Origin of the sequence: Novosphingobium sp. (assembly GCF_027489515.1) — a bacterium.
Lineage (GTDB): Bacteria > Pseudomonadota > Alphaproteobacteria > Sphingomonadales > Sphingomonadaceae > Novosphingobium.
This window is the reverse complement of record NZ_JAIXZS010000059.1, coordinates 1-53,888: the sequence shown is the minus strand read 5'-3', so window position 1 is coordinate 53,888 and position 53,888 is coordinate 1. Positions and strand designations below refer to the sequence as shown.

Annotated in this window: 51 protein-coding genes and 2 tRNA genes; 27 read left to right on the top strand and 26 right to left on the bottom strand. The window is 67.3% G+C overall.

Annotated elements, in window-relative coordinates; genetic code table 11:
* Positions 1-251: 251 nt before the first annotated feature.
* Positions 252-689: a VOC family protein gene (locus Q0082_RS10635; RefSeq protein ID WP_298192300.1), complete on the bottom strand. Its 438-nt coding sequence runs from the start codon at positions 687-689 to the stop codon at positions 252-254.
* A gap of 84 nt (positions 690-773) precedes the next feature.
* On the opposite strand from Q0082_RS10635, the gene recF reads away from it, so the two are divergent.
* The gene (gene recF, locus Q0082_RS10630; RefSeq protein ID WP_298192299.1) at positions 774-1,847 is read left to right on the top strand and encodes a DNA replication/repair protein RecF; all 1,074 of its coding nucleotides are present in this window, start codon (positions 774-776) and stop codon (positions 1,845-1,847) included.
* 139 nt (positions 1,848-1,986) lie between these two features.
* Here the strand turns inward: recF and Q0082_RS10625 are convergent, their stop codons facing one another.
* Together Q0082_RS10625 and Q0082_RS10620 are read right to left on the bottom strand one after the other, a co-directional pair.
* Positions 1,987-2,400: a DUF805 domain-containing protein gene (locus Q0082_RS10625; RefSeq protein ID WP_298192297.1), complete on the bottom strand. Its 414-nt coding sequence runs from the start codon at positions 2,398-2,400 to the stop codon at positions 1,987-1,989.
* 193 nt (positions 2,401-2,593) lie between these two features.
* On the bottom strand, positions 2,594-3,271 hold the full coding sequence (locus Q0082_RS10620) for an arylesterase (protein ID WP_298192296.1): 678 nt from the start codon (positions 3,269-3,271) through the stop codon (positions 2,594-2,596).
* 99 nt (positions 3,272-3,370) lie between these two features.
* Here Q0082_RS10620 and Q0082_RS10615 point away from each other — a divergent pair, with 99 nt between their 5' ends.
* Positions 3,371-4,054, top strand: a complete 684-nt coding sequence (locus Q0082_RS10615; protein WP_298192310.1) for an ATP-binding cassette domain-containing protein — start codon at positions 3,371-3,373, stop codon at positions 4,052-4,054.
* Complete coding sequence (locus Q0082_RS10610; protein WP_298192293.1) at positions 4,051-6,624, top strand: FtsX-like permease family protein; 2,574 nt, start codon at positions 4,051-4,053, stop codon at positions 6,622-6,624. The genes Q0082_RS10615 and Q0082_RS10610 overlap by 4 nt, the downstream gene beginning before the upstream one ends.
* A gap of 124 nt (positions 6,625-6,748) precedes the next feature.
* Here Q0082_RS10610 and Q0082_RS10605 read toward each other — a convergent pair whose 3' ends face one another.
* Positions 6,749-7,222 (bottom strand): DUF805 domain-containing protein, encoded by a 474-nt coding sequence (locus tag Q0082_RS10605; RefSeq protein WP_366522547.1) that lies wholly within the window; start codon positions 7,220-7,222, stop codon positions 6,749-6,751.
* Positions 7,223-7,398: 176 nt separating this feature from the next.
* Here Q0082_RS10605 and typA point away from each other — a divergent pair, with 176 nt between their 5' ends.
* The 5 genes from typA to Q0082_RS10580 all read left to right on the top strand — a co-directional run bounded on the left by typA (position 7,399) and on the right by Q0082_RS10580 (position 12,521).
* Positions 7,399-9,225, top strand: coding sequence for a translational GTPase TypA (gene typA / locus Q0082_RS10600; RefSeq protein ID WP_298192290.1), 1,827 nt, complete (start codon positions 7,399-7,401; stop codon positions 9,223-9,225).
* A 186-nt stretch (positions 9,226-9,411) separates the two neighbouring features.
* Positions 9,412-9,933, top strand: coding sequence for a DUF1993 family protein (locus tag Q0082_RS10595; RefSeq protein WP_298192288.1), 522 nt, complete (start codon positions 9,412-9,414; stop codon positions 9,931-9,933).
* Positions 9,934-10,158: 225 nt separating this feature from the next.
* A complete protein-coding gene (locus Q0082_RS10590) occupies positions 10,159-10,641 on the top strand; it encodes a hypothetical protein (protein ID WP_298192287.1) in 483 nt (160 codons plus the stop codon).
* Between the two features lie 120 nt (positions 10,642-10,761).
* A complete protein-coding gene (locus Q0082_RS10585) occupies positions 10,762-11,151 on the top strand; it encodes a hypothetical protein (RefSeq protein WP_298192286.1) in 390 nt (129 codons plus the stop codon).
* A gap of 137 nt (positions 11,152-11,288) precedes the next feature.
* Positions 11,289-12,521, top strand: coding sequence for a glycosyltransferase family 1 protein (locus Q0082_RS10580; protein ID WP_298192285.1), 1,233 nt, complete (start codon positions 11,289-11,291; stop codon positions 12,519-12,521).
* 9 nt (positions 12,522-12,530) lie between these two features.
* On the opposite strand, the gene Q0082_RS10575 is transcribed toward Q0082_RS10580, so the two are convergent.
* From Q0082_RS10575 to Q0082_RS10560, 4 genes are all read right to left on the bottom strand, one after another.
* Positions 12,531-14,957 carry a hypothetical protein gene (locus Q0082_RS10575; RefSeq protein ID WP_298192283.1) on the bottom strand — a complete coding sequence of 809 codons (2,427 nt, stop codon included), beginning with the start codon at positions 14,955-14,957 and terminating at the stop codon, positions 12,531-12,533.
* Positions 14,958-15,085: 128 nt separating this feature from the next.
* Positions 15,086-15,520 (bottom strand): hypothetical protein, encoded by a 435-nt coding sequence (locus tag Q0082_RS10570; protein ID WP_298192281.1) that lies wholly within the window; start codon positions 15,518-15,520, stop codon positions 15,086-15,088.
* A gap of 204 nt (positions 15,521-15,724) precedes the next feature.
* Positions 15,725-16,060: a DUF2218 domain-containing protein gene (locus Q0082_RS10565; protein ID WP_298192279.1), complete on the bottom strand. Its 336-nt coding sequence runs from the start codon at positions 16,058-16,060 to the stop codon at positions 15,725-15,727.
* The gene (locus Q0082_RS10560; RefSeq protein WP_298192277.1) at positions 16,057-16,734 is read right to left on the bottom strand and encodes a PadR family transcriptional regulator; all 678 of its coding nucleotides are present in this window, start codon (positions 16,732-16,734) and stop codon (positions 16,057-16,059) included. Before Q0082_RS10560 ends, Q0082_RS10565 begins: the two co-directional genes overlap by 4 nt.
* A gap of 104 nt (positions 16,735-16,838) precedes the next feature.
* Between Q0082_RS10560 and Q0082_RS10555 the strand changes: the two genes are divergently transcribed.
* The 3 genes from Q0082_RS10555 (at position 16,839) to Q0082_RS10545 (ending at position 19,124) form a co-directional block, all read left to right on the top strand.
* Positions 16,839-18,161 carry a replication-associated recombination protein A gene (locus Q0082_RS10555; RefSeq protein ID WP_298192275.1) on the top strand — a complete coding sequence of 441 codons (1,323 nt, stop codon included), beginning with the start codon at positions 16,839-16,841 and terminating at the stop codon, positions 18,159-18,161.
* Entirely contained in the window at positions 18,158-19,030 is an 873-nt protein-coding gene (locus Q0082_RS10550) for a hypothetical protein (protein ID WP_298192273.1), read from the top strand. Before Q0082_RS10555 ends, Q0082_RS10550 begins: the two co-directional genes overlap by 4 nt.
* A gap of 18 nt (positions 19,031-19,048) precedes the next feature.
* A tRNA-Thr gene (locus Q0082_RS10545) sits at positions 19,049-19,124 on the top strand.
* Positions 19,125-19,135: 11 nt separating this feature from the next.
* Here the strand turns inward: Q0082_RS10545 and Q0082_RS10540 are convergent.
* The 4 genes from Q0082_RS10540 to Q0082_RS10525 all read right to left on the bottom strand — a co-directional run bounded on the left by Q0082_RS10540 (position 19,136) and on the right by Q0082_RS10525 (position 24,828).
* Positions 19,136-20,149, bottom strand: a complete 1,014-nt coding sequence (locus Q0082_RS10540; protein ID WP_298192270.1) for an inorganic phosphate transporter — start codon at positions 20,147-20,149, stop codon at positions 19,136-19,138.
* Between the two features lie 3 nt (positions 20,150-20,152).
* Positions 20,153-21,214: a DUF47 family protein gene (locus tag Q0082_RS10535; protein ID WP_298192306.1), complete on the bottom strand. Its 1,062-nt coding sequence runs from the start codon at positions 21,212-21,214 to the stop codon at positions 20,153-20,155.
* A 179-nt stretch (positions 21,215-21,393) separates the two neighbouring features.
* Positions 21,394-22,701: an L-rhamnose catabolism isomerase gene (gene rhaI / locus Q0082_RS10530; protein ID WP_298192268.1), complete on the bottom strand. Its 1,308-nt coding sequence runs from the start codon at positions 22,699-22,701 to the stop codon at positions 21,394-21,396.
* Positions 22,702-22,719: 18 nt separating this feature from the next.
* The gene (locus Q0082_RS10525) at positions 22,720-24,828 is read right to left on the bottom strand and encodes a bifunctional rhamnulose-1-phosphate aldolase/short-chain dehydrogenase (RefSeq protein ID WP_298192266.1); all 2,109 of its coding nucleotides are present in this window, start codon (positions 24,826-24,828) and stop codon (positions 22,720-22,722) included.
* Between the two features lie 143 nt (positions 24,829-24,971).
* Here Q0082_RS10525 and Q0082_RS10520 point away from each other — a divergent pair, with 143 nt between their 5' ends.
* The 4 genes from Q0082_RS10520 to Q0082_RS10505 are packed head-to-tail and all read left to right on the top strand — an operon-like array spanning position 24,972 to position 29,494.
* Positions 24,972-26,297: a carbohydrate kinase gene (locus tag Q0082_RS10520; RefSeq protein ID WP_298192304.1), complete on the top strand. Its 1,326-nt coding sequence runs from the start codon at positions 24,972-24,974 to the stop codon at positions 26,295-26,297.
* Positions 26,294-27,439 carry an FMN-dependent L-lactate dehydrogenase LldD gene (lldD, locus tag Q0082_RS10515; protein WP_298192264.1) on the top strand — a complete coding sequence of 382 codons (1,146 nt, stop codon included), beginning with the start codon at positions 26,294-26,296 and terminating at the stop codon, positions 27,437-27,439. The genes Q0082_RS10520 and lldD overlap by 4 nt, the downstream gene beginning before the upstream one ends.
* A 3-nt stretch (positions 27,440-27,442) precedes the next feature.
* Complete coding sequence (locus Q0082_RS10510) at positions 27,443-28,693, top strand: MFS transporter (RefSeq protein ID WP_298192263.1); 1,251 nt, start codon at positions 27,443-27,445, stop codon at positions 28,691-28,693.
* Complete coding sequence (locus tag Q0082_RS10505) at positions 28,694-29,494, top strand: DeoR/GlpR family DNA-binding transcription regulator (RefSeq protein WP_366522546.1); 801 nt, start codon at positions 28,694-28,696, stop codon at positions 29,492-29,494. It abuts the gene before it with no gap.
* On the opposite strand, the gene Q0082_RS10500 is transcribed toward Q0082_RS10505, so the two are convergent.
* Both Q0082_RS10500 and Q0082_RS10495 read right to left on the bottom strand, forming a co-directional pair.
* The gene (locus Q0082_RS10500) at positions 29,491-30,531 is read right to left on the bottom strand and encodes an alcohol dehydrogenase family protein (protein ID WP_298192261.1); all 1,041 of its coding nucleotides are present in this window, start codon (positions 30,529-30,531) and stop codon (positions 29,491-29,493) included. The two genes, Q0082_RS10505 and Q0082_RS10500, sit on opposite strands and share 4 nt — an antisense overlap.
* The gene (locus Q0082_RS10495; RefSeq protein WP_298192259.1) at positions 30,528-31,265 is read right to left on the bottom strand and encodes an SDR family oxidoreductase; all 738 of its coding nucleotides are present in this window, start codon (positions 31,263-31,265) and stop codon (positions 30,528-30,530) included. Before Q0082_RS10495 ends, Q0082_RS10500 begins: the two co-directional genes overlap by 4 nt.
* A gap of 196 nt (positions 31,266-31,461) precedes the next feature.
* Here Q0082_RS10495 and Q0082_RS10490 point away from each other — a divergent pair, with 196 nt between their 5' ends.
* Entirely contained in the window at positions 31,462-31,899 is a 438-nt protein-coding gene (locus Q0082_RS10490) for a histidine kinase (RefSeq protein WP_298192257.1), read from the top strand.
* Positions 31,900-31,942: 43 nt separating this feature from the next.
* Here Q0082_RS10490 and queF read toward each other — a convergent pair whose 3' ends face one another.
* The gene (queF, locus tag Q0082_RS10485) at positions 31,943-32,404 is read right to left on the bottom strand and encodes a preQ(1) synthase (RefSeq protein ID WP_298192256.1); all 462 of its coding nucleotides are present in this window, start codon (positions 32,402-32,404) and stop codon (positions 31,943-31,945) included.
* A 182-nt stretch (positions 32,405-32,586) separates the two neighbouring features.
* Between queF and Q0082_RS10480 the strand changes: the two genes are divergently transcribed.
* From Q0082_RS10480 to Q0082_RS10465, 4 genes are all read left to right on the top strand, one after another.
* Positions 32,587-33,432, top strand: coding sequence for a sulfurtransferase (locus tag Q0082_RS10480; protein ID WP_298192254.1), 846 nt, complete (start codon positions 32,587-32,589; stop codon positions 33,430-33,432).
* Positions 33,433-33,596: 164 nt separating this feature from the next.
* On the top strand, positions 33,597-34,826 hold the full coding sequence (metC, locus tag Q0082_RS10475) for a cystathionine beta-lyase (RefSeq protein ID WP_298192253.1): 1,230 nt from the start codon (positions 33,597-33,599) through the stop codon (positions 34,824-34,826).
* On the top strand, positions 34,823-35,749 hold the full coding sequence (locus Q0082_RS10470; protein WP_298192251.1) for a mechanosensitive ion channel domain-containing protein: 927 nt from the start codon (positions 34,823-34,825) through the stop codon (positions 35,747-35,749). Before metC ends, Q0082_RS10470 begins: the two co-directional genes overlap by 4 nt.
* Positions 35,750-35,864: 115 nt before the next feature.
* Positions 35,865-36,341 (top strand): hypothetical protein, encoded by a 477-nt coding sequence (locus tag Q0082_RS10465; RefSeq protein WP_298192250.1) that lies wholly within the window; start codon positions 35,865-35,867, stop codon positions 36,339-36,341.
* Positions 36,342-36,413: 72 nt separating this feature from the next.
* Here the strand turns inward: Q0082_RS10465 and Q0082_RS10460 are convergent, their stop codons facing one another.
* Positions 36,414-36,878 carry a DUF3237 domain-containing protein gene (locus Q0082_RS10460; RefSeq protein ID WP_298192248.1) on the bottom strand — a complete coding sequence of 155 codons (465 nt, stop codon included), beginning with the start codon at positions 36,876-36,878 and terminating at the stop codon, positions 36,414-36,416.
* 156 nt (positions 36,879-37,034) lie between these two features.
* Here Q0082_RS10460 and cobA point away from each other — a divergent pair, with 156 nt between their 5' ends.
* The 7 genes from cobA to Q0082_RS10425 all read left to right on the top strand — a co-directional run bounded on the left by cobA (position 37,035) and on the right by Q0082_RS10425 (position 42,719).
* Positions 37,035-37,805 (top strand): uroporphyrinogen-III C-methyltransferase, encoded by a 771-nt coding sequence (cobA, locus tag Q0082_RS10455; RefSeq protein ID WP_298192246.1) that lies wholly within the window; start codon positions 37,035-37,037, stop codon positions 37,803-37,805.
* On the top strand, positions 37,802-38,098 hold the full coding sequence (locus Q0082_RS10450) for a DUF2849 domain-containing protein (protein ID WP_298192245.1): 297 nt from the start codon (positions 37,802-37,804) through the stop codon (positions 38,096-38,098). Before cobA ends, Q0082_RS10450 begins: the two co-directional genes overlap by 4 nt.
* Positions 38,099-38,100: 2 nt before the next feature.
* Positions 38,101-39,735, top strand: a complete 1,635-nt coding sequence (locus Q0082_RS10445; protein WP_298192244.1) for a nitrite/sulfite reductase — start codon at positions 38,101-38,103, stop codon at positions 39,733-39,735.
* The gene (locus Q0082_RS10440; protein ID WP_298192241.1) at positions 39,728-40,159 is read left to right on the top strand and encodes a DUF934 domain-containing protein; all 432 of its coding nucleotides are present in this window, start codon (positions 39,728-39,730) and stop codon (positions 40,157-40,159) included. The genes Q0082_RS10445 and Q0082_RS10440 overlap by 8 nt, the downstream gene beginning before the upstream one ends.
* Complete coding sequence (locus Q0082_RS10435; protein WP_298192239.1) at positions 40,149-40,955, top strand: phosphoadenylyl-sulfate reductase; 807 nt, start codon at positions 40,149-40,151, stop codon at positions 40,953-40,955. Before Q0082_RS10440 ends, Q0082_RS10435 begins: the two co-directional genes overlap by 11 nt.
* Before the next feature lie 61 nt (positions 40,956-41,016).
* A complete protein-coding gene (locus Q0082_RS10430; RefSeq protein ID WP_298192237.1) occupies positions 41,017-41,367 on the top strand; it encodes a thiol-disulfide oxidoreductase DCC family protein in 351 nt (116 codons plus the stop codon).
* Positions 41,364-42,719, top strand: coding sequence for an AarF/ABC1/UbiB kinase family protein (locus Q0082_RS10425; RefSeq protein ID WP_298192235.1), 1,356 nt, complete (start codon positions 41,364-41,366; stop codon positions 42,717-42,719). The genes Q0082_RS10430 and Q0082_RS10425 overlap by 4 nt, the downstream gene beginning before the upstream one ends.
* On the opposite strand, the gene Q0082_RS10420 is transcribed toward Q0082_RS10425, so the two are convergent.
* The 10 genes from Q0082_RS10420 to ftsZ all read right to left on the bottom strand — a co-directional run bounded on the left by Q0082_RS10420 (position 42,712) and on the right by ftsZ (position 53,855).
* Complete coding sequence (locus tag Q0082_RS10420; protein ID WP_298192233.1) at positions 42,712-43,644, bottom strand: NAD-dependent epimerase/dehydratase family protein; 933 nt, start codon at positions 43,642-43,644, stop codon at positions 42,712-42,714. The two genes, Q0082_RS10425 and Q0082_RS10420, sit on opposite strands and share 8 nt — an antisense overlap.
* Positions 43,641-44,774 (bottom strand): glutamate 5-kinase, encoded by a 1,134-nt coding sequence (gene proB / locus Q0082_RS10415; RefSeq protein WP_298192232.1) that lies wholly within the window; start codon positions 44,772-44,774, stop codon positions 43,641-43,643. The genes Q0082_RS10420 and proB overlap by 4 nt, the downstream gene beginning before the upstream one ends.
* A 134-nt stretch (positions 44,775-44,908) precedes the next feature.
* Positions 44,909-45,964: a GTPase ObgE gene (gene obgE, locus Q0082_RS10410; RefSeq protein ID WP_298192231.1), complete on the bottom strand. Its 1,056-nt coding sequence runs from the start codon at positions 45,962-45,964 to the stop codon at positions 44,909-44,911.
* Between the two features lie 195 nt (positions 45,965-46,159).
* Positions 46,160-46,235 (bottom strand) — tRNA-Ala (locus Q0082_RS10405).
* A gap of 220 nt (positions 46,236-46,455) precedes the next feature.
* Positions 46,456-47,253 carry a hypothetical protein gene (locus Q0082_RS10400; RefSeq protein ID WP_298192229.1) on the bottom strand — a complete coding sequence of 266 codons (798 nt, stop codon included), beginning with the start codon at positions 47,251-47,253 and terminating at the stop codon, positions 46,456-46,458.
* 119 nt (positions 47,254-47,372) lie between these two features.
* Positions 47,373-48,116 (bottom strand): Bax inhibitor-1/YccA family protein, encoded by a 744-nt coding sequence (locus Q0082_RS10395; RefSeq protein WP_298192228.1) that lies wholly within the window; start codon positions 48,114-48,116, stop codon positions 47,373-47,375.
* A gap of 144 nt (positions 48,117-48,260) precedes the next feature.
* Positions 48,261-49,064 carry a pyrroline-5-carboxylate reductase gene (proC, locus tag Q0082_RS10390; RefSeq protein WP_298192227.1) on the bottom strand — a complete coding sequence of 268 codons (804 nt, stop codon included), beginning with the start codon at positions 49,062-49,064 and terminating at the stop codon, positions 48,261-48,263.
* Between the two features lie 84 nt (positions 49,065-49,148).
* Complete coding sequence (locus tag Q0082_RS10385) at positions 49,149-49,652, bottom strand: YbjN domain-containing protein (RefSeq protein ID WP_298192225.1); 504 nt, start codon at positions 49,650-49,652, stop codon at positions 49,149-49,151.
* A gap of 157 nt (positions 49,653-49,809) precedes the next feature.
* On the bottom strand, positions 49,810-52,224 hold the full coding sequence (locus Q0082_RS10380; RefSeq protein ID WP_298192224.1) for an SPOR domain-containing protein: 2,415 nt from the start codon (positions 52,222-52,224) through the stop codon (positions 49,810-49,812).
* A 143-nt stretch (positions 52,225-52,367) separates the two neighbouring features.
* Positions 52,368-53,855 carry a cell division protein FtsZ gene (gene ftsZ, locus Q0082_RS10375; protein WP_298192223.1) on the bottom strand — a complete coding sequence of 496 codons (1,488 nt, stop codon included), beginning with the start codon at positions 53,853-53,855 and terminating at the stop codon, positions 52,368-52,370.
* Positions 53,856-53,888 lie beyond the last annotated feature (33 nt).

The following is a 53,888-nucleotide window of genomic DNA, read 5'->3' as shown; positions in this document are numbered from 1 at the left end:
CCGGCGCATCTGCGCCTCTGACAACCAGATCAAATCGCTCATGACAACGCCTCCTCAGCGCCGTCATTGAATCAACTGATCGCACGCTACGCAAGCATTTTAATAGGTCCTGAGCCTAGTTTCGTATTCCGCCACTCGTCATTGCGAGCGTAGCGAAGCAATCCAGAGCGGACGTGCATGGTGCTCTGGATTGCTTCGCTACGCTCGCAATGACGAAGTGTTGGTGTAGCGGGGAGGTCTGGGCGCGGGATTCACTCCGCCGGGGCGCTCAGCGCGATACGGTTGCCTTCGCTGTCCTCGATCTCGGCGACGAAGCCGGCCTCGCCGATGTCCTTCCTGGGATAGAGCACCTTGCCGCCGTTGGCGGTGGCGCGGGTGAGGACAGGGTCGATGCTTGGCACATCGAAGTAGAGGATCGCGCCCGACTTCGAGGGCACATAGACATCGCCTCTGGCGAGCGCACCGCTGGCGCCGGGCTTGCCATCGGCGCGGGGGAAGAAGGCCATCGCGTAGCCATCGACCTCCTGCCGGGTGAGCTTCGTCTCGAACACGGCCTCGTAGAAGCGGACGGCGCGATCAATATCGGTGACGGGGATCTCGAAGTGGACGACGGGGTTCATGGCAGGCCTTGGTGCGGGGCCATTGGCGCTGAGGGCAAGCGCAAGGGCGAGCGGGAGGAGGAAGCGCATGGCATCTGAAGGTTCCGCAAGTGTGGGGGCTTGTCAATTGGGCGGCTTTGCGCGGGCGTGCGAAACGCTCTAACGCGGGCGGCGATGCCCCTCACCCGCCTCACCTTGCGCGATTTTCGCAACCATGCCGCGACGCGGCTGGAGGACACGGGCCGCTTCAACGTGCTGATCGGGGAAAACGGCGCGGGCAAGACCAATGTGCTGGAGGCGATCTCGCTGCTCTCGCCGGGGCGGGGCCTCAGGCGGGCGAACCCGGCGGAGATGGCAGGGCGCGGCGGGGATGGCAGCTTTGCCGTGGCGGCGGAAATGGGCGGCGGCGATGTGGCACTGGCGACCGCGTCCACGCCTGCCGCGCCCGGGCGGCGGACGGTGCGCATCAACGGCGCGGAAGGCCCGGCGGCGCGGCTGGGCGAATGGCTTTCGATCACCTGGTTGACGCCCGCGATGGACCGCCTGTTTGCGGAAGGTGCGGGCGCGCGGCGGCGGTTCCTCGACCGGCTGGTGCTGGCGGTGGAGCCGGGGCACGCGCGGGTCGCCAGCCGCTATGAGACGGCGCTGCGGGAACGCAACCGCCTTCTGGAAGCGCCCGGCGAGCCTGATCCCTTGTGGCTTGACGGGATCGAGGCCGGGCTGGCCGAAGCGGGTGCGGAATTGGCGCGGGCGCGGGCAGGGCTGATTGCCGGGCTGGCGGGAGCGCTGGAAGCGCTGCCCGAGGCACCGTTTGCGCGGCCGGCGCTGGCGTATGTCGCGGGCGGGCCGGTGGAAGCCGAAGCCCTGCGTGCGGCCCTCAGCGAGGGGCGGCGGCGCGACCGGGCGGCGGGGCGGACGTTGACGGGTGCCCACCGCGATGATCTGGGCGTCACGCTCGCGGCGAAGGCGGCTCCGGCGGCGGATTGTTCGACCGGCGAACAGAAGGCGATGCTGATTGCGATCGTGCTCGCCCATGCCGCGCTGACCAAGGGCGCGCGGCCGCAAGTGCTGCTGCTCGATGAGATCGCGGCGCACCTCGATCCCGTGCGGCGCGCGGCGCTTTACGAGCGGCTGGGCGAGACCGGCGCGCAAGTGTGGATGACGGGGACCGAACTAGCCCCGTTCGAGCCGCTGGGGGGGGATGCTGCGGTGTGGCACGTGGCCGATGGGGCGGTGGCGCGGGTGTAGGTGCGACGCGGCGCTGGCCTGCTCCTCCCCCGCTCGGGGGAGGCTGGGTGGGGGTGCGCGGCGCAGCATCTGAAGCGCCGTTCCCCCTCCCCCGACCCCTCCCCGCCGGGGAGGGGGGCTAGCAGTCAGGCTGCTGGCCTCAGTTGAAGATATCGACGTTCGAGGGATCGAGCGGATCGGGGCCGAAGCGATTGGGGCCGCGCGTGCCTTCGAGGCACATGAAGACCAGCACGATAAGTCCGCCGACATAGGGAATGAAGCCGAGGAGGACCATCCAGCCGGAGCGGTCCTGATCGTGGAAGCGGCGCACCTGCACGGCGATCGAGGGGATGAACGAGGCGAGGCCCCAGATCAGGATCAACGCGGCCCCGACCCAGAACAGTGGGCCGGGCGCAGCTTCATTGGTCTCGCTGAGGCCGCCTCCGATCGCCATGAGGATGATCGAGACGAACGCCACGATCGCCGAGAGCAGCGCGAACATCCAGTATTCCATGCGGCGCGAGCGGCCGGAAAAATCGGCATAACGCCGATAGGGCATGAACATCCATTCCATGTGCGGTCCCCCCGCCGCGCGATGGTGCGTGGCAAGACGGAATGAGCCATGGAATTGAGGGGCTTGCAAGAGGGTTGGACCGGAATGGTGGGCGTGGGGTGTGGCGCTGGCCCACCCCCAACCCCTCCCGCAGGCGGGAGGGGGGGCTTCAGCGCTAATCCGCACCCCTCCCGCTTGCGGGAGGGGCTGGGCCCTAGCGCTCTGTTGCGGCCTGCAATGCCTTCGCCACGTCGTCCTTCGTTGCGGCGACGATCCGGTTCACGCCCTCGGCCGTGGGGTGGATGTGATCGTCGAGCAGGAGCTTGTCGTTGCCGATCACGGCCTGAAGGAAGAACGGCACCAGCGGCGCTTTGTGCCTGGCAGCGAGCGCGGGGTAAATCGGGTTGAAGGCGCTGACGTAGTCCTTCCCCATGTTGGGCGCGGCGAGCATGCCGGTGAGCAGCGCGGGGATCTTGCGCTTGTCGAGCTCTGTCAGGATGGCATCGAGATTGGCGCGCGTTTCGGCGGGTGGCAGGCCGCGCAGCATGTCGTTGCCCCCGAGGCCGACGAGGACGAGCGACGGCTTTACCTTCTGATTGTCGAGCGTGAAGGCGAGGCGTTCGCGCGCGGCGGCGGTGGTATCGCCCGAGACGCCGGCGTTCACGACACGGGCCTTGATCCCGGCGGCGTTGAGCGCGGCTTCGAGGCGCGGCGGATAGCCCTCGCCCGGTGCCAGGCGATATCCGGCGTAGAGACTGTCACCGAAGGCGAGGATCACGGGGGCATCCGCCGGAATGGCGGGCGCGGCGCTCGTCTGGAGGGGTTCGGGCGCAGGGGCGGGTTTCGAACAAGCGGAGAGCAAGAGGGCAAGCAGCGGGATCAGGCGGCGCATCGGGAGTCCTCAAGGGCTAGGTTGCGAGGTGCAACCCATTCGTGGCAATAGCGGGAAGTGACAAGCATCGCCACTGGCTCGCCCTCCCCTGCCCCCTTGATCCCAGCCCCCGTCATCGACGCGCGTGATCTGACGCTCAGCCTTGGACAAGGCGAAGCGCGGGTGAACGTCCTGCGCGGGGTGAGCCTTGCGGTTCGGCCGGGGGAAACCGTGGCGCTGCTGGGGCCTTCGGGATCGGGCAAGAGCTCGCTGCTCGCCGTGCTGGCAGGGCTGGAGCGTGCGGATGGGGGAACGCTCAGCGTAGCCGGGCAGGACTTCATGGGGCTTTCCGAAGATGCGCTGGCCGCGGCGCGGCGCGGGCGGATCGGAGTGGTGCTGCAGGCATTCCACTTGCTGCCGACGATGACCGCGCTCGAAAACGTGGCGACACCCATGGAACTGGCGGGCGTGCGCGATGCTTCGCCGAGCGCGCGCGCGGCGCTGGAGGCGGTGGGCCTTGCGCACCGCATGGGGCATTATCCGGCGCAGCTATCAGGCGGCGAGCAGCAGCGCGTGGCGATTGCCCGCGCGCTGGCGCCGCGCCCCGCGCTGGTGTTTGCCGACGAGCCGACCGGGAACCTCGACCATGCCAATGGCGAAGCGGTGGCGGAGCTGCTGTTTGCGCAAGTGGCCGAGGTGGGCGCGACCTTGCTGATGGTGACGCATGACGAGGCGCTGGCAAAGCGCTGCGGGCGGATCGTGCGGCTGGAGGACGGGCAGATCGTCTCGGACAGCGGCTCATGAGCCGGTGGGCACTGGCCTGGCGGCTGGCGCGGCGGGGACTGGACTGGCGGTTTCGCGGGCTTCGGCTGCTGATCGTGTGCCTGGTGCTGGGGACAGCGGCGCTTTCGGCGATCGGGACGCTGACGGGCGGGATCGGGCGCGAACTGGCAGCGCGCGGGCAATCGATGCTGGGCGGCGATCTGGAGCTGACGCTGGCGGGGCGCGCAGCGGCGGCGGATGAGCTGGCGGCGATGCGCGGGATGGGTGCGGTCTCGCAGGGCGTGCGATTGCAGGCGATGGCCCAGAGGATTGGGGCGCGACGCGCGGAAAGCGCTGACGAGGCGGTGCCGGTGGAATTGAAGGCGGTCGATGCGCGCTGGCCGCTCTATGGTGCATTCACGGTCGAAGGTGGACGCAAGGTGGGCGCGCCGCAGGGTATGACCGCGTGGATCGATCCCGGTGTAGGCGACCGGCTGGGCGTGAAAGCGGGCGACCGGCTGAAGATCGGGCAGGCCGAGCTTGTCATCGGCGGCGTGATCGCGGGCGAGCCGGATCGCTTGAGCGAAGGCTTTGCGCTGGGGCCGACTGTCATCGTGAGCGAGGAGGCGCTGGCTGCTTCGGGGCTGGTGCAGGTCGGCTCGATGGCGCGGTGGAAGTACCGGCTGCGGCTGCCGGCCAAGGCCGATCCGGCCGCGCTGGCAGGCGCGTTCAAGGCGCGGTTTGCAAGTAGCGGCTTTCAGGTGAAGACGCGCGACAAGGCCTCGCCGGGACTCGACCGGTTTGTCGAGCGGATGGGGCAGTTTCTGGTGCTGGTGGCGTTGGCGGCGCTGGGCATTGCCGGGATCGGGATTGCGGGGGGCGTCTCCTCGTACCTCGAGGCGCGGCGGGCGAGCATTGCGACGCTGAAGATCCTGGGCGCGGATGCGGGCGATATTGTGCGGATCTACCTGCTGCAGATAGCGGCGGCGGCGAGCGCAGCGATTGCCCTGGGGCTGGCGCTGGGCGTGGGAATCACGCCGCTGCTGGCGCGGGCGCTGGAGGGGCTGCTGCCGATCCCGCCGGGGTTCACCGTGGACCTTGGCGCACTTGCCATCGCGGGGGCCTATGGCCTGCTGATCGCGCTGACCTTTGCCGCGCCGCCGCTGCTCGATGCGCGGCGGGTGCCGGCTATGGCCCTGCTGCGCGCGCGGGTGGCGCCTTTGGGTGGGCGTTGGCCAAAAAACTTCTGGAAAGTGCCGCTGTGGGTGCTGCCGGTGGGCTTGGGGCTGAGCGGGATTGCCGCGCTGGCGGTGCTGACATCGCCGCAGCCGTGGCTCGCGGCGGGGTTTCTCGGCGGGGCGGCGGCGGTTTTTGCGCTGCTCGCGCTGATCGGGCGGAGCCTTTCGTGGGTGGCGGCGCGGCTGCCCCGGCCCAAACGGCCGCTGCTGCGCATGGCGCTGGGCAATCTGCACCGGCCGGGCGCGCAAACTTCGGCGCTGGTGGTAGCGCTGGGCTTTGCGCTGGCGGCTTTCGTGCTGCTGGCGGCGGTGCAGACCAGCATCGACGCCAATATCGCCAAGCGCGTGCCCGAGCGGGCGCCGGATTACTTCGTGCTCGATGTACCGAAGGGCGCCGGGACCGAGACGTTCAAGGCGCTGGTCGCGACGACGGCGCCGCGAGCGGCGGTGCGCATTGTGCCCTCGCTGCGCGGGACGGTGATTGCCTTCGGGCCGGATGGCGCGATGACCGACGTGGCGACGCTCAAGGCGATCCCGGAGGATTCGTGGCTGCTGCGCGGCGACCGCGGGCTGACGTATGCCGCCGACATTCCGCAAGGCAACGTGCTGACTGCAGGGCGCTGGTGGCCGCAGGACTACACGGGCGAACCGCTGGTTTCGGTGGATGAGGATCAGGCGAAAGCCATCGGTCTGAAAGTGGGTGACAAGCTGCGGATCAGCCTGCTCGGCACGGAGCGCGAGGCGCGGGTGGCTTCGCTCAGGCGGATCGACTGGTCCTCGTTCGGGTTCAACTATGCGCTGGTGTTCAGCCCCAATGCGCTGGAGGACGCGCCGCACACGTATGCCGCGACCATCACCTTGGCGGTGCCCGAAAAGCGGCAGGCGGTGCGGCGGGCGATCCTTGCGGGGCTGGTTCGGGCCTTGCCGGAAAGCTCAGTAATTGAGGTGGGGCCGGTGCTGGGGCAGGCGCGGAACCTTCTGGGGCAAGTTGGCACCGCGATCTTTGCGGCGGCGAGCGTGGCGGTGCTGGCGGGGCTTGCCGTGCTGGCAGGCGCGATCGCGGCGGCGCGGGCGGCGCGCCAGTATGACAGCGTGATCCTGCGCGTGCTGGGCGCGAGCCGGGGGCAGCTCCTCGCGCTGCTCGCGGCGGAATATGCGCTGCTGAGTACGGTGCTGGCGCTGGTAGCGCTGGCGCTGGGCGGCGGGACGGCGTGGCTGGTGATTGTCGAGCTGTTTGAATTCGACTGGGCGCCTGACTGGGGCCGCGTGTTTGCGGTGCTGGGCGGCGGTGTCGCGCTGGTGCTGGTGCTGGCAGTGGCTGGATCGCTATCGGTGCTGCGAACCCGGCCAGCGGAGGCACTGCGGGCGCTTTGATCTCTGCCCCTCCCCCGGTCGGGGGAGGCCGGGTGGGGGTGCGCGGCGCTGCGTACACACGGGACGCCGAACCCCCTCCCCCAACCCCTCCCCTCAGGGAGGGGGGCTTCAGGTTGTGCTGAGGCTAGCGGAACACATCCACGTTGCCGGGGTCCTTGGGATCGGGGCCGTACTGGTTGGGGCCACGGGTGCCATCGAGGCACATGAGGACGAGCAGCGCGAAGCCGCCGAAGAAGGGGATGAGGGCCAGAAGCAGCAGCCAGCCGGAGCGGTCCTGATCATGCAGGCGGCGGACCGAGAGGGCGAGCGAGGGGATAAAGCTGGCGAGCGCGAACAGGCCGCCGATCACCCCGCCACCGCCGACAAGGCGGCTGCCATAGCTGAAGCCGGTGCCAAAGTCCGTCGAAGTGCGGGTGAGTTCATTGGTGCCGAACAGCGCATTGAGCACGAAGAACACCAGCACATAGAACAGCACGAACATCCAGTATTCCCGGCGGCGCGAGCGGCCGGTGAACTCGAAGTAGCGGCGATAGGGCAGCAGCATCCAGTTCATCGTGATGGTCCTTGTGCCGTGGCGGCTCTGCAGCACTTGAGCCACGAAATGCGGTGCGCGGCAAGCCTTGCCCCCTGATCGGTCGCGCTTTGCACGTCGGGCGCCCTTGCCGCAGCGCACAATTACAGGTAAGCGCGCGCCGAAGCCCCGGCCCAACGGCCGGGCACGGCGCGCTGCCTGCGGTCCGCGCCGCATCCGAGATACCAATCGAAAGCGTTTCCATGTCCAATGCCTTGCGCAATATCGCGATCATCGCGCACGTCGACCACGGCAAGACCACGCTGGTGGACCAGCTGTTCCGCCAGTCCGGCACGTTCCGCGACAACCAGCGCGTGGAAGAGCGCGCGATGGATTCGAACGACCTCGAAAAGGAGCGCGGGATCACCATTCTCGCCAAGTGCACCTCGGTCGAGTGGAACGGCACGCACATCAACATCGTCGACACGCCCGGCCACGCCGACTTCGGCGGCGAGGTGGAGCGCATCCTGAGCATGGTCGACGGCGTGATCCTGCTGGTGGACAGCTCGGAAGGCGCGATGCCGCAGACCAAGTTCGTGACCGGCAAGGCGCTGGCGCTGGGCCTCAAACCCATCGTCGTCGTCAACAAGATCGACCGCCCCGATGGCCGTCCGCAGGAAGTGCTCGACGAAGTGTTCGACCTCTTCGTCAGCCTCGATGCCAATGACGAGCAGCTCGAATTCCCGGTGCTCTATGCCTCGGGCCGCAACGGCTACGCAAGCGAGGACCAGGACGCGCGCGAAGGCACGCTGAACCCGCTGTTCCAGAAGATCGTTGACCACGTTCCGCCGCCGGCCGCCGATGTCGACGGGCAGTTCAAGTTCCTCGTGACGCTGCTGGACCGCGACAACTTCCTTGGCCGCATTCTGACCGGCAAGGTCCAGTCGGGCACGATCAAGGTCAACTCGCCGATCCACGCGCTGGACCGCGACGGCAAGATCGTCGAGACGGGCCGCGCTTCCAAGCTGATGGCGTTCCGCGGCCTCGAACGCGTGCCGGTGGAAGAAGCGCGCGCGGGCGACATCATCTCGATCGCCGGCCTCACCACCGCGACCGTGGCGAACACCATCGCCGATCCCAGCGTGACCGAGCCGCTCTATGCGCAGCCGATCGATCCGCCGACGCTGTCGATGCGCTTTGCGGTGAACGATTCGCCGATGGCGGGCCGCGAAGGCACCAAGGTGACCAGCCGCATGATCCGCGACCGGCTGGAGCGCGAGGCCGAATCGAACGTGGCGATCCGCGTGACCGAGAGCGCCGACAAGGACAGCTTCGAAGTGGCGGGCCGCGGCGAATTGCAGCTCGGCGTGCTGATCGAGACGATGCGCCGCGAGGGCTTCGAGCTTGGCATCAGCCGCCCGCGCGTGCTGTTTGGCGAGGACGAGAACGGCGGGCGCACCGAGCCTTACGAGACGGTCGTGATCGACGTCGACGACGAGTTCGCCGGCACGGTTGTCGAGAAGATGGCGACCCGCAAGGGCGAGATGACCGACATGCGCCCCTCGGGCGGCGGCAAGACGCGCATCACCTTCTCGGCGCCTTCGCGTGGCCTCATCGGCTATCACGGCGAGTTCCTTTCGGACACGCGCGGCACCGGCATCATGAACCGCCTTTTCGAGAAGTATGGCCCCTACAAGGGCCGCATCGAGGGCCGCAAGAACGGCGTGCTGATCTCGAACGGTACGGGCGAGGCAGTGGCCTACGCGCTCGGGCCGCTCGAAGAGCGCGGCATCCTGTTCGTGGGCGTCGGCACGCCGCTTTATGAAGGCATGATCATCGGCGAGAACGCGAAGCCGGAAGACCTCGAGGTCAACCCGATGAAGTCGAAGCAGCTGACGAACTTCCGTTCGACCGGCAAGGACGACGCGATCCGACTGACCCCGCCGAAGATCATGACGCTGGAACAGGCCATCGCCTATATCGACGACGATGAAATGGTCGAAGTGACGCCGAAGTCGATCCGCCTGCGCAAGGCGCTGCTCGATCCGCACGAGCGCAAGAAGGCCGGGCGGAAGAAGGAAGCGGCGTAAGCGCGGCGAGCTTCGGATGAGACAAGGAGGGCGGCCTTTGCGGGCCGCCCTTTCTGTTTTGGGAAGCCATCCCAGACTTCATCGCTGCGCTCGCAATGACGAGGGTGGGGAGTAGCAGGGCTGTCGGCCATGGACCTCGCAGCCCGGCGGTGACATAGCCTGCGCCATAACAACCGGAGCAGAGCGATGCCGATTTCCCTTTATGATGCCGTCGTCCCTTCAAACCTGCAGATCCTGGGCGCGGTCGACAAGCTGCTGGACAAGGCGGAGGCGTTTTGCACCGCGCATGGACGCGCCGAAAGCGATCTGATCGACGCGCGTCTGGCGCCTGACATGCTGCCATTCGGCTATCAGGTGAAGAGCTGCGCAGCGCATTCGGCAGGGGCCGTGTCGGCGGTCGAGGCCGGACTTTTTGAGCCTGATTTGAAGCCTTGGCCGACAGACTTCGCGGGTCTCCATGCGGCCATTCAGGGCGCCATTGCCGAGCTTTCCGCGATGGATGCGGCCGAGTTCGAGGCATTGGGCGAGAACGACACGCTGTTTGCCTTCGGCGAGATGAAGCTGCCATTCACGGGCGCGAATTTCCTGCTCTCGTTCGCGCAGCCCAACTTCTATTTCCACGCCACGACCGCCTATGCGATCCTGCGCGCGCAGGGCGTGAAGGTGGGCAAGAGCGATTTCATGGGCATGCCGCGCATCAAGCGGTGAATGCATAGGCCAGGATTGGACAGGAGGGCGGCCTGCAAGGGCCGCCCTTTTTACTGGGCAGGGCAGGGACAGCAGATCCACGTTCAGGAAAGGGCTCGCAATCCTGAACGGCGCCTGCACTCACCATCCCGAATCCGTTCAGGCAGCGGGGCCTAGATCGGTTCTCGACGGCAGCGAATCGTGATCGGGGGGTTCCGGTCTGCTTCGCACCGCAGGAGACCGACGATGTTCAGGTTTGCGAAGAAGGCCACGCTTGCCCTTGCCCTTGGCGCCACGGCGCTTGCCAGCGCGACGCCGGCGATGGCGGATCCCTATTACGGCGGCGGGTATGGCGGCTATCGCCACCACCGCGGCGGCGACAGCACCGGTGCGGCAATCGCGGGCGGGATCATCGGGCTGGCGCTCGGCGCGATCATCGTCTCGGCAGCGAACAGCAACCGCAACCGCGACCCCTATGACCGCCGCTACGACAACCGCTATCGCGGCCAGATTCAGTACCCGAACCAGTATCCCAACCAGTATCGGGGCCAGCCGACCTGGCAGGGCGCCTATAACGGCGATCCCTATGACCAGCGCTATCAGGGCGGACAGCCGGGCTACAGCCGCGAAGGCTATCCGCAGGGCAACGACGGATACTACGACCGGCGCGGCTACCGCGATCCGGACGGGTATCAGGGCGAGTACCGGGGCGATGACCGGGGCAACTGATCCTGTCTTCGGGGCGGCGCGGCGCATTGCGCGCGCCGCTTCAGAAACGGTTCAGGCCGGGGGCGCTCCTTTTTCAACCAGTGACGCGGGCCGGACGCCGGTCCGTGCAGGAGAAGAGCCATGAAGCTTTGGAAACCAGGACTTGTCGCTGCCGCGCTCGCCGCCAGCAGCATGGCGATGGCGGTGCCGGCCGAGGCCCACGGCCGCCGCGGGGATGATACCGCGCTGGCAATCGGTGCGGGCGTGCTCGGCCTTGCCGTGGGCGCAGCGATCGCCTCGAACAACAATTCGGACGTCTACGTGCGCTACGACAGCAGGCCGCGGTACTACGGTGGGTACTATCCGGCCTACCCGGTCTACCGCCCTTATCCGGTCTACCGCGCCTATCCCGCCTACCCGGCATGGCGCGGCTATGACCCGCGCTACGAACAGTGGCGGCGCTGGCGCGAGCACGAGCGCTGGGAAGATCACGAACGCTGGGAGCATCGCGGAGGCTGGCGCGGCTGGTAGCATCCAACTGCCTCCGGGGTCTGGCCGCAGCCCGGCCCCCGCGATATCCCTGCTCGCACCGGTCCCTTGCGCGCCCCAGGCCCGCAGGTGACCGGTGCGCCTTTCTTATGAGGGCAAAAGCCACTATGGCCCCGCGGATGGACCGCCCCGCCCAATCTGACAGCGCCGCAATCGCACCGGAATCCTCCCCGACGGACGCCCCGCTCAAGGGGCTGCGGATCGCGCTGCTCTCCGGCAACTACAACTACGTGCGCGATGGGGCGAACCAGGCGCTGAACCGGCTGGTGGGCTATCTCCAGCGGCAAGGAGCGCAAGTCCACGTCTATGCGCCCAAGGTGAGGAAGCCCGCGTTTCCATCGATGGGCAAGCTTGTCGGCCTGCCCTCGTTCCCGGTGCCCGGCCGCGCGGAATACCGCATCCCGTTCATGCTGGGCCGCAAGGCGCGGGCCGACCTCAAGGCGTTTCAGCCGGGTGTGATCCACGTCTCCTCGCCCGATCCCGCCGCGCACCGCGCGGTGAGCTGGGCGCGCGCGCGCGGCCTGCCGGTGCTGGCGAGCGTGCACACCCGCTTCGATACCTATCCGCGCTATTACAACATGGCCTGGATCGAACCCTTGCTAACCGCGCTGCTGCGCCGCTTCTATCGCCGCTGCGATGCGCTGGTCGCGCCTTCGGAATCGATGGCACAAGTGCTGCGCGAGGAGCGGATGAACTATGACATCTCGCTGTGGTCGCGCGGGGTGGACCGGACGATCTTCAATCCCGGACGGCGCGATCTCGAATGGCGGCGCAGCCTCGGCATTGCCGATGACGAGGTGGTGATCGGCTTCCTCGGCCGGCTGGTGATGGAAAAGGGGCTCGACGTGTTTTCGGACACGATCGACGAGCTGGTGCGCCGCGGCACGCGGGAGGGAACGCGCCACCGGGTGATGGTGGTGGGCGAAGGCCCTGCGCGCGCCTGGTTCGAGGCGCGACTGCCAGGCGCGGTGTTCACGGGCTTTCAGGGCGGCAAGGATCTTGGCCGCGCGGTGGCGGCGATGGACGTGCTGTTCAACCCCTCGATCACCGAGACCTTCGGCAATGTGACGCTGGAGGCGATGGCCTGCGCGGTGCCGGTGGTGGCGGCGGCGGCGACGGGGAGCCAGAGCCTCGTATCAGACAGGGTTTCAGGCCGGCTGATCGCGCCGGGCGCGCTGCACCATTTCGCCGAGGCCTTGCGCGCCTATGTCGAGGACGCGGACCTGCGCAGCGCACACGGCGCGGCGGGCGAGAAGCGGAGCCTCGATTTCAGCTGGGACGCGATCAACCAGGCCGTGGCGGATACCTACCTGCGCCTGATCCGCCAGAAGGATGCGCTGAAGCGGCGCTAGGCCGGTGTTTCAGAAGACGAAATCGGCGGCGGTGAGGTCGGCGCGGTTGACGCCTTCGAGCACGACGCCAATGCCGGCCGAAAGCGTGATAATGGTATTGCCCCCCTGCTGCACCGCGACGGCCATGACTTCCTCGAAGCTGTCGAACCGGCTGTCCCACGCAATCATCAAGCGGTCTTCGCTGCCGCCTGCCGTGAAATCACGGATATGGTCCATCCCGCTGTCCGGCCCGAGCACGAAGGCATCATCGCCGCTGCCGCCGAGGATGACATCGTTGCCGCCGCGCCCGTCGATGTAATCGCCGGCCGCGCCGCCCGCGATGACATTGCGCGCGGCATTGCCATAGAGCGCGTCGCTCGCGGTGCCGCCGCGCAGGTTCTCGAAGCCGGTGAAGGTATCGCCCTGCCCGTCATCGCCAAAAGCGCGGCCGGAATCGAGATCGACCGAGACATAGCTGCGCGAGGTCGCGTAACTGAGCATGTCGGTGCCGCCGCCGCCATCCATCGTGTCGGCCCCGGCGCCGCCGATGACGACATCGCGTCCCGCGCCGCCAATGAGCGTATCTTCACCGGCGGCGCCTGAGAGCGTGCTGCCGGAATCGCTGGCCTTCAGGGTATCGCCCAGCGCCGTGCCGGAGACGCGCTCGAACCCTGAGACGCTGTCCCCTTCGGCATCGCCCCCGCTGGCGGTGCCTGCGGCGAGATCGACGGTGACGGCTGCAGCCGAGCCCGCGTAATCGAGTGTATCGAGCCCGGCGCCGCCGGAGAGCGTATCGGCCCCGGCGCCGCCGCGGATCACGTCATCCCCGCCCGCGCCGTCGATCACGTCCGCCCCCGCACCGCCGAGCAGGACGTTGGCGCCGTCGCTGCCGGTGAGCGTATCGGCGAGCGCGCTGCCTTCGGCGCGGCCGATCCCGACGAGGATATCGCCGGTCGCATCGCCGCCGCTGGCCGTGCCGGCGCCGAGATCGACGGAGACCGCCGCAGCGGAGCCTACATAGCTCGCGCCATCGTTGCCATCGCCGCCAAGCGTATCGGCACCAAGACCGCCGACGAACCAATCGAGCCCGCCGCCGCCCGCAAGGCTATCGTCCCCTGCACCGCCAGAAATGCGATTGGCGGCAGAGTTGCCCGTCAGGGTGTCGGCAAAACGGCTGCCGGCGAGGTTTTCGATCGAATCAAAGGTATCGCCCTCCGCGTCGCCCGCGCCGGCAAGGCCGCCAAGGTGCGCGGTGACGGCAGCCTGCGCCCCGGCGTAACTCGCGGTATCGCTGCCGTGCCCGCCAATCAGCTGGTCTGCCCCCGCGCCGCCTTCAAGCACATCGTTGCCATCGCCGCCGACGAGCCGGTCCGCCCCGTCCATGCCGAAGAGCCGGTCCACGCCGGCCGCGCCCGAGAGCACGTTGCCCAGGGCGTTGCCCCGGCCGGTGAACACGCGCAGCGCGGCGAGGTTGGTGAGGTCCTCGACTTCGGCGCCGAGCGTGTAGCGCGCAAGGCCATCGATGCGCGCCTCGTCGGTGCCGCCACCCGCTGCTTCGACCATCCGATCGCCGGCGTTGTCGATCACGTAATGATCATCGCCCGCACCGCCGATCATCCGGTCAGCCCCGAGGCCGCCGTCCAGCCGGTCGCTGCCGTCTCCGCCATCGAGCGTGTCGTCGCCATCGTAGCCGGAGAGCACGTCGTCGTCGCCGAGGCCGGAGAGGGTGTTGGCCTCGTTGGTGCCGGTGATCGTGTTGGCTTGCGCGTTGCCGGTGCCGTCGAGCGCGCCGGAGGCGTAGAAGCTCAGATCCTCGACATGAGCGGAAAGCGTGGTGCTGGTTCCGGCGAAGACGAGATCGTGGCCGCCGTCATCGGTCTCGGTGACGACGTCACCCGCATCGTCCACGATATAGGTATCGTCACCCGCGCCGCCGGCCATGGCATCGGCGCCGCTGCCGCCATCGAGCCGGTCGTTCCCCGCCCCGCCGGTTAGCGTATCGGCCCCGTCCCCCGCATCGAGCAGATCGTTGCCGCGCGCCCCGGTGAGGACATCATCGCCCGCCCCGCCGAGCAGGATGGCCTGATCATCCTCGGTGCCGGGATTGGTCGGGGCGGTCAGCGTGACGCTGCTTTGGGCGATCGCGGCGTTGAGGATCTGGAAGCGGCCGCGCGCCTCCTCGCCGCTGAAACCGTTGACTGCGTAGAAATCGAGCGCACCCGCAGACACGGCATCGCCCGCAAAGCCGAGGCTGATCGAGCCGAAGCCGGTATCCCAGCCACTGCCGCTGGTGCCATAGGAGCCGTCGGAACCGGAGAAGGAGAAGTTCCACGTCGTCTCGTAGAACTGCTCGAAGGTCTCGGGATCGTTGTAGCCGGGAATATAGTAATCGACGCTGACATCGAACGCGCCGGACGCGCGATCGACAAAGACGTTGAAGCTGGTGGTCCCGACCATCTTCCGCTCTCCCAACAATCTACGTGTTTATGCGTAGGAGGGTGTCACGGATGCGGAACCAAGGCCAATATCCGATCCGGATACAATCGTCTTTTGCGGCAGAGTGAGCCGGAGACGCGGCGCAGCGATCAGGCGAGCACGCCCTTTGCCGACATGCTGCGCGCGTAGATCAGGAAAAAGACCAGCGCAGACCAGATCGTGAGCACGAGTCCCACCGGTGCTTCTTGTGGCGGATGGAGCCAGAAGGCCTGGGTCAGCTGGCTGACGGCAAGGCCGACAAGCGAGAGCGCGAAGGCAGGCGCGGCCTGGCGTGAGCGGGCAATCAGCAGGAGCGAGCCCAGCAGCGAACCCCAGACGCCGAGCGCCCAGAACGCAGTGAGCCAGGCAGGGAGCGCGGCCATGTAGGCAGCGCTTTCGGCGTTCATGCCGTTGGCGGCGAAATAGCTTTCAGGCGAGAGCTTCGACATCAGGTAGTCGTAGCAGCCGAACAGGTTCCACAGCAGGCTGAGGACCGCGATGATCCAGAAGGACGCAGGCGTTTTCGGTCTTGGGTTCAGGGGCATTGGTATTCTCCCTCTCCGGCGCAGAGCTTACGCCGGAGAGGGAGGGCTGGCAATCAGCCGTCTAGATCGGACGATTGCCCCCTCCGTTGTCATTGCGAGCGTAGCGAAGCAATCCAGAGCGTGAATGCTTGCCGCTCTGGATTGCTTCGTCGCTACGCTCCTCGCGGGTGACGAAGGCGGGATTCTGGATCACTCGGTTGGCGATCAGCCGTCCTGATCGGTGGCCAGATCGGACCATGCCCACGCGAGCGTTTCGCGGAAGGCGAAGCGATCTATGTGGCGCTCGACCGCGCCCTTCAGGCCGTCACGCTGGCCAGGCTCGCTGGCATCGATCCGGCATTCGAGCGCTTCGGGGTGCGCGGTGAAGGTGACCACCGCATCCCCCGCCCACGCGGCGCCGCGCGCATCGCGGGGAAAGGTGACGGTGCCGTGCTGCGCATCGAAGGTGACGGCGAGGTTGTGTTCCCAGTGCTTGCAGACCTGCTGGAGGTACTTGCTGGCATGCTGGGTGGCGACATGGGCGGTGGCAGCGGCGCTCATTGCGTGGCTCCCAGGCGTTCGATCTTGCGCGCAGCTTCGTCGAGGATGTCGGCGATCTGGTGGCTGGTCGCCTCGTCCACCCCGCCAAAGGCTTTCTGGCGCAGCGCGAGCATGAGGTTGGCGACGGCGCGACGGAGCGGCGGGCTGCCGCTGCGGCCCTCCGCCTCCTGCCGAGCCTTGCCGAAATCGCCGAGGCGCTGGACCACGGCCTTGGCCTCATCGAGCCGCGCACCAAGCTCGGCGCGGCCGGCTTCGGTCATGGTGAAGGCCTTGCGAGCACCCTCGCCCGGCACTTCGGTGATCATGCCTTCATCGACGAGCAGCTGGAGCGTGGGATAAACCACGCCAGGGCTCGGCGCATAGGCGCCGGCGGCGAGCTCTTCGATCGCCTTGATCAGTTCGTAGCCGTGCCGATCCTGCTCATCGAGGAGGAGCAGGAGGAGAAGGCGCAGTTCGCCGGGGCCGAACATGCGGCCGCCGCGCCCGCCATGGCGGCCACGTCCGCGAAAGCCTGGGCCTTCATCGTCCCAGTCTTCTCCGCCGCCCCAACCGCCGAAGCCACTGCCTCTGGGGCCCCAGCCCCCGAAACCGCCACCGCCGAAGCCGCGCGCCATCATTTTCATGGCGATGTGATGTTTGAAGCCATGTCCATGGCCGTGTCTGTCGAATCGCATTGTGCGTCCTTGATGTTTCATGATGGCTCTAAGATATATCTTAAAATACTCTTGGCAAGAGGGTGGATGCAAATTTCTGCGCGGGCGGCTAGACCGTGCCGACGATGGCCGACCTGTTCGCCCCTGCCCCTGCCGAAACGCCGCGCGGAGCCGCCGCAGACGATGCGCCGCTGGCCGAGCGCCTGCGTCCGGCACACTTGGGCGAAGTCGTCGGGCAGGATCACCTGACGGGACCGGACGGCGCGATCGGGCGGATGGTCGCAGCGGGGAAGCTTTCCTCGATCGTGCTGTGGGGGCCACCGGGCACGGGCAAGACGACGATCGCGCGGCTGCTCGCCGATGCCGTGGGGCTGCGCTACGTGGCGATCAGCGCGGTGTTTTCGGGCGTGGCGGACCTCAAGAAAGCCTTCGCCGAGGCCGAGGCGATGGCGCAGATCGGGCGCAAGACGCTGCTGTTTGTGGACGAGATCCACCGCTTCAACCGCGCGCAGCAGGACGGGTTTCTCCCCTATGTCGAGAAGGGGACCGTCACGCTGGTCGGCGCGACAACCGAGAACCCGAGCTTTGCGCTGAACGCGGCGTTGCTGAGCCGGGCGCAGGTCTTGATCCTGCACAGGCTGGACGCGGATGCGCTGGGATCGCTTCTGGCGCGGGCGGAGGAACTGACCGGCCTCAGGCTCCCCCTCACCCCGCCGGCGCGCGAGGCGCTGATAGCCTCGGCGGACGGCGACGGGCGGTTTCTGCTGGGGCAGGCCGAGACCTTGTTCGATGTCTCGCTGCCCGCGCCGCTGGGGCCGGAAGAGCTCGCGAAGTTCCTGATGCGGCGCGTGGCGGTCTACGACAAGGACCGCGACGGGCATTACAACCTGATTTCGGCGCTCCACAAGGCGCTGCGCGGATCGGACCCGCAGGCGGCGCTCTACTACATGGCGCGGATGCTGACGGCGGGCGAGGAGCCGCTTTACGTGCTGCGGCGGCTGGTGCGCTTCGCCAGCGAGGATATCGGCCTCGCCGATCCGCAAGCGCTCGTGCAGTGCCTCGCGGCGAAGGATGCCTACCAGTTCCTCGGCTCGCCGGAGGGGGAACTCGCCATCGTGCAGGCCTGCCTCTATCTGGCGACGGCGCCCAAATCGAACGCGGCCTATGCGGCGCAGAAGGCGGCGTTCGCGAGCGCGCGGGAGACGGGATCACTGATGCCACCCGCCAATATCCTCAATGCGCCGACCAAGCTGATGAAGGATATCGGCTATGGTGCGGGCTATGCCTATGACCACGAGGCCGAGGATGGCTTTTCGGGCGCGGACTACTGGCCCGAGGGGATGCCGCCGCAGACCTATTACAAGCCGGTGGAGCGCGGGTTCGAGCGCGAGATCGTGAAGCGGCTGGAATGGTGGGACAAGAAGCGGCGCGAGCGGCGGAGGGAATGAGGCCGAGCCGGTTTCGGCACTTCGCCGCCATCGACTGGTCCGGCGCTGCCGGGGAGCGGCACCGCGGGATCGCACTGGCGATCTGCGGTGAGGGCGGTGCTGCGCCGCAACTGGTGCGACCGGGGCATCGGTGGTCGCGGCCTGAAGTCCTTGCATGGCTGCGGGAGGACCTGCCAGCGGATACCTTGGTTGGGATGGACCTCGGCATCTCCCTCGCCTTTGCGGACAGGGGGGCGTTCTTTCCGGGCTGGGCGGAAAGCCCCGCCGATGCCAAGGCGTTGTGGGCGCTGATTGATGCGGTGTGCGAGGATGAGCCGCACCTTTCGGTGGGCGCGTTTGTCGATCACCCCGAAGCTTCAGCGCATTTCCGGCGGCATGGCGGACGCGAGGGCGCGGCGTTTGGAGGCGGGCGGGGACGGTTCCGCGTGACCGAACTGGCGCAACAGGCGATGGGCTGCACGCCTTACTCGAACTTCAATCTAGTCGGCGCGGCGCAAGTGGGCAAATCGAGCCTTTCAGGGATGCGCGTGCTGCACCGTCTGGCGGGACAGCTGCCAGTCTGGCCGATCGATCCGCTGCCGGAGGTAGGCTCAGTGGTGTGCGAGATCTACACGACGATCGCGGCGATGGCGGCGGGGCGCAGCGCGGGGCGCTCCAAGATCAGGGATGGCTTGGAACTGGATGCAGCGCTGGCGCGGCTGGGCAGCGCGCCGGTGGGGCTGACGGGCGCGGTCGACGACCATACGAGTGACGCGCTGGTGACCGCCGCATGGCTGCGCACCGTGGCCCACGAACCGGCGCTGTGGGCGCCCGCAGGCCTGACGGTGGAGATAGAAGCAACCGAAGGCTGGACCTTCGGGGCCACCTGACGCTATGGACGCCCCAGCGCCGGCTTAGCTCAGTTGGTAGAGCACCTGATTTGTAATCAGGGGGCCACGGGTTCGAATCCTGTAGCCGGCACCACTTCCTGCGGATCAAAACAGCGTCGTCAGCGCATAGAACAGCGCGCCGACCGCCGCCGAGGCGGGGATCGTGATGATCCATGCGACGACAACGCTCTGCGCCACGCCCCAGCGCACCGCCGAAGCGCGGCGGGCGGTGCCAGCGCCGATGATTGCGCCGGTCACGGTGTGAGTCGTCGAAACAGGAATACCCAGTGCCGAGACACCGAACAGCACAATCGAGCCGGCGAACGAGGCGCTGAAGCCCTGATGCTGCGAGAGCTTGGTGATGCGCCCGCCCATCGTCTCGATGATCTTCCACCCGCCGGTGAGCGTACCGAGGCCGATCGCGATGTAGCAGCTGATCGCGACCCAGTGCGGCACTTCGAAGGGGCCGGTGAGGCGGCCGGTGGAGTAAAGCAGCACGGTGATGATCCCCATCGTCTTCTGCGCATCGTTTAGCCCGTGGCTGAGCGAATAGGCGGCGGAAGACAGGAGATGCAGATAGCGGAAGCGCGTTTCCGCCCCGCGTGCCGTGGCATGGCGGAAGAGCCAGCTGGTGAGCAGCATGACCAGCATCGCCAGCAGCATGCCGATGGTGGGCGAGAGCACGATGGCGATCAGCGTCTTGTTGAGGCCGCTCCACTGGATGCCGGTCATGCCGGCGTGGGCGAGGCCCGAGCCGATCAGGCCGCCGACGAGGGCATGGCTGCTCGAGGAAGGAATGCCCTTGAGCCAGGTGAGGATGTTCCACACCGAGGCCCCGATCAATGCGCCGAAGACGACAGCGGGGGTAACAAGGTCCTTGTCGATCAGCCCCTTGCCGATGGTGGCGGCGACCGCCTGCAGGCTGGGGAAGCTAATCGTGAGGAAGTAGGCGCCGGCGTTGAACACCGCCGCGAACACCACCGCCTGCACCGGAGTGAGCAGCCGCGTGGCGACGACCGTGGCGATGGAGTTCGCCGCATCGTGAAGACCGTTGAGATAATCGAACGCCAGCGCGATCGCGATCAGCCCGACCAGCAGCGGGAAGGCAAGCTCATGCATGGCTTACGAATGATCGATCACGATGCCGTCGATCTCGTTCGCAGCATCTTCAAAAGCGTCGACGATGCGTTCGAGGTGCTTGTAGACCTCGCGCTCGACCACGAAGCGCAGCGTATCGGTGGCGCCGTAATCGCGCAGCGCGCGCCGCAAGCCCTGGGCGTGGATCTCGTCTGCATGGGCTTCCATGCGCACCAGCCGCTCGGTCAGTTCGTGGAGCCGCGGGCCGTTGCGGCCGACATCGCGCAGCAGCGGCACGGCTTCGGCCATGACGCGCGCGGCATCGACGATGATCGCGGCCATGTCGCGCATTTCGGGGGCGAAGGTCTTGAGTTCGTAGATGGCAATCGCGTTGGCAGCGGAATGCATCTCGTCCACCGTATCGTCCATCGCGCCGATCAGGCTGGTGATGGCGCCGCGGTCGAACGGGGTGAGGAAGGTCTTGCGCACGGTCTGCAGCACTGCGCGGGTGATCTCGTCGGCGTCGTTCTCCCGCTCGACGATTTCGCGGATGTGATCGGCACCGGACGAGCCTTCATCGAGCAGTCGGGCCATCGCATCGGAGGCCGCCAGCACCGTGGTGGCATGGGCTTCGAACATGTCGAAAAAGTTGCCCGATTGGGGCAGGAGACGCTGAAACCAGGCGAACATCGATCCGATCCGTGTGTGATGTGCGACCGCCCCTAGCACACTCGTGCGCTGTGTCGCTGCCTTGAATTCGGATGCGGCGAAGGATCGGATAAGATCGCTGAGATCGGGCTCGTCGACCGCTTCGGCGGCTTCGGCCAGTGTGAACCAGCGGCGCTCGCGCTGGTGCTGCTCCTTCCAGGCGGCGAGTTCGCGCGTGACGGCGAGCGGGAAAACATCGACATCGACCATCAGCGAGGCGCCGTTGCCGCGCTTCTTGCGGTAGCGGAAGCTGCCGAGCGGCGTGGGGCAGACCGCACCCGCGACACCGGCTTCCTCTTCCGCCTCGCGCGCGGCGGCAAGGTGCGGCAGCATCGAGGCGCTGAGATTGCCCTTGGGGATGACCCAGCGCTTCGTCTCGCGCGAGGTGACCAGCATCAGCCGCACCTGGGTATCGGCGGCTACTTCTTCGAAGCGATAGGGCAAGGCGGCGATCTGTCGGATGGTAAGACTCCCGGTAAAACCGAGGGTCTCTAGACCATCGGTTATGCGGTAACGCCAGTTTGGTGACTGGAATTTGACAAGATATCGTCAGATTTCATGGCCAGTATCGCGCTTGCTTACACAATCCCCGCGCCAAGACCCACCGCTTTGCGTTCCTGCGCCTTGCGCGAACGATACTGGCTGAGGCGATAGGCCTCGAGCACATCGATCGCGCCGCCCGCCTCCATCCGCGCCATCGCGAGGATTGGGGCGACATCGGTGTTGTAGGCACGGCGCAGCGCCTGGAAGGCCATCATCGTATCGTTGGCTTCCTGCGCGGCGTGGAGCGCGGCGCGGTCCACCAGCGCGGCCTTGGCGTAGCACTGGGCGATGGTTTCGACGGAAGAGAGCATCGATTCGATAGGATCGGTAACGTTGTGCGACTGGTCGATCATGTAGCTGGGGTTGAAGCCCCCTTCCCGTTCATTGGCGCGCGGATTGGCATCGGCCTCGGCCAGTTCATTGAACACGAGGAACAGCTGGTGCGGGTTGATCGAACCTGAATCGAGGTCGTCGTCGCCGTACTTGCTGTCGTTGAAATGGAAGCCGCCCAGCTTCCCGAAGCGGTGGAGGCGCGCAACGATCTGTTCGATGTTCACGTTCGGCGCGTGGTGGCCGAGATCGACGAGGCACTTGGCCTTGGGTCCGAGCTCCTGCGCGGCAAGGATCGAAGAACCCCAATCCGAGATGACCGTGGAGTAGAATGCGGGCTCGAACATCTTGTGTTCGAGAAGCATGCGCCAGTCGTCCGGAAGCGCGGCATAAATCCGCGCGGCAGCTTCGAGATAGCGATCGAGGCTGCGGCCAAGATCCTGCTGGCCGGGGAAATTGGTGCCATCGCCGACCCACACGGTGAGGTCTGTCGAACCGAGCTGGCGGCCGATTTCGATGCATTCGATGTTGTGATCGATGGCCTGCTGGCGTGTGGCGGCATCCTGCGCGGCGAGCGAGCCGTTGGCGTAAGTGTGCGGCTGGCCGGGCTGATCCTGAAACGTGTTGGAATTGACCGCATCGAAGCCGAGGCCGAGGGTGGCAGCTTCCTCACGCAGGGCCTTGTAATCGCTCACCTTGTCCCACGGGAAATGGGGCGAGACGCGCGGCGTGGTGCGCCCCAATTGCTGGATGACGGCGCAGTCTTCCAGCTTTTCGTGGATGTTCGTCGGCTCGCCCGGGATCGGGAACTTCGCGAAGCGCGTGCCGCCGCGCCCTGCGCCCCATGAGGGGACGGCGACGGAGAACGTGGCGACCTTGGCCTTCACGGCGTCGATATCGATCCCGGCGCGGGCGAGCTTGCGCCCCAAGGCGCCGTAGTCGTCTTCCAATGCCTCGCGGTGCGCGTGGTTGCGGTCCGCGATGAGGTCGGACGAAATGGGCATTTCGGTCATTCTCTTGTCCTCTTCCGCTTACCGGGTGAACGCCTGCACGTTGCCGGCGTCAACATTGATCATGTTGCCGGTGGACTTGGCGGATAGATCGGAAGCGAGCCACGCGGCGGCTTCGGCGATGTCTTCGGGCAGCACGTCGCGCTTGAGCATCGAGCGGTTGCGGTAGTGGGCTTCGAGTTCCTCGCCCGCATCGACCTTGTTGGCGGCGGCGCGTTCCTTGCGCCAGTCGCCGTCCCAGATGCGGCTACCACGGATCACGGCGTCGGGGTTCACGATGTTGACGCGGATGCCATCAGGCGCGCCTTCCAGCGCAAGGCAGCGCGCGAGGTGGTTGGCGGCGGCCTTGGCGGAGGCATAGGCGGAGGCCCCGGCAGCGGCAGCGACGGCGTTCTTGGAGCCGATGAACACGACCGAAGTGCCGCCCTGATCCTTCATGCGCTTCAGGAGCGGCCATGCGGCGCGGGCGGTGAGGAAATAGCCCTGGGCCAGGACATCGTGGTTGCGGTGCCAGAGGCTTAGCGTGGTTTCCTCGATGGTGGCCGAGGAGGCGATGCCGGCATTGGCGACGAGCATGTCGAGCCCGCCGAACTCGCGCGCGCAGGTGGCAAAGGCGGCAGCGACAGCGGCTTCGTCGGTCACGTCGCAAGTGGCGGTGCGGATGACGTCCTTGCCGAACCGCTGTGCGAGGCCGGTACGGGTGGCCTCCAGCGCCTCGCCATCGCGGTCTGCCAGCAGCACGCAGGCGCCCTCCTTGAGGAGGCGGACCGCCGTGGCGGCGCCGATGCCCCCTGCCCCGCCCGTGACGAGCGCAATGCGGCCAACCATGGGCTTGGGCGCGGGCATACGCTGGAGCTTGGCTTCCTCGAGCAGCCAGTACTCGATGTCGAAGGCTTCCTGTTCGTCGAGCGCGATGTAATCCCCGATGGCCTCGGCGCCGCGCATGACGTTGATCGCGTTGCCGTAGAATTCGCCCGCAAGGCGCGCGGTGGTCTTGTCGGTAGCAAACGTGATGCGGCCCAGGCCCGGCACCAGCACGACGACGGGGTTGGGATCGCGCATGGCGGGGGAATTGGGGCGTTTGCAGCGTTCATAATAGGCGGCGTAGAGCGCGCGGTAATCGGCGAGCTGCTGCGCGAGGTAGGCGTCATCCGTCAGGCGTGCAGGATCGAGCGTGAGCGGCGCGATCTTGGTGCGCAGGAAGTGATCGGGGCAGGAGGTGCCGAGCGCGGCGAGGCGTTGGAGGTGCGCGCTGCCGGTAAACTCGAGCGCTTCGGCATCATCCGAGAAATGGCCGACTTTCCGCCGCGCGCCGGTCATGAGGCCGCGCAGGCGGGGCATGAGATCGGCGGCGATCGCGTGGCGGTCAGGGTTTGGCGCGACGATCTGGCCGCCGAACGCGGGCTTTCCGGCCATCGCCTTGTTCAGGTAGCGCGCGGCATCGGCGATCAGGCTGATGGTGTGTTCGTAGGCGGCCTTGGCGGTATCGGCCCAGCAGATGATTCCGTGGCCGGCGAGCATGACGCCTTGAACCTCAGGGTGTGCGCTGACGTAGTCGCGGAGCATCACGCCCAGCGTGTAGCCGGGGCGCTTCCAGGGGAGCCAGCCGATCCTGCCGCCCCAGATTTCCTTCGTGGCCGCCGCCCCGCCCGAGCTCGCGGCAAGCGCGATGATCGCATCGGGGTGGACGTGATCGACATGCGCGAAGGGCAGCAACGAATGGAGTGGTGTATCGATGGAGGCGGCGCGGCCATTGAGGTTGAACGTGCAGTGGGGGAGGAAGCCGACCATGGTGTCGTCGTCATCCGGGCCGGAATAGTGCGCTTCGAGGGCGAGGAGCTTTTCCTGATAGAGCGTTGAAAAACCGTCCAGCTTCATCGAGCCGATATCGCCGCCCGAGCCCTTGACCCAGAGCACGGGGACTTCCTCGCCGGTGAGCGGATCGGTGCCGGTGAGCTTGGCCGAGGTGTTGCCGCCGCCGAAGTTGGTGACGGTGAGATCGCTGCCGAGGAGGTTCGAGCGATAGAGCAGCAATTCCTCCGGGCTCAGCGTGGCGGCATGCGCATCGTCCCAGCGGCTGGTGGGCACAGCGAAGGGAAGCGCAGGGGCAACTGGGGTATGGGCGTTCATGGCATGCATCCGGCAGCGGCAGCGAGGCTGCCTTCGAGGCGGTTGCTAACATTTCTACTGGAAACGATCAATATTGATTGCTAATGATCGTTTTAGATAAAGGGAGACGGGCGCTGAACGAGGGCGCTTTCATCGTGATCGATATGGGCAAGAGCCTCAGCAAGGTCTCGCTGTGGGACCGGGCAGGGCGACGGCTCGATGCGCGGGCGCGCCCAAACACAGTGTGCGGCGGCGTGCTCGATGTTGACGGGATTGCGGACTGGCTGGTCGAGGCGCTGGGGGCGTGGTCGGCGCATCCGGTGGAGGCCATCATACCGGTGGGGCACGGCGCGGGGGTGGCGGCGCTGCGGGACGGCGCGCTGGCCTTCGCGCCGCTCGACTATGAGGCGGCGATCCCGGCAGAGGTGATGGCGCGCTACCGGGCTGTGCGCGATCCGTTCGCGGTGACGGGCTCCCCTGCCCTGCCCCATGGGCTGAACCTTGGCGCGCAAGTGTGGTGGCTGGCGGAGCAAGGCTTGTTCGAAGGGACGACGCTGCTCCCATGGGCGCAATACTGGGCGTGGTTCCTGAGCGGGGTGGCGGTTAGCGAGGTCAGCTCCCTTGGATGCCATACCGATCTGTGGGACCCGGCAGCGGGGGCGTTTTCGCCGCTGGCGCAGCGGATGGGCTGGGCGGAGCGGTTTGCGCCGCTGGCCCATGCGGGGGAGGTCGTCGGGACGCTGAAGCCGGAGCTTGCGGCGGCGACAGGGCTTTCGCAGCAAGTGCGCGTGCTGGCGGGGGTCCATGATTCCAACGCGGCGCTGCACGGGGCGCGCGGGTTTGCCAACGTTGCAGATCATGAAGCGACGGTGCTTTCGACGGGCACATGGTTCGTGGCGATGCGGCGGGCGCAGGCGAACGCTCCGGTGCTGCCGGAAGGGTGCGACTGCCTCGTCAATGTCGATGTAGATGGCTGCATGGTGCCTTCGGCGCGGTTCATGGGTGGACGGGAAATCGAGATCGCGGCGGGCGGTCAGCCGGTGGATGATCCGGCGGAGCAGGTGGCGCTGATGGACGCGGTGCCGGCCATGCTGGCGAGCGGCGCGATGCTGCTGCCGACGCTTGCGCCGGGCTGCGGGCCGTTTCCGGATCATGCGACGCGCTGGATCGGGGAGCCGCAGGACAAGCGCGCGGCGGCGTGTCTTTATGCCGCGCTGGTGGCGGATGTGGCGCTCGATCTGATCGGCGCGCGCGATACGCTACTGGTCGAGGGGCGCTTCGCGGAGGCCGAGGTCTTCGTGCGGGCGCTGGCGGCGCTGCGTCCGGACTGCCGCGTGATGGTGGCCGAAGGGCCGGCGGATGCGGCGTTCGGCGCGCTGCGGCTGGTCGATCCGGCACTGGCGCCCGCCGCGCGCTTGCGGCAGGTGGAGCCGCTGGCCGGCGATATCGACGCCTATCGCGCGCGCTGGCTGCTGGAGACCGCGCCGTGATCATTGCCAATATCGCCGACTTTCGCGAAGCCGCGCGGCGGCGCCTGCCGCACTTCCTGTTCGAATATCTGGATGGCGGCTCCTATGCGGAAGAGACGCTGCGGCGGAATATCAGCGATTTGGCCGGCATTGCGCTGCGCCAGCGGGTGCTGGCTGATGTGGCGGACATCGATCTTTCGGCGGAGCTGTTTGGCCAGAAAATTCCAATGCCGGTGGCGCTCGCGCCCATTGGCCTTGCCGGGATGAATGCGCGGCGGGGCGAATGCCAGGCGGTACGCGCGGCGGAGAAGGCGGGGGTGCCGTTTACACTGTCCACCGTTTCGGTCTGCCCTTTGGGTGAAGTGGCAGGAGCGGCAAGCAAACCCTTCTGGTTCCAGCTCTACATGATCCGCGACCGGGGGCATATGCGGGCACTGCTGGCGCAGGCGCGCGAGGCCGGGTGCTCGGCGCTGATGTTTACCGTCGACATGCCGGTGCCGGGGAGCCGCTACCGCGATGTGCGCTCCGGGCTGGCCGGGGCGGCGGGGCCGATGGGCGCGCTGCGACGGGCGGCGCAGGCGGCTATGCGACCGGGCTGGGCGTGGGATGTGGGGCTCTGGGGCCGTCCGCATCACCTCGGCAATATCGCTCCAGTGCTGAAGGGGCGGACGGGCCTTGAGGATTTCTTTGCGTGGATGCGCGCGAACTTCGATCCTTCGATCCATTGGCGCGACCTCGATTTCATCCGCAGTGAGTGGTCTGGCCCACTGATCATCAAGGGGATTCTCGATCCCGAAGATGCGCGGCAGGCCGCCGAAGTGGGCGCTGACGGCATCGTTGTCTCGAACCATGGTGGGCGGCAACTCGATGGCGTGCTTTCGACCGCGCGCGCTTTGCCGCCGATTGCCGATGCGGTGGGGGACCGGCTGACCGTTCTGGCGGACGGCGGGGTGCGTTCGGGCCTCGATGTGGTGCGGCTGCTGGCGCTGGGCGCGAAGGGCGTGCTGCTGGGGCGGGCATGGGCCTTTGCGCTCGCCGCCGGGGGCGAAGCCGGGGTTTCCAAGATGCTGGCGCTCATCGACGCGGAAATGCGCGTCGCGATGGCGCTGACGGGGCGCACGCGGGTGAGCCAGATCAGCCGGGACAACTTGGTGAGGGGATAGGGTTTGAGCGAGGCAGCGCACGGGAAAACCGCATGGCGTGACACGATCCTGGCGGGGCTCGCCAACTATATCGATGCGGGCTCGATCGTTTCGGGATCGGTGGCGCTGGCGCTGTGGCAGGAGCAGTATCACCTCTCGCCGGGCTTCCTCGGGTTGCTGGGCGCGTTTGGCCCCAATGCGATTGGCGCCGGGATCGGCGCACTGGTGGGCGGGATCCTGTGCGACCGGCTGGGGCGCAAGACGATCTACCAGTGGGACATGCTGATCTACGCTGCGGGCATGGCGCTGCTGGTTTTCGCGGTGGCGCCGTGGATGATCGTGGCGGGGTTCCTGATCGTGGGTCTTGCCGTTGGCGCGGATATTCCCGCCTCGTGGTCCTTGATTGCCGAGGGAGCACCCGATGGCGCGCGGGCGCGGCATTCGGGCATGGCGCAAGTGCTGTGGTATCTCGGGCCGGTCGTGGTGCTGCTGATGAGCCTCGCGCTCACCAGCCTCGGCGTGCTCGGCGCGCGCATCGTGTTTGCGCACCTGCTGGTGATCGCGATTGCGCTGACGTTCCTGCGTTCGCGCATGGCGGAATCGGTGCGGTGGACGGATGCGCAGGCCTCTGGCACAAAGCGGCCGCCGATTGCCTCGCTGTTCAAGGGCAAGCACCTCGCCTCGATCCTCGGCCTTGTCGGCATGTATGGCTTCTGGAACTTGTGGGCGGGGACCAACGGGTTCTTCTTTCCCTATATCCTGCGCACGGTGGGCGCGGCGACGCAGGCGCAGGCGGTGGGCATTCAAGCGCTGAGCTTTGCCATCGGCATGGCCTCCATCGGGCTCGTGTTCATGCAGCTGGCGGACCGGGTGAACCAGCGCACACTGTTTGCGATTTCCGCCGTCGTTCAGGTGATCGGCATGGCGCTGCTGGCGGTGTTTCCGCTGACGATCCCGGTGGCGCTGCTGCACGTGTTCCTGCTGCAGTTCGGCGGCGGGTTTGGCGCGCAGAGCTTTTTTCAGCTGTGGAGCGCGGAGATGTTTCCCACCATGCTGCGCTCGACCGCGCAGGGGATCTGCTTTGCCATCGTGCGGGTGAGCCTTGGCGTGTTCAGCTTTTTCGTGCCGCTGCTGACGGCGACGGGCTTTACCACGCTGGCGCTGATCCTGACCGGGTTCCTCGTGATCTCGGGCGTGATCGGCTTCGTATGGGCGCCACGGAACGAAGGCAAAAGCCTTGAACAACTCGAGGCCGAACGGCATGACGGTTTTTGATTGCATGTAATCAAGGGGGCACGGGTGCACGCGGCGGAACGCGAAAAGGTGATCGTCGAGGCGATGCAGGGCACCGGCTTCGTCACCTATCGCGAGCTGGAGGCGACGCTCGATGCCTCGCCCGCGACGATCCGGCGCGATCTGGCGCGGCTGGAGGATGCAGGGGCCATCGTGCGGGTGCACGGCGGGGCGAAGCTGGCGGAAGGGCCGCGCGCGCCGGTGCTGCAACTGGCGGGCACGCCGTTCGACCAATCGATCAACCGCAACATGGCGGCGAAGCGCATGATCGGCGCGGCGGCGGCAGAGCTGTGCGAGCCGGGCGAAGGCGTGATGATCGACGGCGGCACGACGACCTTGCAGATGTGCCCGCATCTGGCGGGGCTCGGCCTGCAAGTGCTGACCAATTCACTCCACATCGTGAACGCGCTGCTGCCGCAGGCTGGCACGCGCATTCTGGTGCCATCGGGCACGGTTTTTCGCGAACAGAACATCATTCTGGCGGCGGCGGGCGAGGAATCGATGCCCCGCTTCCACGCGCCCAAGCTGTTCATGGGCGCGGCTTCGGTGGGGCCGCAGGGCGTGATGCAGCAGGACGTGGTGCTGGTGGCGGCGGAACGGCGGCTGATCGACCGGGCCGAGCAGGTGATCCTGCTGGTGGATTCGGCGAAGTTTGCTTCGGGCTCCGGTACGATCGTGTGCGGGCTGGACGAGGTGGACGTGCTGGTGACGGACGCGGGGATCGCGCCGGAGCATGCAGCGATGGTGAAGGCGGCGGGAGTGGAGCTGGTGGTGGCGTCCTAGTTCGGCGTCAGCACCATCTTCAGCGCTCCAGCCTCGCGCGCTTCGAACAGGCGGTAGGCTTCTGCACCTGCGCTTAAAGGCATGCGGTGCGTGATCGTGCGTTCGGGTTTCAGGCGACCGGACTGGACGAGCGGGAACAGCGCCGGGAGTTCCTCCGGCACAGAGCAAGTGCCGATGCGGAAGGTAAGGCTGGCGGCGAAGGCGCGTTCCAGCGGGAAGGCGAAGCGGCGCGATTGCTGGACGCCGATGACCGAGACGGTGCCGCGCGGGCGCACGAGGCGGAGCGCGAAATCGACCGTCGCGTCGCTACCGACGACTTCGACGACGCAATCGAGCTTGCGGCCCTTGGTGTCTGCCTTGATGCGTTCCAGCGCCTCGTCCGGGTGGAGGGTAATCGCGCCTGACGCTTCCGCCATCGCGCGGCGTTCGGGGATCGGATCGATCGCGTAGACCACGTGGGCGCCCATGACATAGGCGCTTTCGACGGCCATCAGGCCGATGGGGCCGAGGCCGATCACCGCGACCGACGCGCCAGGGCGGATATCGGCCTGCCGCGCGCCGAACCATGCGGTGGCGAGCGCGTCGGTCATCATCAGCGCCTGCTCTTCGCTCACGCCTTCGGGGATGGGGACGGCGTTCATGTCGGCGGCGGGGACCCGCACGGCTTCGGCCTGCGAGCCTTGCAGGCGGGCGGAGAGGCCGTAGCAGGCGCTGGCATTGAACTCGCAGGTGTGGACCACGCCCGCGAGGCACGAGCGGCAGCGGCCGCAGCCGACTGCGGCGGGGAGCATGACGAGATCGCCGACCTTGTGGCGCTGCACCGCGCGGCCGACTTCGACGACTTCGCCCACCGCCTCGTGGCCGACGCAGAAGCCCACGTCCTCCGAGAAGCCATGGCCGTGATAGATGTGGAGGTCCGAGCCGCAGATCGAGCAGGCGGTGACGCGCACGACGGCGTCTTCGGGGGACTGGGGCGCCGGATCGTCCATGCTTTCATAGCGGACGTCGCGCGCGCCGTAGTAGCGCAGGGCCTTCACAGCGAGAGCCCTCCATCGACGATCAGCGTTTGCCCGGTGACGTACGACGCGAGCGGCGAAGCGAGGAACAGGACCGCGCCGGCCATGTCCTCCGGCGTGCCGAGCCGGCCTTGCGGGATGCGGGCGATGGAGCCGGCGAGCCGTTCGGGATGGTCGGTGGTGACTTTGGTGAGCTTGGTGGCGACGAGGCCGGGGGCGATGCCGTTGACCCGGATACCCTCGGCGGCAAAGGCATTGCCGAGCGTGCGCGTAAGGCTGACGGCGCCAGCCTTGGATGCCGCATAGGCCGGGTTGCCGATATTGGCGCCGAAAGCCGCGACCGAACTCACGGTAACGATGCTGCCCTTCGCTTCGGCCAGTGCGGCGCGGAACCGCCTCGCGCAGTGCATCAGGCTATCGAGATTGACCGCCATGACCTTGTCCCAGCCCGCGCGCTCGAACTCGCCGCGCTTGTAGACGACGGTGCCCTGGCAGAGGACGAGGACGTCGAGGCTGTCAAACGGCGCAGGCGCGGCTTCGATGGCATCGGGATCGCCGACATCGACGCAGGTGTAACCGAGGCCGGCAAGATCGGACCCTTCGGCGGGATCATAATCCTCCGCTCGCGCCCGCGTGCCCCAGACATGAACGGCTGCCCCGCGCAGACGGAAGGCATGAGCGATGCCGTTGCCGATGCCACTCGATCCGCCGATGACGAGGACCTTGCGGCCGGTGAAATCGGTATCGCCGTTCATGGACATGCTCTCTCCCGCGGGGCGGTTCGCCCTCTCGGCGCTTCTTTTCGGCAGGGAACGGCGACAGTGCAAGGGTTTGCACCATTCGTTCAGAAAAGTAGCGAAGAACATGAACGGATGCCAACATGGCATTCAGGCTCTTGCCACCGCGAATCAGGCACAACGGCTTCATCGGCACCAGTGAAGGGGTACGACGATGAAGACGATCTCGAAGGTTCTCACCACGGCGCTCGCACTCGGCAGCGCTCTTGCCATTGGCGGCGCGGCGAGCGCGCAGGACTGGCGCGGCCCGGGCTATGGATACGGCTATGGCAGCGGGTACGGCGGTTATCAGCGCGACCCGCGCGAGCAGGGCCAGATCGACCGCTACCTCGTCGATTCCACCTGCTCCGGCCAGCGCGCCTATCTGCTGGAAAACCGGCTGCGGCGCGAAGTCGGCAGCGGCCAGATCGACCGCCGGACTGCATCACGCATCCAGCGCTCGATCGACGACCTGCAGGACCATGAGCGCCACGAATGCCGCGAGCGTGACTTTGCCTCGGCACGCGATATCGGCAAGAGCTACATCCAGATCCGCGCATGGATCGACCGGGAATCGGGCCGCTATCCCGCAGGCGGCTACTGGCGGCGGTAGATAAGGTGCGCTCCCGGCCCGAACCGGGAGCGCATCCCTTGCATCAACCCCGGCCGCGGTAGGGGGCGACGCCCTGATCGGGGACCCACAGCCCCTCGGGCGCAGGCCCACTTTGCCAGAACACGTCGATGGGAATGCCGCCGCGCGGATACCAGTAGCCGCCGATGCGCAGCCACTGCGGGTTCATTTCGGCAAACAGACGCTGGCCGATGCCGACGGTGACGTCCTCGTGAAAGCCGGCGTGATTGCGGAACGCGCCGAGGAACAGCTTGAGCGACTTCGATTCCACGATCGTCGCGCCCGGGGCGTAGTCGATCACGATATGCGCGAAATCGGGCTGGCCGGTTACCGGGCAGAGCGAGGTAAACTCGGGCGCAGCAAAACGCACGAGAAACAGCGAGCCGGCGCGCGGATTGGGCACGTAATCGAGCACCGCCTCCTCAGGCGAAGCGGGCAGGCTGCTCGTCTGGCCGAGGTGGAGGGGGGTTGCGCCGATATCGGTCATGGCAGGTCCTTTCGTCCCGGCGCCTTTGCACCGCCGGGCACGAGGGAGCAAGCGGGCGCTTGGGGCAGGAGAGGGGAATGGCGGTTTCGTCCCATTTTTGGCGTGACGAGGGCGGGGGGCGGGTCTAGTCTCACCCCCAAAGGACCCGCAAAGACGGGCCGCATGCAGGACGGAGCTGACCCATGGATTCCCTGGTCTCGACCCAGTGGCTCGCCAGCGAGCTGGGCGCGAGTGATCTGCGCATTGTCGATGCGAGCGCATTTCTGCCCGAGCACGGCCGCGATCCGGTGCTCGAATACGAGGCCTGCCACATCCCGGGCGCGGTGTTCATGAACCTTGCCGAGCTGGCCGATCCCGCGCAGCCGGGGCTCAACATGCTGCCCAGCGCCGAGCGTTTTGCCAGCAAGATGCAGAGCCTCGGGCTCGGCGATGGCAGCCGCATCGTGCTCTACGACGACAGCCCGGTGAAGACCGCGACGCGCGCATGGTTCATGCTGACGATGTTCGGTGCGGCCAATGTGGCGCTGCTCGATGGCGGGATCGCCAAGTGGAAGGCGGAAGGACGCAGATGCGCGCAAGGGCGCGAGACGCTGCGGCATCGGCACTTCACCGTGTGGAGCGACGACCGGCATGTGCGCAGCAAGGCCGACGTGCTGGCGAACCTCGATACGGAGCGCGAACTGGTGGTCGATGCGCGGGGGCCCGGGCGGTTTACCGGCGACGTGCCCGAAGTGAAGCCGGGCCTTGCCAGCGGCCACATCCCCGGCGCGCGCAACGTCTATTACGCCAGCCTGTTCCAGCCAGACGGGACGTGGAAGAGTCCTGACGAGATCCGCGCCGTGTTCGAGGCCGCAAGGGTTGATCTGGCCCGCCCGCTGATCACGAGCTGCGGTTCAGGCGTGACGGCCAATGTGCTGATCTTTGCCGCGCACCTGATCGGCAAGCATGATGTGGCGCTCTACGACGGCAGCTGGAGCGAATGGGGCGCGGACCCGGCAACGCCCAAGGAAACCGGCGCGGCGCGTTAGGATTTCGGTTTGCAGGCGCTTGCCCCTCCCCCGTTCGGGGGAGGCTGGGTGGGGGTGCGCGGCGATTGAATGGCGAGCTCGGTTACCCCTCCCCAACCCCTCCCCGAGCGGGGAGGGGCTTTCTCGCGATTCCCTTCCCCGCGAAATGCGCCTAACACTTCCCTATGGCGGAACATGACAGCGAACACCTCGGCACCGGCACGCGGCTTGTGGGCGCAGGCCGGCGCGCCGAATGGACCGGCACGGCGGAGCATCCCGGTGCAGTGGTCAATCCGCCGGTCTACCGGGCAAGCACGCACCTCTATCCCGATATGGCGGCCCTGCGCGCGCATCCTGCCAACGAGGACGGCAAGTTCTATTACGGCCGGCGCGGCGCGCCGACGCAGTGGGCGCTCTCCGGCGCGCTGACCGCGCTGGAGCCGGGGGCCGAGGGCACGGTGCTCTACCCTTCGGGCGTCGCGGCGATCATGGGCGCGCTGCTCACGGTGCTGCGGCCGGGTGATGTACTGCTGATGATCGACAATGCCTACGAGCCGAGCCGCGCGATGGGTCGCGGGCTGCTCAAGGACTTCGGGATCGAGACGCGGTGGTTCGATGCGAGCGATCCGGCGGCGTTCGAGGCGGCGATCTGCGAACGGACCAAGGCGGTGCTGCTGGAAGTGCCAGGCAGCCTGACGATCGAGGTATGCGATGTGCCGGGCCTCTCCGCGATCGCCAAGGCGCATGAGCTGACCGTGGTGCTCGACAATACGTGGGCCTCGCCGCTGGGCTTTCCGGCGCTGGAGCGCGGGGCGGACATTGCGATCATGAGCCTGACCAAGCATGTTGGCGGGCATTCCGATGCGATGATGGGTTCGGCCAGCGCGGGGCCGCAGTGGTATCGCAAGCTGCGCATCCGCGCGCAGGGGCTGGGCAATGTCGTCTCGCCCGACGATGCCGCGCTGATGCTGCGCGGCCTCAGGACCATGGGCCTCAGGCTCGCGCAGGAAACCGCCTCGGCGCTGGCGATTGCCGAGTGGCTCGAAGGGCGGCCGGAAGTGGCAAAAGTGCTCTGCCCGATGCTGCCGGGATCGCCGGGACATGATCTGTGGAAGCGCGATTTTTCCGGCGGCTGCGGGCTGTTCAGCTTCGTGCTGAAAGGCGGCACGTCGGCCGCGCGCGACGCACTGATTGACGCGCTCACGCTGTTCGGCATCGGCTATTCTTGGGGCGGGTTCGAAAGCCTTGCCACCCCGGTCGATCCCGCGCCGATCCGCACCGCGAGCCCCTGGCCGCTGCCGGGGCTGGCGGACGACGACCGCTTCGGGGTGCGGCTTTCGATCGGCCTCGAGGATACGGCGGACCTGATCGCCGATCTGGAGCAGGCGCTTGGCGTATGGAGCGCGGCGGCATGAGCGAGTGGACCAAGCTGCAGCGCAGTGTCGCACAGTGGGCGCGCTCGCTTGACGACGTCGGCTTCGATGTCGGCCGCACGCATATCTCGCTGTTCAACGCGATGTGGATGATCGTTGTCGTCATCCTCGTGATCGTGTTCGGGCGGGTGGTCGGGCGGATCGGACGGCGCGCGGTGCGCAGCATGCGCGGCCTCGACGGGACGCAGCGCGCGCTTGGCGAGAAGCTGATGACCGTCACGGTGTGGACGATCGCGGTGCTCGTCGGCATCGATGCGGTGGGGATCAACCTCACCACGCTCACGGTGTTTTCGGGCGCCTTTGGCCTCGCGGTCGGCTTTGGCCTGCAGAAGACCTTCGGCAACCTGATCGCGGGCGTGATCCTCCTGATGGACCGCTCGATCAAGCCGGGCGACGTGATCGCGGTGACCGACACCAAGGGCAGCACCTTCGGCGAGGTGAGCCGGATCGGCGTGCGCGCGGTTTCGGTGACGACGCGCGACAACCGCGAGATCCTGATTCCGAACGAAATCCTGATGACCACGCAGGTCGAGAACTGGTCCTATTCCTCGCGGCTGGTCGGGATCACCATTCCCATCGGGATCGCCTATGAAAGCGACCTCGATCTCGCGGAGAAGCTGCTGCTGGAAGCGGTGATGACCGTGCCGCGCGTGCTCAAGGACCCGGAGCCGTCGATCCTGCTCGATGCGTTCGGGCCGAGCGCGATCCAGCTGCTCATCTATGTCTCGATCAACGACCCGGAAAACGGCGTGGGCAACGTGCGCTCGGATGTGCTCAAGGCAGCATGGCATGCGCTGAAGGACAGCGGGGTGAGCATCCCGCTGCCGCAGTCGGACGTGACGCTGCGGGATTCGGACGGGCTGCGAGTGCTGGCGGAGGCCTTGGGGCGTGAGGCACCAAAGTAACACGCTGATGGGCCTTGGCTGACCGAGAAAATCGTTGACTGCTTTCGCACCTGTTCCAGATTGATCAGGCTGCCGGAACGCCGGACCGTCCTTTGGTCAGAATGTGCGAGGTCTCGTGAAAGCTTCCATCAAGCTTGTGCTCGTGTGCGCGGCCGCCGGTCTAGGGGTTCTGACGACCTCTCCGGTTCTTGCGCAAAGCCTGCCCTCATCTGCGCCGCGCCCCAAGGATGTTCCGGCGAAGATCGAATCCTATTACCGGGTGAGATGGGGTTCGCTGAAGGACTTCGTTGCGCTCTACGAGAAGAACCACAAGCCGCTGCTTGAAGAGATGCGCAAGGAAGGCTTCATCCTTGCCATGAAGACCGAGTATCCGTTCACGCATATCGCCGGTGGTCCGCGTTGGGACGTGCGCGTGACGATCACCTACCGCGACGGCGCGGCAGCGATCAATGATCCGGCGTGGGAGACCCGCTGGGCAGAGGCGCGCAAACGGTTGTTCAAGGACGCCGCTTTACTGGATGAAGAGGAAGCAAAGCGGTTCTCGCTGCTCGAAGATCACTGGGATGTCGTGGTTTCCGATTATCCGGAGTGAGCGCGCAACTACCCCGCCCGCCGAGGTCGGGGACGGCGTGGGCAATGCTGATCTGGGTGAAACGGGGTTGCGTCAGCCCGCAGGACCTCTTGCCGGGCGGTAGACGCGGTATTCGATGCCGAGGCCGGGGAGAACGCGGCCTTCGCCGACGAAGAAGGTCGTGTTGACCCAGTTATAGCGCGGGTCGCCGGTTTCCATCCGCGGATTGGTGCAGAAGTACTGATCGGCGAACTCGGTGCCGGTGCCGTTTTCGATAGCGCCCATGACGGCGGCATTCATTTCGAGCAGGCCGAGATACTGGACGTAGATAAAGGCCCCGTCGTGGGTTTCGACTTGTGCGCGGACGTCGACCCTGAGGAAGCCGTCGGGCCCGATCAGCGCCCACTCGCCGCCGCCGCGGATCGTGCCGTTCAGGCGATCGCCCGCCACTTCGCCGCCGTCGATCTCGTAATACATCCGCGTGCCGATGGGGCCTGCGCCGATGGGAAGCGGCGGCTTCAGACCGGCTCTGAAGGTGAACTCGTGCACCAGTTCCATTCGGCTTCTCCCCCTCTTGCGGTTTGCGCGCATTAAGACCCGCGCGGGCTGCGAACACAAGACATCTTGGCCGAGGGCCGCGCGCTAAAGCTTACCTAGCTGCCCCCCTAGGTTTCCTCGCTGGCGATTGCAGGGGCGGAGGGCCATCTGGCCCCCATGAGCAATGCGCCCCACAGAATCGGAACCGTCTACCTCGTGGGCGCTGGCCCGGGTGATCCGGACCTGCTGACCCTGCGCGCGGCGCGGCTGCTGTCTGCGGCTGAATTGGTCGTGCATGACGGGCTGGTCGATCCCGCCATCATGGCGCTGATCCCCGAGGGCGCGCGGCTGGTTTCGGTGGCCAAGCAGCGCGCTCGGCACACCATGCAGCAGGACGATATCAACGCGCTCCTCGTGCGCGAGGCGCTGGCGGGGCACGACGTCATCAGGCTGAAGGGCGGCGATCCGTTCGTGTTCGGGCGCGGCGGCGAAGAGGCGGAGGCCTGCTATGATGCCGGGGTTCCGGTTCAGGTCGTGCCGGGCGTGAGCGCGGCGATGGGCGCGGCAGCGGCGGCGCAGATTCCGCTGACGCACCGCGAGAATGCTTCGATTGTCAGCTTCGTGGCCGGGCAGTGCAAGGGTCTGGCCGATCAGAACTGGGCGGGGTTGGCCGGTGTTGGCCGCACGCTGGTGATCTACATGGGCGTCGCGACGAGCGATGCGATAGCCGAGAAGCTGATGGCCGACGGCCTCGCGCCCGACATGCCGGTGGCGATTATCGAGAACGCGGCGCGGCCCCAGATGCGCGTGCTGCGCGGGGCGCTCGCCGGGCTTGGCGCGCTGGTCGCTGAGGAGAAGGTGAAGAGCCCTGCCCTCATCGTGATCGGCGAAGTGACCGCGCGCGAGCGCCACCTTGAATTGCAGAAGATAGCGGAGACCGCTGCGTGAAGATTTTGACGGGGAATGATCTGGCGAGCGGCGATGTCGTCTGGTGGGACGGCAAGGGCTGGTCGCGCGATGTGAACGATGCGGTGGACGTGGGCGATCAGGACGCAGCGATCCTCGCCGCCGAGGAAGCCGCGCAGCGCGTGAACGCAAGCTATGCGATTGCCGCGACCAAGACCGCCGAAGGCGTCCGCCCCGCGCATATCAAGGACCGCATCCGGGCGCTTGGCCCCACGGTACGGCTCGACCTTTCCCTCCGCCCCGGCGATCCCGACGCCGCGAAGCAGGTGATCTGAACATGTACCAGTACGACGAATATGATCAGGCGATGGTCGATGCCCGTGTGGAGGAATTCCGCGGGCAAGTGGCGCGGCGCATGGCGGGTGAGATCACCGAGGACCAGTTCAAGCCGCTGCGGCTGAAGAACGGGCTCTATCTCCAGCTCCACGCCTACATGCTGCGCGTGGCGATCCCCTATGGCACGCTGAATGGCCGCCAGATGCGGATGCTGGGCGATATCGCCGACAAGTATGACCGCGGCTATGGCCACTTCACCACGCGCCAGAACATCCAGTACAACTGGATCAAGCTGGAAGATGCGCCGCAGATCCTGGCCGATCTGGCGACCGTCGAGATGCATGCCATCCAGACCAGCGGCAACTGCATCCGCAACATCAGTTCGGACCACTTTGCCGGGGCGGCGGCGGAAGAGCTGGTCGATCCGCGCCCTTATGCCGAGCTGCTGCGCCAGTGGTCGAGCTTCCATCCGGAGTTCGACTACCTGCCGCGCAAGTTCAAGATCGCGGTGATCGCGAGCGATACGGACCGCGCGGCGATGCGGCTGCACGATATCGGCATCCAGATCGTGACGAACGAAGCCGGCGAGATCGGCGCGCGCTTCTATGTCGGCGGCGGCATGGGCCGAACCCCGATGATCGCCCCGGTGATCCGCGAATTCGTGCCCGCGCTGCAGATGGTGAGCTACGCCGAGGCCTGCCTGCGCGTTTACAACCGCTACGGCCGGCGCGACAACAAGTACAAGGCGCGGATCAAGATCCTCGTCCACGAGATCGGTGCGGACGAATACCGCCGGCAGGTGGAGGAAGAGTTCGCGCATATCCTCACCCTGGGGCTGGAGCCGCCGCTGGCCGAGTTCGAGCGGATTGCCGCGTTCTTTGCCGAGCCGGGTCTGGAGAGCGGCCTTGCCGATGGCTATGACCGCAGCGATCCCGATTTCGCCGTGTGGGCGGACCAGAACACCGCCGCGCACAAGCAGCCGGGCTACAAGGCGGTCGTCATCAGCCTCAAGCCGGCAGGCGGGATTCCGGGTGACGCCAGCGCGGACCAGATCCGCCTGATGGCCGACCTTGCCGAGGCCTACAGCCTCGACGAGCTGCGCGTGACGCACACGCAGAACATCGTGCTGCCGCATGTGAAGCAGAGCGACCTCTACGCGCTGTGGCAGAAGCTTGATGCGGCTGGCCTTGCGACCGCGAACCTCGACCTCATCGGCGATATCATCGCTTGCCCGGGGCTCGATTATTGCAGCCTTGCCAATGCGCGCTCGATCCCGCTGGCGCAGAAGATTTCGGCGCGGTTTGCTTCGCCCGAGCGGCAGCAGACGCTGGGCGAGCTGAAACTCAAGATCTCGGGCTGCATCAATGCCTGCGGGCACCACCATGCGGGCCACATCGGCATTCTCGGCGTCGACAAGAAGGGCACCGAAAACTACCAGCTGCTCTTCGGCGGCTCGGAAGCTGCGGATACCTCGCTCGCGCAGATCATCGGCCCCGGCTTCAGCGAGGACGGGATCGTCGATGCGATCGAGACCGCGACCGACGTGTACCTGAAGGCGCGCGCCGAGGGCGAGCGCTTCATCGATACTTACCGCCGCATCGGCGCCGCGCCGTTCAAGGAGGCGATCTATGGCTGAGTCTCTTTTGCGCCTGCGTGTTGACGCAGCGACCGGCGCGCCCGTGCTTTCGCTGGCGGATTTTCTGGCGTCGGACAACGCAGCCGCCGTGCGCATCGAGCCGGGCGAGGATGCCCGCGCGCTGCTGCCGCATCTGGCACGCCTTGCGCTCGTCGAGGTGAGCTTCCCCGCCTATACCGACGGGCGCGGCTATTCCTCGGCACGCATCCTGCGCGAGGCGGGCTTCAAGGGCGAACTGCGCGCCGTGGGTGATGTGCTGCTCGATCAGCTGAGCCACATGAAGCGCTGCGGGTTTGACGGCTTTGCCCCTGCCAAGCCGATTGCGGCGGAAGCGGCGCAGCAGGCCTTTGCGACCTGGCCCGATGTCTATCAGAAGACGGTGGACGGCCGCTCGCCCATCTGGGCCAAGCGCCATGGCCTCTAACCAGGCCCGCCAGATCGATCGGCTGGCAACCGGCCCGCGCTTCACTGAAAGTGACGCGATCCGGCTGAACAACCTGTTCCGCGGTACCGATACGCCGGAGATGCTGCGCAGCGTCCTGAAGGACAAGCTGATCGGCGAGATGGCGGTCGTCTCCAGCTTCGGCGCCGAAAGCGCGGTGCTGCTGCATCTGATCGCGCAGGTGGACAAGAGCATTCCGGTGATCTTCCTGGAGACGCACAAGCATTTCCCGGAAACGATCGCTTACCGCGATGAGCTGGTCGCGCATCTGGGGCTGACGAACCTCCTGATCGTCGAGCCGGACATGGAGCTTGTCGCGAAGAAGGACGAGAACGGCCTACGCTGGTCGTGGGACCCGGATGGCTGCTGCGACATCCGCAAGGTGCAGCCGCTGGCGCGCGCGCTCCTTTCGTTCGATGCCTCGATCAGCGGGCGCAAGGGCTTCCAGTCCGCCACGCGCAGCGGCTTGCCGCGCTTCGAGATCGACCGCACCGATGCTGAAGGACGCTTGAAGTTCAATCCGCTCGCCTCGTGGACCTCCGAGGACCTCGAGGCCTACATGGTCGCGCACGATCTGCCGCGCCATCCGCTGGTCGCGCAGGGCTACCCCTCGATCGGCTGCGCCCCCTGCACCAGCAAGGTCGCGCCCGGCGAAGACCCTCGTTCGGGCCGCTGGAAGGGCTGGGACAAAGTGGAATGCGGCATCCACGTGCCGGGTTCGCCAGACAGCAGCGCGACGGACGGCGAGCTGCCGCCGGGATACGATCCGGCGTTCTGAGGCTTTTGTCTCACCATTGAGCACCTTGCCGTGCCCTCGCCCCAGGGCCTAGGCGCGTGTCATGCCCATTGCCCCGCTCACAATCTGGTATGACGGCGCCTGCCCGCTTTGCACGCGCGAGATTGCACTGATGCGGCGACTGGACCGGGCGCGGCGGATCGAATTTGTCGACTTGAGCGAGGATGGGGCCACCTGCCCGCGCGACCGGACGCTGCTGCTGGCGCGGCTCCATGCGCGCGAGGATGGCGTGCTGCTCGATGGTGCGGCGGCGTTTGCGGCAATGTGGCGCGCGATCCCGCTGCTGCGTCCGCTGGGCCTGCTGGCGCGCAATCCGCTAGTGCTTAGCGGGCTCGAATGGGCCTATGTTCGCTTCCTCCGGGTTCGCCCTGCTCTGCAAAGGATGATGCGTTGAGCGACGACAGGTATCGCAAGGTTCCCACCAGCCGCCTTTCGCGCTTCTCCGCGTTCGGCCAGCTGGCAGGCGGGGTCGCCGGCGGTGTGATTGCCGAGGGCGCAAAGCGGCTGGCGCGCGGCGAACGGCCGCAGATGGCGGACCTGCTCCTCACCCCCGCCAATGCCACGCGCGTGACAGAGCAGCTTTCGCGGCTGCGCGGCGCGGCGATGAAGCTCGGGCAGATGATCTCGCTCGATGCGGGGGACCTCCTGCCGCAGGAGCTGACGGCGATACTCGCCAAGCTGCGCGATGCAGCACACTTCATGCCGCCCAAGCAGCTGCAGACCGTGCTTGCCGCCGCGTGGGGGCCGGACTGGCGCCGCCGTTTTGCGCGCTTCGAGGCGACTCCGATTGCCGCGGCCTCGATCGGGCAGGTCCACCGCGCGGTGATGCACGACGGGCGCACGGTGGCGGTGAAGGTGCAGTACCCCGGCATTGCCGCGAGCATCGATGCCGATATCGACAATGTGGCCACGCTGCTGCGCGTTTCGGGACTGCTGCCCAAGTCGCTCGATATCACGCCGCTGCTGGCCGAGGCGAAGCGCCAGCTGCATGAGGAAGCGGACTATCTGCGCGAGGCCGAGCAGATGCGCCGCTATGGCGCGATGCTGGCAGGCGAGGCACAGTTTGTGGTGCCCGCGCCAGTCGATGAACTGACTGGGCCGGGCGTGCTGACGATGGACTTCATCGCCGCAAAGCCCATCGATACGCTGGCCGATGCGCCGCAGGACGTGCGCGACCGGGTGATGGGCGCGATGCTCGATCTGGTGCTGCGCGAGCTGTTCGAATTCGGCTTCATGCAGACCGACCCCAACTTTGCCAATTACCGCTGGCAGCCCGAAACCGGCCGCGTGGTGCTGCTCGATTTCGGCGCGGCGCGCGGCGTGCCCGAGGAAACCCAGACAGCCTACCGGCGGATGATGCAGGCCGGGCTCGACGGCGATCCGGCAGAGCTCAAGCGGCGCATCTGCGAGGTGGGCTTTGCTTCCGAAGAGCAGATGGCGCGGCATGGTGCGGCCTTTGAAGGCGTGATCGGAGTGATCCTCGAGCACGTCAACAAGGCCGAGATCTTCGACTTTGCCGACCGCAGCTTTGTGGCGCGTTTGCGCGATTTCGGCGAGCCGGTGGCGCAGGACCGCGATACCTGGCACCTGCCGCCGATGGATACGCTGTTTGTCCAGCGCAAGGTGAGCGGGACTGCGCTGCTCGCCGTGCGGATGAAAGCACGGCTGCCGCTGCAGGCAATGGTGGCCGCGCGCCTCGCGGGGCGCGAGGTGAGGCAGGTCGAACCGGCAGAAGCGGCTATCTGAGCCAGCCGGCCTCGCGGTACCACGCGGCGGTGGCATGAAGCCCCTCGCGCGTGTCGATACGCGGGTGCCAGAGGCTGCGAGGCGGCTGGGCGCCCTCCCCCACGGTCCAATCGGGATGACAGATGTAGCGCGCGCGGTCAGGCGTGAGTTTGGCCTTCTTGCCGCGCAACAGGCGGTCGGCGCGCGCGGCGAGTTCGACGAGGCGCGGCGAAAGCGAGAGCGGGCGGATGGGCCTCTCCCGCACGGCTGCCCCGATGGCGTGGGCCAACTGGATATGGCTCCAGCCGCCGGGTTCGCCATCGTCGGGCTCGAAGATCTGGTGCGTGCTTTCCTCGCTGCTGGGGAGCAGCGCGAGGAGCAGTTCGGCCAGATCGGCGACGTGGATCACCGAAAGCCGGCCCGGCGGGGGCAGCGGCACAAAGCCGCGCCGGGCGAGGCGGAACAGCTCGAGCATTTCGGTATCGCGCGGACCGAACACGGCGGGGGGGCGCACCACCGTCCAATCGAGCCCGGAGGCACGGACGAGCTTCTCACCGCGTAGCTTGGAGGCGCCGTAGAGCGAGAGCTGCGGTTCGCGCGCGGCGAGCGAGGAGACGTGGATCAGGCGGCCGACGCCCATTTCGTGCGCCGCCTCGATCACGCGCAAGGTGCCCTGCACGTTGCCTTCCTCGAACCCGGCTGCATCGGGGGCATTGACGACACCCGCGATGTGGATGACCGCGCTGGCACCCTCCATCAGGCGCTCGAGCGCGTCCTTGCTGGCAAGATCGCCATCGATCCATTCGACCCCGCCGCGCAGGCGCTGCTTGCGGCGGGTGAGCGCGCGCACGTCAAGCTTGTGCCGGCCCGCCGCCATGAGCACGGCCTGTCCGACAAAGCCGGTCGCGCCGGTGACGGCGACGAGATCGCCTCCCGCTGCGTTCACAGCATCACCAGCTGATCGCGGTGGATCAACGCCGAGCGCGGGGCATAGCCGAGCAGCGCTTCGTGCTCGGCGGAAGGATGGCCCATCAGCGCGGTGCATTCGGCCGCGTCGTATTCGCTGAGGCCGCGCGCGAGGACCGTGCCATCAGGACCGTGGACGGCAATCGCATCGCCGCGCAGGAAAGTGCCTTCCACTGCGGTGACCCCGGCGGCGAGCAGGCTGGAGCCGCGCGCGAGTGCGGCGGCGGCACCGGCATCGACGGTGACCGCGCCCTTCATGCGCAACTTGCCGCCGAGCCAGGCCTTGCGCGCGCGGGCCTTTCCGGGTGAGCAGAACAGCGTGCCGCGTTCCTCGGCCAAGGCTGCGGCGATGGGGCTATCGGGCCGGCCATCGATGATTGCGAGCGCAATGCCGGCAAGGCCCGCGATCTCGGCAGCCTGCAGCTTGGATGTCATTCCGCCCGAGCCGAGGCCGGAGGAGGAGCCCCCCGTCGCCATGGCGTGGATTTCGGGCGTGACGCCGCGTACCACGGGCACGCGCACCGCGCCTTCAAGGCGGGGATCGCGATCATAGAGCCCGTCGATATCGGAGAGCAGGAGGACGGCGCTGGCGCCCGCCGCCTGGCCCACGCGGGCGGCAAGGCGGTCATTGTCGCCGAAGCGGATTTCCTCTGTGGCGACGGTGTCGTTCTCGTTGATCACCGGCACTGCGCCCGAGGCCAGCAGCGTGCCGAGCGTGGCGGTGACGTTGAGATAGCGGCGACGTTCCTCGAGGTCTTCGAGCGTGAGCAGCACTTGCGCCGCAATCAGGCCATGCGCCGCCAGCAGTTCCGCCCAGAGCCCGGCGAGCGCGATCTGACCGACGGCGGCGGCGGCCTGCGCATCGGCGAGGCTCCCCCGCCCACCCCGCGCCAGGCCGAGCTTGCGCGCGCCAAGGGCAATCGCACCGGAGGATACGACGATGACGTCCTGCCCCCGCGCGCGCGCGGCGGCGATTTCCGCAACCAACAGGGTGAGCCAGGCCCGGCGCGGCGCGCCATCCTTGCCGACGAGCAGCGCCGAGCCGACCTTGATGACAAGGCGCGGGGCGGCAACGGCATCGGTCAGCTGGGAAAGGGTCTCAATCGACATGGTGGCCGCCGCTTAGGGGAAATGCAGCGGCGCGGGAAGGGGTTGGGTGGGGAGCGGCCTGCGCGCCGATCCATTCGTCATTGCGAGCGCAGCAAAGCAATCACGAAGTTGGGGTGACCCGGCAAAGGATCAGCTCAGATCGGCGACCAGGGCTTCTGGTCTTCGGCGTCCTCAACCTCGCCTTCGGGACGTTCGGTCGCGGTGGCGGCGGGGAGGTGGTCGAGGACGGCGTCGAGCAGCGCGTTCATGCCCTTGCCTGTTGCGCCCGAGATCGGAAACACGCGCCTTGCCCCTGCTGCGCGAAGCTCGGCCCGGAAGGCGCTGACAAGCTCTGCGTCGACCGTGTCGATCTTGTTGAGCGCGATGAGGCGTGGCTTGTCTTCGAGGCCGCCGCCATAGGCTTCGAGTTCTTCCTCGACGATGCGCAGCGCTTCGGCGGGATCGGTGCCGTTGATGTCGATGAGGTGGATGAGCACGCGGCAGCGTTCGATATGGCCGAGGAAGCGGTCGCCCACCCCGGCGCCTTCGGCGGCGCCGGCGATGAGGCCGGGAATATCCGCCAGCACGAATTCGCGGTTCTTGTGGCGCACGACGCCGAGTTGCGGGCGCAAGGTGGTGAAGGCGTAGTCACCTACTTTGGCTTTGGTGTTGGTAATCTGGTTGATGAAGGTGGACTTGCCCGCATTGGGCAGACCGACGAGCCCTGCATCCGCCAGCAACTTCAAGCGCAGCCAGACGTACATTTCCTGGCCCGGCCAGCCCGGCCCGACATTGCGCGGAGCACGGTTGGTCGAGGTCTTGTAAGAGAGGTTGCCGCGCCCGCCATCGCCGCCGCGCAGGAGAGTGACGCGCATCCCCGGCTCGGTGAGATCGAGGAGCACCGTCTCGCCGTCCTCGTCGATCACCTGGGTGCCGACGGGGACCTTGATCACGAGATCATCGCCCCCCGCACCGGTGCGGTTCTTGCCCGCACCGCCGCCGCCGCGCGGGGCCTTGAAGTGCTGAGTGTAACGAAAGTCGATCAGGGTGTTGAGCCCACTGATCGCCTCGAAAATGATGTCTCCGCCCTTGCCGCCATTGCCGCCATCGGGGCCGCCATATTCGACATACTTCTCGCGCCGGAAGCTGACCGCACCGGGCCCGCCCGCGCCGGAGCGGATGAAAATCTTGGCCTGGTCGAGAAAATGCATGGATTGGTTCTAACGGAAAACGCGAAAATTGTCGCGCAGGGTGGGCGGGCAAGGCCAGTATGTTGGAAATTGGCTCTGGACGAGCCGAGAATGGTGCCTTTCGAGAACCGGCGCGCAGCGACCAATCAGGTCGTGAGCACCGGAAGCGCAGAAAGGTGCCGTTCGCAGGCCGTTCAGGGCCAATTTACAGCATACTGGTGGAGCCGAGGGGGATCGAACCCCTGACCTCGTCATTGCGAACGACGCGCTCTCCCAGCTGAGCTACGGCCCCGTTCCCAGTATCCTCCGACATGGCAACGCGAACGCTGCCCTGCCGGGAGCGCGGCCCTTAGCCCAGCGGGGCCGCGCTTGCCAAGTGCAAAATGGTAAAGCTCTCCCACCCTCGTCATTGCGAGCGCAGCGAAGCAATCCAGAGCGGTTGTGCATGAAGCTCTGGATTGCTTCGTCGCTGCGCGCCTCGCGGGTGACGAGTCTCGGTTAGACCAAACCCCTCAGGGCGTCCCGCTCGCGGCTGTCGCCGTGGCGGAAGGCGGGCCGTACTTGGCGTTCCATTCGGCGAGATCGAGCCGGTACTTCTCATAGCGCCGGTAGAAATCGTCGTAGACCACCTCGATGTTGGGCAGGCTGCGCACCGCGAAGGCCTCGAGCTCGGCGGGCTTGAGGGTGATCGGCTTCGGTGCGGCAACCTTGGCCTTGCCCTTCCTTGCCGGCGCTGGCGCCGGAGCCGCCGGCGTGAGCGCGGCGAGATCGCCGGTGACGGCAAGCGTGGCGGTGCAGAACTCGTTCATCGCCGGCGGCAGCGCGAAATGGTTGTAGACCGAAGTCATGTAAGCCTCGCGCGGGGCAGTGAACTTCGCGCCGTAGCGGGCCTTGAACTCGGCATCGACCTTGCGGTTCGCGGCGAGCAGCGTCTTGTCATAGTTCTTCAGGAACGCCCTGTAGCGCGGCAGGATCTCGGCGTGCTTCGGGTCGCTGCAATTCAGTGCGGCGACGTTGAAGGCCGAGCGCAGGTTCCACAGCATCTGTGTGGGCGAGATATTGCGGTTGACCGACTGGCGCAGGCCGCTGGCATCGAGCGGAGGAATAGTGAGGTTGTCGCTCGCGCCGGCAGGCGGCATCGGCTTGGGCGGCGGCGGGATATAGGGCTTGGGCGGCGGCGGCGGCGGCGGCGGGGGTGGCGGCGGCGCGGGCGCGGCGCAGCTGGCCAATGCGGCCGCGAGCACGGCGGCTGGCAGGAAGCGGGCGATACGCTGGAAAGCTGGCGCCGCAGGGCGCGAGAAACGTGGCATGCGAGTGGGTCCCCCCAAGGTCATTAGGCAGCGCCTTACCCCGCGTGCCGGGCAAAGAAAATGCCCGGCGAGCCGGATGGCCCGCCGGGCACGGTAATGTGCTTCAATCTTGCTTCAGATCAGCGGCGATCGCCCATGAACTGCAGCAGGAACGTGAACATGTTGACGAAATCGAGGTAGAGCGTGAGCGCGCCGAGAACGATCATCTTGCCCGCGAATTCGGTGCCCGCGACCTGATCGTACATCAGCTTGAGCTTCTGCGTATCGTAGGCGGTGAGGCCTGCGAAGATCAGGACGCCAAGGAAGCTGATGCCCCAGGCCAGGCCCGCCGACTGCAGGAACACGTTGATCAGGCTCGCGATCAGGATGCCGACGAGGCCCATGATCAGGAACGTGCCGAAGCCCGACAGGCTCTTCGTGGTGGTGTAGCCATAAAGGCTGAGACCGGCGAAGGCGCCCGCGGTCGCGAAGAACGTCGCCGCGATCGAAGGGCCGGTGTAAACCGCGAAGATCGCCGAGAGCGAGATGCCCATCAGCACGCTGAAGGCCCAGAACAGCGCCTGCATCGTCGTTGTCGAGATACGGTTCGCACCGAAGCTCATCACCATGACGATGGCAAGCGGGGCGAGCGCGACGAGCCAGCGCAGGGGGGTGCCGAACACCGCCTCGGCCATGCCGGACGTTGCGAACAGCAGCGCGACCACGCCCGAGAGCAGAACGCCCGAGGCCATGTAGTTGTAGATCGACAGCATGTAGCGGCGCAGACCCGCATCATACGCGGCGCCGCGCCCGGCGAGACCCGCCGCAGCGCCGAAGCCTGCCGGGCTCCAGCCCGAGGGCTGGGGGTCATTCCAGTTTGCCATGACGTACCAAACTCCGTTTCGGCCCGGGATGGACCGACTGCTGCCAATATCGCCCCAAACCAAAGCCTTTTCAAGCAGGAGGGCCATAACAGAGTGTGTCAAAGCGTAATAAGTTCCGGTTTTGCCCCAGCCCTGTATTCGGCACTATCCGAGGCGCGCCGCCTGCGTGAGTTCGGCGCTCCGGTCGCGCGCGGCGCGCAAGGTGTCGGTAACCAGGGCAGCGAGGCGCTGGTCGGCATCGAGTACCTTCAAACCTGCTTCGGTGGTGCCGCCGGGGCTCGCCACGCGGCGGGCGAGCTCGCCGGGCGCGGCGGAGGCGGAGGCGGCGAGCGCGGCGGCGCCTTCGACCATGGCGAGCGCAAGCCGGTCGGCCTGGCTGCGCGGCAGGCCAAGCGCGGCCGCGCCTTCGGCCAGGGCATCGATGAAGCGGTAGACGAAGGCCGGACCCGAGCCGGCGAGCGCGGTGACGATGTCCATCGCGCTTTCCTCGGCCAGCCATTCGGCGGGGCCGAGCGGGGCCATCAGCGCCTCAGTCCGCTCTCCCAAAGCACCCGGCGCATCACCGTAAAGTGCGATGGGAGATTTGCCGATCGCGGCGGCGAGATTGGGCATCACGCGGACGATCCCCGCGGCCTGCGGAAAGGCGGCGCGCAAAGTCGCGACATCCACCCCGGCGAGGATGGAAAGCAGCAGTGTACCCTCCCCCACATGTGGCGAAATGGCGGGGGCAGAAGCGCCAAACTGCTGCGGCTTGAAACCGAGCAGGACGACATCGGCCGGTAAGGCTTCGGCAGGTGCCTCGCGCAGCAGTCGCACGCCGGCGGGGGCTTCGGCCAGCATGGGATCGACAACGGTGAAGGCCGCGGGATCGAACCCGGCAGCGAGCCAGCCGGTCAGCATGGCGCCGCCCATGTTGCCGCAGCCGAACTGGATGAGGGAGAAGGTCACGTCGGGTCTCCGGGGCCGCAAGGGAGAAGGGGCCACCCCCGACCCCTCCCGCAAGCGGGAGGGGGGATCAAGAGCCTTGTTTGATCAGGCCTCGCCCGCAGCGTCGATCAGGGCGCTGGCGAGGGCGTCAGCGGGGGCCTTGTCGCCCCAGAGGAGGAACTGGAAGGCCGGATAGAACCGATCGCATTCATCGACCGCGGCTTCGATTGCAGTCTGCGCCTGAACGAGACTGAGGAGGCCGTCGTCGCCCAGCATCAGGCCGTGGCGGTAGAGCAGGACCGAGCCGTTCGACCAGATATCGAAGTGGCCGAGCCAGACCTGCTCATTGATGAGCGCCATGATTTCGAACATCGGTCCGCGCTTGTCATCGGGCACGCGGATATCGGGCAGGCAGAGGATCTGGAGGACATGGTCCTCGCTGCGCCAGATGCAACGGAGCTGGTAGCTGGCCCAGCTGCCCTGAATCTCACCGTGGATCTCGTCCTCGGAAACGAATTCGCAGGGCCAGCCCCGCGCCTCGAACAGCGAGGCCAGCATATCGACCGGCGCCGCATCGTCGCGTTCGCTGTCTTCATGGCCGGTGCGCATCACGTGTTCCTTGGACAGCCCGGACTGGGCTCTTGCGTGCCATCGCGGAGAGGGCACTTGGCGGCAATCGGGACCCCGTGCAGGGCTGGGCAAAACTCGACTAGTCTGTTCATAAGCTGTGGAGAAGCGGTGGGAGGCCGCCGCCGCTCCACAGGACCTACTTCACGCCCAGGCCATCCACCTCCTGGCCCGCCGGGCTGGTCCACTGGTAGCTGCTGACGCCCTGCCCGCGCAGCTTTTCGACGAACGCCTGCGCTTCGGCATCGCTGGCGAAAGGCCCTGTCAGCAAACGATAATTGCTGCGCCAGGGGGTGATCGAAGGCTTGCGCCCCCTGAGCGCGGCGGCCGTGCTGGCAAGGCGCTGCCACTCCTTGCTCATGGCCGCGCGGTTCGAGCCGGTCAGCACCTGAACCCAGATGCGGCTGGCGTGCTGAGGCTCGGCCTTGCCCTTCGCCTTCTTGCCATTTTCGGGCGGGCACTGGGCTTCCGCCGCGCCCTTGCCCTTTGCGGACTTCGCGCCGGATTTCGAGGTCGCCTTGCCCTTTGCCGGCGCGGCCTTGCCCCGACCGGCGGACTTGCCGGACTTGCCCTTGTCGGTCGGGTTGAGGCAATCGGTATCGAGCGCGAGCTTGTCCTTGGCGAGCTTGGCCTTGGCGTCCTTCTCCGCCGGCTTTTCCTTGCTACCGCGGGTGACGGCGGGCTCCGCCGCATCCTGATCGCTGGTGCGCGAGACGGCGGTCGGGCCATCGGGGCGTTCGCCGCGATCCTTGGTAGCGGTGCGGTCCTTGCTCTTGCCCTTGGCCGCTGCCGCCTTGGCCGATTCGCGCAGGGCCTCGATCCGCGCGAGGTCGACAGCTTCCTTGGTCGCGCCGGTTTCCTGCTCGGGCGGCTTGAAGCCATCGAATGCGCTGCGGAAGTCAGCCGGCGCACTGGCGGCCGGCGGGGTCGCCGTCGTGGCTGGCGGCGGAGGTGGCGGCGGTGGCGGCGTTGCTGTGGCCGGGGCCGGAACTGGCGCGGGCTGCTGTGAAGCCGGCGCCGTCGTCGCAGCGGGCGAGCCGGCTGCCGTGGGTGCGGGCGAAGCAAGCGCGAGCTGCGGTCCGGTTACGGTTGGTGTCCCAAGGACCGCTGCAGAAGGTGCCGCGGCTGAATCAGGTGCGGGGGCAGGAGCCGGCGTGGCGGCGGGAGGTGTCGCCGCCGCGATCTGAACCGGCGCGGGGACTGGCGTTACCACGGCAGGCTTCGGAACTGGCGGTACGGCGACTGGCTGCGTCGGCGGGGGCGCAGGGATCGGGGTGGGCGCGACAGCGCGCGGCTGCGGGGTGGGCGGCGGAGCCAGCGGGGTCCCCGGCGGCACATCGAGCTTCGACAGCACCGGCGGCCGCGCGGGTGTCGGCGCTGGCGGCACAGTCGGCGACGGGGTCGGCTGCGAAAGGCTTTGGAACTGCGGCGCGGGCAGCGCCTGCTGCGGCGCCGCAGCCGCAGTCCGCGTACCTGGCTGAAGGCCCCAGGGTGCGCTGACCGCGGGCTTGCCGGCGGGTGCCTGAGCTGCAGATCCAGCGGGAGCAGCGGCGGCCAGAGCGGTATCGCGCTTCTCGTCCTTGCCCGGACGGCGGCGCTTCGAGCGATCGTCACGTCCCCGCGCGCCGAGCGCCTCGCCTTGCGGGACAAGCGCCGCATCGACCCGCGGCGCGCGCGGATGCGCCAGCGCGTACTGGACGATCTGCGGATCGTCGCGTCCGATATCGGCCGCACGCGGGAAACGTCCGAGATTGGCAGCGGCAGCCTGCTGCGCTGCCGTGAGGCGCGGCATGTAGCGCAGATAGGGCGAAATCGCGGCGGCGAGATCGGCGGGCATCGTCGCTCGGGCAATGCCCTCGGCCTCGTCGCTCTGTCCGGAAATCGCCATGATGAAGGCACGCACGCGCCACGCCCCGCGATCGCGCCGCTCAAGCAACGGCTGGATCACGAGCTCTGCGCCGCGCCGGTCCCCAGCGATGACGAGGCTGAGCGCATATCGGCGGCTTGCCTCGTCGTTCTGCCCGGCGGTGAGCGCAAGCTGGTACTGGCGCTGCGCGGCGGCATTATCGCCAATGAGATCGTAGGCGAGGCCGCGCTCCGTGGCCATTTCGACCCGGTTGAAGCCGGCCTGATCGGCAAGGTCGAACCAGCGGATCGCCTCGAACGGCTGGTTCGCGCGCAGCATCGCGATCCCCATCCGCGCGCGGACCCCGGCGGTGCCCGGGGCGACCTGCTCGGCACGGGTGAGAAAGCCGATCGCCGCATCGGTATCGCCCAGATCGAGCGCAGCGCCGCCGGCATCGAGCAGAGCGCTGATATCGCGCGGATCGCGCGCAAGCCTCGCCAATGCGGCATTGAGCAGCCGAGTCGGGCTCGGCGCGATCGACTGGACCACGGGCACGGAGGTGGTGGCGACAGGCTCGGCGGAATCATCATCCACTGGCCCCGCCTGCTGCGCCGCCATGGCGGGCGCGGCGAGCACAAGCGCGCTCCCCGCGAGCAGGCCGGTGGCGATGCGGTGCCGGAGCCCGGAACGAAGAAAACGGCGGATCATGGGGCCGACCTTATCGCGGCAGAAGTGAAGACGCAAAACGGCCCGGCACACCATCGGTCTGGACGATGGGTTGCGGCGCGCACCGAGAGCCCCTGCCCGGTCCGCGCCGCACGTCCAGCACCCTTGCGCCGGACCGTGCCGAATTACTGGTTGTTCTGACGGCCGAGGAAGCGCGGAATATTGAGCGCGCTGCTATCCTCGCCCTCGGCATCCTCCTCGCCCACGCGGCCACCGCCGCGCGAGAGATTTGCCATGCGTTCGAACAAGGTGCTGCCCGGCGCGCTGCGCGGCGCATCGCCCGAGGCGTCGGCACCCGGACCGGGTTGCGCGCGGCCGAAGCGCGGCGGGATCGGCTCGGCATCGCCCAGACCAAGCTCGAGCTCACCGGGTTCGGCAGCCGGCGGTGCAGCGTCCTGCGCATCGGAGAGATCGAGCGTGAGGTCGAGCGGCTCTTCGGCCGGCGCGGCAGCTTCGGGTTCGGCCGCTTCGCTTGCGGCGGATTCGGGCGCTGCGAAGCTCGGGGGAGGAGCGAAGGGCTGCGGCTCTTCCGCAGCCGGCGCGGGTGCCGGCTCGGGCGGTGCCGAACGGGCAAGGCCGCCCGGGAACGCTGGGCCACGCAAGCCGCCGGTCATTGCCGGACGTGCGGCGGATTCGGCCATTTCGTTCGTCTGCTCGATGCCGGTGGCGACCACCGAGACGCGGATCTTGCCATCGAGGTTCGGGTTGAACGCCGAGCCCCAGATGATGTTCGCGTTGGGATCGACCAGTTCGCGGATGTGGTTCGCGGCCTCATCGACTTCGAGCAGCTTCATGTCGTCGCCGCCGATGATCGAGATGATCACGCCCTTGGCGCCCTGCATCGAGACGCCATCGAGCAGCGGGTTGGCAATCGCACGTTCTGCGGCTTCGAGCGCGCGGTTGGGGCCTTCGCCTTCGCCGGTGCCCATCATCGCCTTGCCCATTTCACCCATGACCGAGCGAACGTCGGCGAAATCGAGGTTGATGAGGCCGGGCATGACCATGAGATCGGTGATCGAACGCACGCCCTGCTGGAGCACTTCGTCAGCCAGCTGGAACGCTTCCTTGAACGTGGTTTCCGCCTTGGCGACCAGGAACAGGTTCTGGTTCGGAATGACAATCAGCGTATCGACGTGCTTCTGCAGCTCGGCAATGCCGCTTTCGGCTGCGCGCATGCGGCGCGTGCCTTCGAACAGGAACGGCTTGGTAACGACGCCCACGGTGAGCACACCCTTGCGGCGGGCAGCCTCGGCGATGACCGGCGCAGCGCCGGTGCCGGTGCCGCCGCCCATGCCCGCGGCGATGAAGCACATATGGACGCCTTCGAGCGCGCGCTCGATGTCCTCGATCGTTTCTTCCGCAGCGGCGCGGCCGACCTCGGGACGGGCGCCGGCGCCGAGGCCCTGCGTCATGTCAGGCCCGAGCTGGATGCGGTTGTCCGCGATCGAATTGTTGAGCGCCTGCGCGTCGGTGTTGACGACGACGAAGTCGACGCCCTCGATCTTCGCGTTGATCATGTTGGCGATAGCGTTGCCGCCCGCCCCGCCCACGCCGATGACGGTGATGCGCGGCCGCAGTTCGTCGATGGCCGGCGGTCCGATGTTGATGCTCATAGCGCTCTCCCGTGCGGGTCTGCGGGGGGCCGG

Coding starts and splice junctions, on each gene's coding strand:
- Q0082_RS10635 (WP_298192300.1), bottom strand. CDS start 689: ATGCGCTTCCTCCTCCCGCTCGCCCTTGCGCTTGCCCTCAGCGCCAAT.
- recF (WP_298192299.1), top strand. CDS start 774: ATGCCCCTCACCCGCCTCACCTTGCGCGATTTTCGCAACCATGCCGCG.
- Q0082_RS10625 (WP_298192297.1), bottom strand. CDS start 2,400: ATGGAATGGATGTTCATGCCCTATCGGCGTTATGCCGATTTTTCCGGC.
- Q0082_RS10620 (WP_298192296.1), bottom strand. CDS start 3,271: ATGCGCCGCCTGATCCCGCTGCTTGCCCTCTTGCTCTCCGCTTGTTCG.
- Q0082_RS10610 (WP_298192293.1), top strand. CDS start 4,051: ATGAGCCGGTGGGCACTGGCCTGGCGGCTGGCGCGGCGGGGACTGGAC.
- typA (WP_298192290.1), top strand. CDS start 7,399: ATGTCCAATGCCTTGCGCAATATCGCGATCATCGCGCACGTCGACCAC.
- Q0082_RS10595 (WP_298192288.1), top strand. CDS start 9,412: ATGCCGATTTCCCTTTATGATGCCGTCGTCCCTTCAAACCTGCAGATC.
- Q0082_RS10590 (WP_298192287.1), top strand. CDS start 10,159: ATGTTCAGGTTTGCGAAGAAGGCCACGCTTGCCCTTGCCCTTGGCGCC.
- Q0082_RS10585 (WP_298192286.1), top strand. CDS start 10,762: ATGAAGCTTTGGAAACCAGGACTTGTCGCTGCCGCGCTCGCCGCCAGC.
- Q0082_RS10580 (WP_298192285.1), top strand. CDS start 11,289: ATGGACCGCCCCGCCCAATCTGACAGCGCCGCAATCGCACCGGAATCC.
- Q0082_RS10575 (WP_298192283.1), bottom strand. CDS start 14,957: ATGGTCGGGACCACCAGCTTCAACGTCTTTGTCGATCGCGCGTCCGGC.
- Q0082_RS10570 (WP_298192281.1), bottom strand. CDS start 15,520: ATGCCCCTGAACCCAAGACCGAAAACGCCTGCGTCCTTCTGGATCATC.
- Q0082_RS10565 (WP_298192279.1), bottom strand. CDS start 16,060: ATGAGCGCCGCTGCCACCGCCCATGTCGCCACCCAGCATGCCAGCAAG.
- Q0082_RS10560 (WP_298192277.1), bottom strand. CDS start 16,734: ATGCGATTCGACAGACACGGCCATGGACATGGCTTCAAACATCACATC.
- Q0082_RS10555 (WP_298192275.1), top strand. CDS start 16,839: ATGGCCGACCTGTTCGCCCCTGCCCCTGCCGAAACGCCGCGCGGAGCC.
- Q0082_RS10550 (WP_298192273.1), top strand. CDS start 18,158: ATGAGGCCGAGCCGGTTTCGGCACTTCGCCGCCATCGACTGGTCCGGC.
- Q0082_RS10540 (WP_298192270.1), bottom strand. CDS start 20,149: ATGCATGAGCTTGCCTTCCCGCTGCTGGTCGGGCTGATCGCGATCGCG.
- rhaI (WP_298192268.1), bottom strand. CDS start 22,701: ATGACCGAAATGCCCATTTCGTCCGACCTCATCGCGGACCGCAACCAC.
- Q0082_RS10525 (WP_298192266.1), bottom strand. CDS start 24,828: ATGAACGCCCATACCCCAGTTGCCCCTGCGCTTCCCTTCGCTGTGCCC.
- Q0082_RS10520 (WP_298192304.1), top strand. CDS start 24,972: ATGGGCAAGAGCCTCAGCAAGGTCTCGCTGTGGGACCGGGCAGGGCGA.
- Q0082_RS10495 (WP_298192259.1), bottom strand. CDS start 31,265: ATGAACGGCGATACCGATTTCACCGGCCGCAAGGTCCTCGTCATCGGC.
- Q0082_RS10490 (WP_298192257.1), top strand. CDS start 31,462: ATGAAGACGATCTCGAAGGTTCTCACCACGGCGCTCGCACTCGGCAGC.
- queF (WP_298192256.1), bottom strand. CDS start 32,404: ATGACCGATATCGGCGCAACCCCCCTCCACCTCGGCCAGACGAGCAGC.
- Q0082_RS10480 (WP_298192254.1), top strand. CDS start 32,587: ATGGATTCCCTGGTCTCGACCCAGTGGCTCGCCAGCGAGCTGGGCGCG.
- metC (WP_298192253.1), top strand. CDS start 33,597: ATGGCGGAACATGACAGCGAACACCTCGGCACCGGCACGCGGCTTGTG.
- Q0082_RS10470 (WP_298192251.1), top strand. CDS start 34,823: ATGAGCGAGTGGACCAAGCTGCAGCGCAGTGTCGCACAGTGGGCGCGC.
- Q0082_RS10460 (WP_298192248.1), bottom strand. CDS start 36,878: ATGGAACTGGTGCACGAGTTCACCTTCAGAGCCGGTCTGAAGCCGCCG.
- cobA (WP_298192246.1), top strand. CDS start 37,035: ATGAGCAATGCGCCCCACAGAATCGGAACCGTCTACCTCGTGGGCGCT.
- Q0082_RS10445 (WP_298192244.1), top strand. CDS start 38,101: ATGTACCAGTACGACGAATATGATCAGGCGATGGTCGATGCCCGTGTG.
- Q0082_RS10440 (WP_298192241.1), top strand. CDS start 39,728: ATGGCTGAGTCTCTTTTGCGCCTGCGTGTTGACGCAGCGACCGGCGCG.
- Q0082_RS10435 (WP_298192239.1), top strand. CDS start 40,149: ATGGCCTCTAACCAGGCCCGCCAGATCGATCGGCTGGCAACCGGCCCG.
- Q0082_RS10430 (WP_298192237.1), top strand. CDS start 41,017: ATGCCCATTGCCCCGCTCACAATCTGGTATGACGGCGCCTGCCCGCTT.
- proB (WP_298192232.1), bottom strand. CDS start 44,774: ATGTCGATTGAGACCCTTTCCCAGCTGACCGATGCCGTTGCCGCCCCG.
- obgE (WP_298192231.1), bottom strand. CDS start 45,964: ATGCATTTTCTCGACCAGGCCAAGATTTTCATCCGCTCCGGCGCGGGC.
- Q0082_RS10400 (WP_298192229.1), bottom strand. CDS start 47,253: ATGCCACGTTTCTCGCGCCCTGCGGCGCCAGCTTTCCAGCGTATCGCC.
- Q0082_RS10395 (WP_298192228.1), bottom strand. CDS start 48,116: ATGGCAAACTGGAATGACCCCCAGCCCTCGGGCTGGAGCCCGGCAGGC.
- Q0082_RS10385 (WP_298192225.1), bottom strand. CDS start 49,652: ATGCGCACCGGCCATGAAGACAGCGAACGCGACGATGCGGCGCCGGTC.
- Q0082_RS10380 (WP_298192224.1), bottom strand. CDS start 52,224: ATGATCCGCCGTTTTCTTCGTTCCGGGCTCCGGCACCGCATCGCCACC.
- ftsZ (WP_298192223.1), bottom strand. CDS start 53,855: ATGAGCATCAACATCGGACCGCCGGCCATCGACGAACTGCGGCCGCGC.